Genomic DNA, 55,526 nt, shown 5'->3' on the forward strand with positions numbered 1-55,526 from the left:
ACCGCGTGCTGTTGTTTCTCGACGACACGCCGGCCTACCCCGCCGCCTTCTTCGGCGCGGTGCGCGCCGGCTTCGTGCCGCTGCTGATCAACACGTTGACGCCGCCGGACCTCCTGCAATTCTATCTCGCCGATTCCGTCGCGACTGTCGCGGTGGCGGATGCCGAGTTCGCGGCGCGCTTCGATGCGGAGGCTTGCAAGGAGACGAAGCTGCACACGCTGATCGTCGCCAATGGCGCGGCCGGCGAGCACGCGGCGCCGCGGGCGCTCGCGGCGGCGAGCTGGCTCGCGCAATTCCCTGCTGAGCTGGCGGAAGCGGCAACGCAGCGCGACGAAATGGCGTTCTGGATGTACTCCTCCGGCTCGACCGGACGGCCCAAGGGCATCGTGCACCTGCAGCACGACATGGCCTACAGCGAAGCCTCCTTTGCGCGGAACGTGCTGAAGCTGACGCCTGATGACATCTGCTTCTCGGTGCCGAAGATCTTCTTCGCCTACGGCTTCGGCAATTCCGTCACCTTCCCGTTCTCTGCCGGCGCCGCAACGCTGCTGCTGCCGGGGCAGCCGAAGCCGGCGTCGATCTTCGCGGCGATCGAGCAATACAAGCCGACGGTCTTCTTCGGCCTGCCGACGCTGTACACTGCGCTGACCAAGGCCGAAGGGGCGGACAAGACGGATTTCTCGTCGCTTCGCATGGCGCTCTCTGCCGCCGAGGTGCTCTCGGCCGAGGTCTTCAACGGCTGGAAGACGCTTACGGGGCTCGAAATCGTCGAAGGCCTCGGCTCGACCGAGGTGCTGCACATCTATCTCTCCAACCGGCCCGAGCAGAAGAAGCTCGGCGCCGCGGGCCAGCGCGTGCCCGGCTACGAGGTCGCGCTGCGCGACAAGGACGGCCGCGACGTCGGCGACAACGAGGAAGGGATTCTCTGGGTCCGCGGCGATTCCAACACGCCGCTGTACTGGAACCGGCCTGACAAGTCCGCGGAGACCATCCGCGAGGGCGGCTGGATCTACACCGGCGACCGCTTCGTGCGGGATGCCGACGGCTTCCACTTCTTCCGCGGCCGCGCCGACGATCTCATCAAGATCTCCGGCCAGTGGGTCTATCCGCTCGAGGTCGAGCTGTGCCTCGCCGATCACCCCGACATCCGCGAATGCGCGGTGTTCGCCGCCGAGCTGCCGGATCGTCGCATGACGCTGAAGGCGGTGGTGGTGATGAACAACCGCGCGGTGGACCAGAGTGATGCGACGCGCAGGCTGCAGGACTATGTGAAGGGCAAGCTGCTGCCCTACAAATATCCGCGCGAGGTGATCTTCATCGACGAGCTGCCGAAGACGGGTACGGGGAAGATCGATCGGCAGGCGTTGCTGCGGATGTGAGGCGAGGACGGAGTTCCGCACACCGCAATCGTAGGGTGGGCAAAGCGGAGCGTGCCCACCATTGCAAAATAGGAGAGAAATCGTGGGCACGGCGCAAGCGCGCCTTTGCCCACCCTACGAGATCGCGCGCTGGGCTGGGCCGGGGCGCCCCCTCACCCCGCCTTGCCAAGATGCTCCAGCGCGTCCTCCGCGCGCAGCGGCACGCGTGATGCCTCGTTGTTGAGATCGACCAGCTGCGCCAGCAGGCCCATCAAGGCCTTGCGGTCGGCGGGCTTGAGCGGCTCCAGCATCCGCTCCTGCGCACGCTCCACGGCGGGAATGATCTCGCGCAGGATCGCAGCGCCCGACTTAGTCAGGTAGAGCAGCTTGATCCGCTTGTCCTCGGGTGCCGGCCTGCGCTCGATATAGGCCTTGGCCTGGAGACGTTCGATCACGCTGCCGAGCGTCGAGCGGTCGAAGGCGATCACCGCCGACAGCCGCGTCGCATCGATGCCGGGATGGGTGTGGATTGCGACCAGCGCCGCATATTGCACCGGAGTGAGGTCGAACGCCTTGCACTCCTCCATGAAGATCGAGACCGCGATCTGCTGCATGCGCCGGAACAGATAGCCCGGCGCGGCATAGACCGCGTCGATCGTGATCGGAGGGGGCGGCTTACTCGGCATCGGGCTGCTTCTCCGGTGCGGCATCGACAAACGCCGGCAGCGCCTTGGCGGCGGCCTCGGCCTGGAGCAGGCGCGGATAGGCGGAGACGTCGACGCCGAAGCGGCGCGCATTGCCGAGCTGCGGCACGAGGCAGAGATCGGCGAGCGTCGGCGCATCGCCGAAGCAGAACGGACCCGGCTCGGCCTTGATCAGCGTCTCGCAGGCCGACAGGCCCTCGCGATTGACCCAGGCGGCCCAGTCCTGGACCTTCTCCTCGGGCAGGCCGAGCTCGCGCAGCCGCGCCAGCACTTTCAGGTTCTGCACCGGATGGGTGTCGCAGGCGATCGCCAGCGCGAAGGCGCGCACCTTGGCGCGGCGCAGCGGATCCTTCGGCAGCAGCGGCGGATTGGGATGGGTCTCGTCGAGCCATTCGATGATGGCCACCGATTGCGTCAGCACTCCACCCACATCGTCCTCCAGCGCCGGCACCAGACCCTGCGGATTGATGGCGAGATAGCTGGGGGCGCATTGCTCGCCCTTGCGCAAATGATGCGGCAGATGCTCGGCGCCGAGCCCCTTGAGGTTCAGCGCGATCCGCACGCGGTAAGCAGCGCTGGAGCGGAAATAGCCGTGCAGCTTCATGGAGAGCCTCCCTGCTTTTGTCATTCCGGGGCGACGCGCCAACGTCGGGCCCGGAATCCATAACCACGATCGGGAGTATGGATTCCGGGCTCGCGCCTTGCGGCGCGCCCCGGAATGACACGATCTTGTGTGTCGTTCGTCAAGTTGACGCTACATAGATTGTAAGTATACTGTCAATCAACAAAACGATCGGGAGCCGCAACCATGGAAGCCGTGACCAAGACGCCGGAACGCGAGGCGTTCTACAGGAAGATCGACGGCGAAAACCTCACCGCGCTGTGGACGGTGATGAGTGACCTGATCACGCCGGAGCCGAAGAGCGCCTGCCGGCCGCACCTCTGGAAGTTCGACGTCATCCGCGACTACATGCTTGAAGCCGGCAAGCTCATCACCGCCAAAGAGGCCGAGCGGCGCGTGCTGGTGCTGGAGAACCCGGGACTGCGCGGGCAATCCAAGATCACGACCTCGCTCTATGCCGGCGTGCAGATGGTGGTGCCCGGCGACGTCGCGCCCGCGCACCGCCACAGCCAGTCGGCGCTGCGCTTCGTGCTCGAAGGCAAGGGCGCCCACACCGCGGTCGACGGTGAGCGCACCGCGATGGAGGCGGGCGACTTCATCATCACGCCGTCGATGACCTGGCACGATCATTCCAACGAGACCGATCAGCCGATGTTCTGGCTCGACGGCCTCGACATTCCGCTGGTGCAGTTCTTCGACTGCTCCTTTGCCGAAGGCTCGAAGGAAGATCAGCAGAAGATCACGAAGCCCGCGGGCGACAGCTTTGCCCGCTATGGCCACAACCTCTTGCCCGTCGATGTGAAGCGGAGCTCGAAGACCTCACCCATCTTCAGCTATCCCTATGCCTACACGCGCGAGGCGCTGGAGAAGGCCAGGACGAGCCAGGAATGGGATGCCTGCCACGGCCTCAAGCTGAAATTCAGCAACCCCGAGACCGGCGATTTCGCAATGCCGACCATCGGCACCTTCATCCAGCTGCTGCCGAAGGGTTTTGGCACCGCGCGCTATCGTTCGACGGACGCAACGGTGTTCTGCCCGATCGAGGGCCGCGGCCGCAGCCGCATCGGCGATACCGTGTTCGAATGGGGGCCGCGCGATCTGTTCGTGGTGCCGAGCTGGCACTGGGTCACGCACGAGGCGGATGAGGACGCCGTGCTGTTCAGCTTCTCGGACCGGCCGGTACAGCAGAAGCTGGATCTGTTCAGGGAAGATCGCGGGAACGCGTGAGGGTCGCACTGCCAACCACATCGCCATTGCGAGCGTAGCGAAGCAATCCAGAATCTTTCCGCGGGGACAGTCTGGATTGCTTCGTCGCAAAAGCTCCTCGCAATGACGGTTGGCTACCTCCAGTGCAACAAGTCTCGTAGGGTGGGCAAAGGCGCAACGCGCCGTGCCCACGTCTTCTAGATCGTGGGCACGCTTCGCTTTGCCCACCCTACTGCAGCGGTGAATGCCGCTACCGCCAGTGCAACAGCCGCGTCTCCAGCCAGCCGATCACCTTGCCCACTGCGAGGCCGAACACCGACAGGATCACGACGCCCGCGAGCAGCTGATCGGTCTGCATCAGGTTGCCGGCCTGCAGCACGAAGGCGCCGATGCCGTATTGGGCGCCGATCATCTCGGCGCTGACGACCAGCAGCAGCGCGACGGACGCGGTGATGCGGAAGCCGGCGAGAATCGCCGGCAGCGCGCCAGGCCATATCACCTTGCGCACGATGGTGGCGAACGGAACGTTGAAGCTCTGCGCCATGCGGATCAGGTTGCGTGGCACGGCATCGACGCCGCTATAGACCGAGATCGCGGTCGAGAAGAACACCCCGAGTGCAATCGTCGCGATCTTCGGCTCCTCGCCGATGCCGAGCCAGAGAATGAGCAGCGGCAGCAGCGCGATCTTCGGGATCGGGAACAGCGCCGAGATGAAGGTGATGCCGACGCTGCGCGCGAGGCGCGACAGGCCGATGGCGAAGCCGACGGCGACGCCGGCCGCCGTTCCCACGAGCCAGCCGACGCCGATCCGCAGCAGCGAGGCCGAAAGATGCTGCCACAGTGCACCGGAGACCGCGAGCTGATAGATCGCGCGGACAATCGCAGAGGGGGTCGGCAGAAACAGCGCATTGACGAGGCCGGCGCTGCCGGCGGCCTGCCAGATCGCGATGACGAGGCCGAGCGCGATCCAGCCGCCAAACCGGCTCGACGCAGGCACGAAGCCCGCACCACGAAAGCGGACGCGCCGCGTCGGTTCGTTCTTGGCCGCCGTGTCCGTTGCCGCGCGGTCAAGCATGCTGGACCTCGCGCTCGGCATCGATCGCCTCGTTGCGGATCAGCGACCAGATCTGATTCTGCAGCGCCAGCAGTTTTTCGCGCGCCGCCGCTTCGCCGCGCGCCGCGCGCGTCATCGGCACGGCGACGACCTCGCGGATGCGGCCGGGCCGCCGCGACAGCACCACGATGCGGTCGGCGAGCCGCGCCGCCTCTTCGAGATTGTGGGTGACGTAGACCGCGCCCATGCCGCCATCGGCAAGCAGGCGGATGAAATCCTCCATCAAGAGCTCGCGGGTCTGCGAATCCAGCGCCGACAGCGGCTCGTCCATCAAGAGGATCGCGGGCCTCACCGCAAGCGCGCGCGAAATGCCGACGCGCTGGCGCATGCCGCCGGAGAGCTGCTTTGGATAGGTCTGGCGAAAGTCGGTGAGGCCGGTGCGGCACAGCGCATCCTCGACCAGCGCGCGGCGCTGCGCGGCCGAGAGCCGGGTGTGCAGCAGCGGGAATTCGACGTTCTCCTCGACCGTCGCCCAGGGCAGCAGCGCGAAATCCTGGAACACGAAGGTCAGCGGATTGAGACTGTCCGCGGGCGGCGCACCGCGCAGTTCCGGCGCGCCGGAGGTCGGCTGCAGCAGCCCGCCGAGGATCGACAGCAGCGTGCTCTTGCCGCAGCCCGAGGGCCCGACGATCGCCACCACCTCGCCGGTACCGACGGTGAACGAGACGTCGTCGAGCACGGCGAGATCGCCGAAGCGATGGCTGATGTGGCTGGCGATCAGGTCCATAAGGTCACGTCTATCCTGTTCTCCGTCGTTCCGGGATGATCCGAAGGATCAGATCCGGAACCTCGAGATTCTCAGGTGCGCAATTGCGCACCGGAGTTCGATGCTTCGCATCGCCCCGGAATGACGAAAGGTTAGTCCGCCTTCACGAATTCCTTGGCAATGATCGCTTCCGCATCAAAGCCCTTGTCGGCGAAGCCCTGCTCCTGCAGCCATTTGATCTGGTTGTCGACGTTCTTCACGTCGAGCTTGCCGTCGGGATCGATATAGGCGCAGTTGCCGACCACCTGCTCGACCGACAGGTTGGTGTACTTTGCGATGATCTCCAGCAGCGGCCTGGTCTGTTCGTTGATCGGGGCGACACCGTCCTTCATCGCGGTGAGGATCACGTCGTGATATTCGCGGTCGGCTTTCGCGAGCACGCCGAGGAATTTCGTCACCAGCGCCTTGTTCGCCAGCGTTTTCGGCGAAGCGAATACCGCACCCAGCTGCCACGGCGTCTCGTCGCCGACCCACCCCAAAAATTTCGCGCCACCCTCGTCCATCAGCTTTCGCGCGGTCGAGATCGGGAGCAAGGCGGCATCGACGGTCTCGCCCTTGAGCGCGGCGGCGGCATTCGACAGCGATTGCAGCGGCACGATCTTCACGTCCGCCAGCTTGAAGCCGTATTTGTCGGCGAGCAGGCCGAGCGAATAGTGAAAGCTCGAGCCGACCTGCGTCATCGCCACGCGCTTGCCTGCTAGGTCCTTCGGCGTCTTCAGGCCGCTCGCATAGGCGTTGTTGCTGGCGAAATAGCCGATCAAGGGATAGCCGGGCTTCTCGCGGCTCATGCCGCCGATCACCTTCAGCACACCCTTGCCGGCGAGATTGTAGAGCCCGGCGGTGAAGGCGGTGACGCCGAAATCGACGTCGCCCGAGGTGGTGGCGACCGCAATCGGCTGCGCTGCGTCGAAGAACTTCAGCTCGACCTCCAAGCCGGCCTCACGGAAATAGCCCTTGTCCACCGCGATGAAGACCGGGGCCGACGAAGACAGGCGGAGCACGCCGATCTTGGCTTTCAGCGCATCCTCGGCCCGCGCCGTGCCCATTGCCACGATCGCCATCAGGCCCGCTACCGCGAGCCGCGCAATCCCGATCATCCCGTTTCCTCCGCTTTGTCTTGCAGTGCGTTACAGGCCTTCGGGCACCGCCTGGTCCCCTCCGATGAAGGCGCCCTGTTGTTTCAACGTTTCCTGCAACTTTTCAATGGGGATTTCGCGTGGAATCCGGTTTCCGGATAGCGCCAGCGCGGCGGCGGAACCGGCGGCCTCACCCATCGCGAAGCAGGCACCGGAGACCCGCGCCGCCGACTGGCCCTCGTGGGTCATCGAGGCACAGCGGCCCGCGACCAGGAGATTGTCGACGCCTTCAGGGACCAGCATCCGGTAAGGTAGCTCGTTGTAGCCGCGCGATTCCGGGATCGGCGGGAAGGTGAAGACGACGTCGCCGGGCACATGGGCCTCGATCGGCCAGCCGTTGACGCCGATGGAATCCGCGAACGAGGCACAGCCCAGCACGTCCTCACCGCTGAGCTGGTAGCCACCCTTGATGCGGCGGGTCTCGCGGATGCCGAGCTGTGGCGGCAGGTCGACGATGTAGGACTTCTCAAACCCCGGCACCGCGCTGCGCAGGAATTCGTACGCGGCGAGCGCCTGCTTGCGGCCCTCGATCTCGCCGCGGGTGAGATCGTCGGGCTCGATTCCGTTGATGGCGTGACCATCCTCGCGCGCCACCTGGGTGAAATTCACCCGCCATTCGATGCCGGATTTCTGCGGCCGCACGATCGCGCTTTTCCGCGGAAATCTGTGCGTGCCGGCGGCGATCGCCTTCTCCATCAATTGCGGAATGGTGCGCCAGGCCTCGCCGGCCTTGGCGGGATCGATGCCGTTGAGACGCAGCATCATCGAGGGATAGAGCGGATGGCCATGCTCGTCGCCGACCTCGAACGGCGCGCCGGCCCACACGGCGAGATCGCCGTCGCCGGAACAGTCGAGGAAGATCTCCGCGCGCACCGCCTGCCGGCCGGCCTTGGTCTCGACCAGCATCGCGTCGATGCGGCACTCATCAGCCATGACGACGCCGGCGCCGAGCGCGTGGAACAGGATACTCACCCTGTGGCTGGCGAGCAGCGCGTCGGCCGCGATCTTGTAGGCGGCGGTGTCATAGGCCTGGGCATAGACCTTTCCGAGGATCAGATGCGGCGCGTTGAGGCCGTTCAAACGATCGATCCGCGCCAGCAGCTCCGAGGCCAGACCCTGCACCAGCCGCCGGTGCTCGCCATGGACATTGCCGTGCAGGCCGCAGAAATTGGTGACGCCGGCCGCGGTGCCCATGCCGCCGAGAAAGCCGTAGCGTTCGATCAGCAACGTCTTCCGCCCGGCGCGCGCCGCTGCGGCCGCCGCCACGATGCCGGCCGGGCCGCCGCCGAGCACGACGACTTCATACTCGCCGTAGAGCGGCACTTTGCGCGCTGGTTCATCGATCGTCATGGCCGGCATGGCGCGTTCCTTCCCGGAATCTGGTTCGAACTGGATCACGAATTAGCCGGCGGTCCTCGTCCCCGCAAGATCGCGGTTGCTCGCCATCGGTGAACCTGAGAAAACGGCGGCCATGAATTCGATCATCGTCAGGTACTGCTTCGCCGCTCTTACTGCCCTCGCGCTCTCGGCCGCTCCCGCCGCAGCGGTGGAGCAAAACTGCCGCTTCATCCCGGCCAAGGCCGACCGCGAAGCCTGCTACAAGCGGCAAGAGGATGAGCTGGCCGCGAAGCGAAAGCCGGCCGCGCCGGCGGCTGAGAGCACGACGCTCGAAACGCTGCGCCAGCTGCGGCAGGAGGACGATGCGGTCTACCGCAGCATCAACAACATTTGCCGTGGCTGCTGACGTCTAACCTTTGCCACCACCCCACTTCGCCGCCCGCTTCTCGGCAAACGAGGCCAGCCCTTCGGCGGCCTCGGCGCTCTGGCGCTTGAGCGAGTGCAATTGCACGAGCCGCGTATACGCCGCATCGTCCACCGCCATGCCGCCGAACGAGCTCTCCAGCGCGAGCCGCTTGGTCTCGGCCATCGCCTCCGGTCCGTTGGCGAGCAGCTGCTCGACCACCTTGGCACCTGCGGCCTCGAGATCGGCGAGCGGCACCACCTCGTGGACAAGGCCGATGCGGCGGGCATCTTCGGCGCCGAAGCGTTCGCCGGTGAGCGCGTAGCGGCGGACCTGGCGGACGCCGATGGCATCGCAGAGCTGCGGGATGATGATCGCGGCGGTCAGGCCCCAGCGCACCTCGGTGATCGAGAACAGGGCGTTGTCGGCGGCAATCACGACATCGCAGGCCGCGATGACGCCGGTGCCGCCCCCGAAGCAGCCGCCCTGCACCAGCGCGATGGTGGGGATCGGCAAAGTGTTGAGCCGCTGCACGGCTTCGAACGTCGCCCGCGAGGCCGCCTCGTTCGCCTCGTTCGATTGCGGCCGCACGCTGTTGATCCATTTGAGGTCGGCGCCGGCCTGGAAGTGCTTGCCGTTGCCCCGGAGCACGACGACGCGCAGATTGGGCTTCCTGCCGAGGTCGTCCATGGCCGCGAGCACGCCTGAGATCAGCGCGCCGTCATAGGCATTGTTGACCTCCGGCCGGTTCAACGTGACGGTCGCAACCCCGCGTTCATCGAGGCTCCACAGGACGGGGCTGGCAGTCATCGGCGGTCCTCCGGTTGTTTGCCGCGCACTATGGCCGAGGGCGCGTGCCCTGATCCATATCTTTCCGGCGTAGGGCGGCCGCGTCCATCGCATGGCGGCTTGTGTCATGCTGGCCGCGGGCGACACCACGGGATGGATACGGGATATCAATATGCGCATCTGCATCTTCGGCGCAGGCGCCGTCGGCAGCCACATTGCGGTACGGCTGGCGCGCGCCGGCCATGAGGTCAGTTGCGTGATGCGGGGGGCGCATCTGGAGGCGGCCCGCGCCAATGGCCTCAAGCTGCGCGTCGGCGATTCCGAGGTCGGCGCCAAAGTGAACGCGTCAGGCGATCCGGCCCAGCTCGGCCCGCAGGACGTCGTGATCTCGACCTTGAAGGCGACCGCGCTTCAGGGGCTGGTTTCCAGCATCAAGCCGCTGCTCCAGGACGACACTGCGATCGTGTTTGCGCAGAACGGCATTCCCTGGTGGTACGGTATCGGCCTGCCGCCGCGGCACCCGGCGCCGCCGGACATTTCATTCCTCGATCCTGGGGGGCGCCTGCGCGCCTGCATCCCCAAGGAACGGATCGTCGGCGGCGTGGTCTTCTCATCCAACGAGGTGATCGCGCCCGGCGTGGTGCAGAACCTGACGCCGGACCGCAACCGTCTCCTGATCGGCGAGTGCGACGACCGCAATTGCGAGCGCATCACCAGGCTGCGCGGTGTCTTCAACGACGCGCGGCTGGAATCGCCGCCGGTCGCCGAGATCCGCGAGGCGATCTGGTCAAAGCTGCTGACCAACATGTCGCTGTCGGTGCTGTGCCTGCTCACCGGCCAGACCGCGCGCGGCGTGCGCGACGACTCCGCCTTCACGGAGGTGATTCCGCGCATGCTGAACGAGGCCAACGAGATCGCCCAATACTTCATTCCCGAGGTCAAGCGTGTCAGCCGCAGCGGCCCTGCCCCCAACCACAAGCCGTCGCTGCTGCAGGACTACGAGCTCGGCCGAGCCATGGAGATCGACGTGCTGGTGAAGGCGCCCCAGGCCTTCGCGCGCACCGCCGGCCTGTCGACGCCGACGCTCGACCTGATCGCCGCACTCGCGATCCAGAAGGCGCGCGACAAGGGGCTTTATTCCGCGTGAGCCTCAGGCGAGCGCGTCGATCCAGGCCGCGAGCGTGTCCAGCACCTCGGTGAGCGCCTCGTCATTGGTACGGCCGGATTTCTTCAGCACCGCGAACGAATGGTCGCCGCCTGCGACCTCATGCAGCGTTGCCTTCGGGCCGAGCCGCTCGATGACGGGCTGGAGATAAGCGCGATCGGCAAGCTCGTCACGTGTGCCTTGCAGGAACAGCAGGGGAATCGCGATTGCAGCGAGGTGCTCGGCACGCTCGCTCGACGGCTTCTTGGCGGCATGGAGGGGAAAGCCGAGGAAGGCGAGCCCTTTGACATCGGGCAGCGGCGACTTCGACTGCGCCTGCGAGGTCATGCGGCCGCCGAACGATTTTCCGCCAGCGACAAGCTTCAGCCCGGGACAGAGCCGCGCCGCCTCCGCGACCGCCGCGCGGACGCTTGCGTGGGCGATTGCGGGCGGGTCAGGACGTCCCTTCTTCTCCTCCATGTAGGGAAAATTGAAGCGGAACGTCGCAATGCCGCGTTCGGCAAGGCCGGCTGCAACCTTCTCCATGAAGGAATGCCGCATGTCTGCGCCGGCGCCGTGCGCCAGGACGTAGCAGGCGCGCGCCTTGCCGGGCTGCGTCAGGATCGCCGAGACCGTGCCGATGCGCTCGATGTCGAGCTTGAGCTCCTGGGTTTTGATCGCCACAATCAGACATCCCGATAGACGCTGTTACCGGCGCCTTGGTAGCGTCACCGGCGCAGCCTGAAAACACAATAATTGCCGCGGTTCGCTGGCTTACCAAGCCGGAACGCCGCATCAACCGAGGTAATCATGCCCTACCGCTCCTCCTGGATGACCGAAGAGCTCGACGTCTTCCGCGACCAGTTCCGCAAATATCTCGCCAAGGACCTGGCCCCGCATGCCGAGAAGTGGCGCGAGCAGAAAATGGTCGACCGCTTCGCCTGGCGCGGGCTCGGCGAGATGGGCGCGCTGCTCGCGAGCGTGCCGGAGGAATATGGCGGCCTCGGCGCCACCTTCGCCTATGACGCCGCCGTGCTCGACGACCTCGAGAGCACGGTGCCGGAGCTGACCACCGGCGTCTCCGTGCACAGCGCCATCGTCGCGCATTACATCCTCAATTACGGCTCGGAGGAGCAGAAGAAACGCTGGCTGCCGAAGATGGCGTCCGGCGAGATGGTCGGCGCCATCGCCATGACCGAGCCCGGCACCGGCTCGGATCTCCAAGCCGTCAAGACCACGGCCAAGAAACAGGGCAATTCCTACGTCATCAACGGGCAGAAGACCTTCATCACCAACGGCCAGGCCGCCGATCTCGTCATCGTGGTCGCGCGCACCGGCGAAGCGGGCGCCAAGGGCATTTCCCTGATCGTGGTCGAGACCGCAGGCGCGGACGGCTACAAGCGCGGGCGGAACCTCGACAAGATCGGCCTGCACGCCTCCGACACCTCGGAGCTGTTCTTCGACAACGTGCAGGTAGCCCCGGAAAACCTGCTCGGCAAGGAGGAGGGGCAGGGTTTTGTCCAGCTGATGCAGCAACTGCCGCAGGAGCGGCTTGCGCTCGCGGTCGGCGCCGTGGCCTCGATGGAGCGCGCGGTCAAGCTCACCACCGACTACACCAAGGAGCGGAAGGCGTTCGGCAAGCCGCTGATGGATTTCCAGAACACCGCCTTCACGCTGGCCGAGCGCAAGACCGAGGCGATGATCGCGCGCGTCTTCGTCGACTGGTGCATCGAGCGCCTGGTCGCAAAAGACCTCGACACCGTGACGGCCTCGATGGCGAAATATTGGTGCTCGGAGAAGCAGGTCGAGACCGCCGACGAATGCCTGCAGCTGTTCGGCGGCTACGGCTACATGCAGGAATACCCGATCTCGCGCATCTTCATCGATTCCCGCATCCAGAAAATCTATGGCGGCACCAACGAGATCATGAAGCTGCTGATCGCCAGATCCTTATAGATCAGGTCGCTGTAGATCAGCGCGCGCGCCAGTCCCGCGGCCGGCAGCCGAAGCGCTGCTTGAAGCGGCGGGTGAAGTGGGAGAGGTCCGAGAAGCCCCAGTCGAACGCGATGGCGCCGATCGCCTGGTCCGCCTTCGCAGGATCGCTGAGGTCACGTGCCGCGCCGTCCAACCTACGATCCATGACGTAGTCCGAGAATGTGGTGCCTGCGCGCTCGAACAATTTGTGCACGTAGCGCTCGCTGATGCCGATGGCACGCGCGACGTCCGCAACCGCAAGGCGCTGCTCGGAGAGCCGCTCATGCACGGCCCGGCGGAGCGCGAGCGCGGTCGCGTCGGCAAAGCTGGCGGCCTCGGCCGTCTGCGCACGCGCGCGGCGCGACAGGCTCAGCGCGACAAGATCGAGCAGCACGCCGAACAGCCTGACGGCTTCGCCTTCCGTCATCCGCAGCGCGCCGGCATTCAGCGATCGCGCGGTCTCGACGATGAGATGGCCGACGAAGGGATCGTCGGACACACGCTCCACCCTGAAGTCGAAGGATGGCGGCAGCCGATCACGCAGCTCGCGAGAAGGCACCCAGAAGGATGCAACCTGCAGCGTCGGCCCGCGATCATGCAACAAGGTCACCTCCCGGTCGCTGTCGCAGATGCCGACCTGACCGCGCGACAGGCTGACGTCGCAGCCGCCCTGGACCACGCGGCAGCGGCCGGCGAGCTTGAAGTTCAGATAGAAGCAGCTTTCGGTCGACGCAGCGATATCGGCGCGCGAGCGATGCACGGTGTGCTCGGGAAAGACCACGCGGTTGATGGCACCGCTGCCGATCTTGATCGCCTCGACCTTGGCCTGGAAGCGTGAGGTGGTTGCCGATTCCGGCGTCAGGTTCATGAATGCCTGGCAGATCGCTTCGCGATAGTAGGAGAACTGCTCCTCCGGCCGCGTCTCGCCGGTGTCCCAGACCAAACGGCGGGGCCGGCTTTCGGAATTGAGCTGCTCCATCAGTTCGCTCCAGGACCAATCCGGTTCACCGTCGGACAAGCGCGCAACGCGCCAGCGGTTCAGTATGGCGGCAACAACGTCGACCGGCGTTCAGCCGGCAAATCCAGGCAAGATCATCGCCGCACCGATCTAAGCAGTCTTCCGAGGGAGCCACAACATGTCGACCTACGTTCTCGTCCATGGCGCCTGGCATACCGGTGCCGAGCTCGAGCCGGTCGCCGCGCCGATCCGCGCAGCCGGCCATCAGGTCCATACCCCCACCGTCAAGGGCAACCGTCCGGGCGATGCCAAGACGACCGGGCTGAAGGAAGCGATCCAGTCGATCGCCGACTACCTTGCCGAGAACAATCTGAAGGACGTCATCCTGCTCGGCCATTCCTATGGCGGCATGGTCATCACGGGGGTCGCCGACCTCGCGCCGGAGCGCATCCGCCGCCTGGTCTATTGGAACGCTTTCGTGCCCAACGACGGTGAATGCCTCAACGACATGGTGCCGCCGCGCTATATTGGTCTGTTCGACGCCATTGCGGCCGAGCGCGGCGACGGCTCGGTGGTGTTGCCCTTCCCGATCTGGCGCGAGGCGTTCATCAACGATGCCGATCTGGAGACGGCGCAGCGCGCCTATGACGTGCTCAATCCGCATCCGCTCGCGACCTTCACCGACAAGATCGCGCTCAAGAGCAATCCGGCCGAGATGCCGCTGGCCAAATCCTACATCAACTGCACCGAGGATACCGCGCTGCCGCACAGCCATGGCTGGCATCCGCGCCTGTCGGAGAAGCTCGGCCTGTTCCGCCTGGTGCAGGTCGCGGGAAGCCACGAGCTGTGCTTCTCCGATCCGGCGCGGCTCGCCAAGGCAATCATCGAGGCGGGACGCGACTGACCGGCGTGTCCCGCAATGGCGCGCTCACGTCTCGTGGGCGATCGTCAATTCGGATGCCACCAGCGCCCGCCGATGACGACACCTTCGGACACGATCTTGCGATCACCGATCAGGTGCTCGCCGACGACGTCTTCGTAGTCGAACTGGCCGCGGCTGACCGAAATCAGCGTGGCGTCGCCGACGCTGCCGGGCTTGAGGCTGCCGAGCTCGGGACGTCGCAGCGCCATCGCCGCATTCACCGTCGATGCCGCGATCACATCCGGCAGCTCCATGCCCATGCACAAGAACTTCGACATGGTCGTGACCTGGTCATAGGCCGGGCCGTCGATGCAGAGCTGATGGATGTCGGAGGAGATGGTGTCGGGATAGAAACCATTGGCGAGCATGGCACGCGCGGTCTTGAACGCGAACGAGCCCTTGCCGTGGCCGATATCGAACAGCACGCCGCGCTCGCGTGCCTCGAGCACCGCCTTCTTTACCGTGCCTTGCGCCGTCGCCGGGGTGTTGGGGAAAGGGCGGAACGCATGGGTCAACACGTCGCCGGGACGCAGTCGCGCCAACACGTCCTCATAGCTCGGCGGCGGATGGTCGATATGCGCCATCAGCGGCATGCCGACCTGGTTCGCGACCTCGAGCGCGATGTCGAGCGGCACCGCGCCCGACGTACCCGAGGAATGCAAGCCCACGCGCACCTTGATGCCGACGATGAGATCGCGGTTGGCATCGGCCACCTCGGCCGCCTCGACCGGATTCATCAATCGCAGCTCCTCGCTCTCGCCGACCATGATCCGGTGCGAGAAGCCGAAGATGCCGGCATGCGAGACGTGCAGATAGGCGAGGATGCGGACCTGGCTCGGCTCGATCACATGCTTGCGGAAGCCGGCGAAATTGCCGGGTCCGGCGCTGCCGGTATCGACCGCCGTGGTGACGCCGGAGAGGCGGCAGAACTCCTCGGCATCGATGCCGAGCGAGGTGCCGCCCCAATAGACATGGGTGTGGAGATCGATCAGCCCCGGCGTCACAATGAATTGCGAGACGTCTCGCACCTCGGTGCCCGGATCCGCCTTGAGGGCGCTGCCGATCGCGGCGACCTTGCCGCCGGCAAAGGCGACATCGGTCACGGCGTCGAGCTTCTGGGACGGGTCGATCACCCGCCCCCCGCGCAGGATCAGGTCGAAAGGCATCAATGGTCTCCGGGATGTGGCTGGGTATGGCAGGATTACAGGCAGGAGACCCGGGCAGGTCCCTGCAATTGTCCCTGTTAGCAATTTTCGCGCCCGCTGAGCAAATCGGCGCGCATGCCGGTTACGCTCCCAGCGCTTGCAAGCCGCCTGCCGGCGCCTCGCACGTCAATCCTGGGTATCAGGTGTCCACGGCAGCCGGACCTTCTGCCATTCCTCGAAGTCCTCCTGGACGTCCGCGGCGGCGACTTTTGCGGCGCTGTGAAGCCAGTCGTCCTTGCGTCCATCGAGATCGTGCTCGATCTTGGATCTGGCGCCGCCCGTTCCCGCATGAATCGCGCCGAGATCGAATCCCTTTGCCCAGAGCAGATCGAGCCTCAGCCGCGGATGACTGCGATTGCTGAGCTCGAGCTTGCGCTGATCGGGAGCAATGCGGCGAATGATGTAGCCGCCTTTCAACTTGAGATGCGGATCGGGCGCGCGAAACTCTCCTCGGGCGACGTCCAGAAAGCGCGGCTTGCCGTTCATGCCGTGCGCCCAATCCCAGGCGGAGGGTACCAGCGCCTTGGCTTCCCTCACGATCTTGCCGCCATCCCAGGTGGCGATCGCAACGTAGCGCGGCCGGCCAAGGCCGCCGCCGCCTTTCCTGCGCGAAGCGAACCGCTCCAGCTCGGCATGGTCGGGCAGGTTCTTTCTGAGCGCCGAAGCAACCTGCGAAGGCGGCTCCGCATCCGGATAGTCCTCCAGCTCGTGCCAGAAGTCGCGCCGTTCCTCGTCGGAGCAGGCCACGAAGGGCCGCATCCAGCTCTCCTCCTCGTCCAGCAGCGACGGGCGCGGGTTCGCGAGTCCTTCGCGATAGCCATCGAGAATGGCCGCCGCCGCATTGCGATTAGCGGTCCGCGCCTTCGGTGCGAGCCGCGCGCTGGTCGCAAGGCGGACGAGATCGAACGGATAGGGAATGACCGCGGCTTCGTCGAAATCGTTGATGCCCCAGACCAGACGGCCTTCGGCATCGCGCCAGGTCCCGTAATTTTCGATGTGGGTGTCGCCGACCGACAGCACAGCGGGCGCATCCTTCAGCTTGGGACAGAGCTTCTCGATGCGACGCGCCCAGCGAAAGAACGTCGCGCGCAGGAACGTGAACGCATCCTTCTGCATCCGCTCGTGCTTGTGGGCGAGGTCCGCCTCAACGACGTCGCATTGCTTGCGCAGCCAGTGCTCGAAAGCCGCATTGTCGCGCTGAAAAGTCATCCGCTGCAAACCACGAATATCGGGCGGGCCGGCGCCGATCCGCGGCGCGCCATCAAATCAATCTTCGGCTGCATCGACAATAGACTGATGCTCTGACGCGAAATGCTACAATCAAATGGGCAGCGGCGCAATTGTCGGCATCTGGACTGACATCGACCGTCGCGCAGCCCTCGGCAGGGCGGCAGACGAAGCAAAGCCGGACAAGGAAATGGCGATCCCGGGAAGACTCGAACTTCCGACCTACGGTTTAGGAAACCGTCGCTCTATCCGGCTGAGCTACGGGACCGCGGAACCCGTGGCTACGGGTTCAATCCGGTCATAGCAGAGCAGGATACGGTTCGCCAGCCGCAAGACGGGCGAGATCCATCGTCAAGCTGAACACGGCGGCAGTACAATCGCGCCCGGACCCCTCTCCACGGAGCAGCCCACATGATCGAGAGCATCAGCGCCATCACGCTCGGCACGCATGACATGGGGCGCGCCGTGCACTTCTACCGTTCGTTGGGGTTCGAGCTCCTGTATGGCGGCGAAGCCGCTGCGTTCACGAGCTTTCGCGTCGGCAGCGGCTATCTCAACCTGACTGCGCAGCCGGACGACAAGCGCTGGTCCTGGTGGGGCCGCGTCATCTTCTATGTCTCCGATGTCGACGGGACCTACGAGCGCGCCCGCGCCGCCGGATGGCAGCCGTCGACCACGCCGCGCGATGCCGAATGGGGTGAGCGCTACTTCCATCTCACCGATCCCGACGGCCATGAGCTCAGTTTCGCACGGCCGTTGTCCTGACCGAATAAGTCGCATCTGCTGACGTTCCAACGCGAAACTAGCGCTGTCTCAGCCACCGTGGCAAGCTCGGCGCGGTTTCCTCAAGTTCTAACCAGGGAGGACGACCATGGTAGCTTATGTCGTGCTGGGAAACTTCACTGATCAGGGAGTCCGAAACGTCAAGGACTCGCCGAAGCGGGCCGAAGCCTTCAAGGAGATGGCCAAAACGTTCGGAGTGACCGTGAAAGAGATCGTCTGGACGCAGGGACGATATGACGTTGTGACCGTTCTCGAGGCTCCAGATGAGGCTGCCGCGATGTCACTCAGCCTTAGTCTCAGCGCACTCGGCAATGTCCGCACCGAAACGCTGCGCGCGTTTTCGGCGGCAGATATGACGAAGATCGTCGGCAAGATGCTCTGACGCGCAAGCCCGCGCGAGCGCACTGGACCCGGGATGGCAATCCCGGGCATGGGCGGATCTCACGCCTTGATATTGTTGTCCTTCACGACCTTGCCCCAATAGGCGACCTGCTTGTCGAAGAAGGTCTTGAAGGTGGCGCCGTCCTGGAGCAGCAGCGTCATGTGCTGGGTGTCCTTGAGCTGGGCGGCGGTCGCGGGCTCGCTCAGGATCTCCTTGGATGCCGTCGCCATGGCCGCGACGACGTCGGCAGGCGTCCCTGCGGGGGCAAAGATGCCCCACCATGCCAGCGTCTCGAAATCGGGGAAGCCGGCCTCGATCGCGGTGGGCGTGTCCGGCAGGGCCGGCAGCCGCTCGCGGCCGAGCTGCAGGATCGGGCGCAGCATGTTGGTGCCGAGCTGGGCGGCGACCAGCGCCGCCGATCCCGCGATGAGATCGACATGGCCGCCGAGCACGTCGTTCATGGCCGGCCCGCCGCCGCGATAGGGCACGTGCATGATCTCGACGCCGGCCTTGCTGCCGAGCACGGTCATGGCGAGATGGCCGAGCGTGCCGATGCCGACCGAGGCGTATTTCACCGCACCGGGGCTCGCCTTGCAGGCGGCGACCACGTCGGCAAAGCTCTTGTAGGGGCGTCCGGCGCCGGCCGCGATCACGTAGGGCGCGGTGCCGATCAGCAGCCCCGGCATCAGCTCGCGCTCGACATCGACCGGCGGCTTGTCGAGGATCGACGGGATCACCGCATGGGAATCGAACGTCACCAGGAAGGTCGAGCCGTCGGCCGGGCTCTTGGCGACCTGCGCCGCGCCGAGCGCACCGGCCGCGCCCGATTTGTTCTCGACCACGACGATGCGACCCAGCTTGGTCTGCAGGTTCGTCTGCAGCAGCCGCGCCATCGCGTCGGTCGATCCGCCAGGCGGGAACGGCACCACCAGCGTTATCTTGCCGGCCTGCGCTGCTGCCGGTGCCATCGCGAGGATGGCCGGTGCCGCCAAGAGCGTGCGTCGTGTGATCGTCATGGTCCCCTCCCTTGTTGTTGCGCCCGGCTTTTTGCTCTGTGGCGCTCGAGCATGATCCGGAAAAGTGTGCAGCGGTTTTCCGAAAAGATCATGCTCAAGAAAATAGGCTAAAGCGCAAGGCGCTTTAGGTCGTGCCGAAGCCTGACCCTGCCTTTCTGTATTCTGGCCGAGGCGGGCTGAAGATGTCCAGCACGCGGGCGCCGTCGGGACCGGCACGCATGGTGTGCGGCACGTTCCCTGGCGTGCGCCAGAAATCGCCCTTCTTGACCGGGATTTCCTCATCGCCCTGGACGCGGATGGCGGAGCCGTCGAGCAGCACGCCCCATTGCTCCTCGGGATGATGATGCAGCGTGCCTTGCGCATGCGGCGCCAGTGTCACCACCGACAGCATCGCCTGCTCGCCGGAGAAGATGCGCGTGGTCACGCCGGCGGCGAGCTCGCGGAAGAGGCCGTCGCTGGCGTCGTCGAGATTGTGGAATTCGTCCTTCTCGCTCACGTCATCCTCCCCTTTACACTCCGCCAGATCAGGCCTTGCCGTAAGCGCCCTGGTAACGGCCCTCGCGGATCGCCTTCAGCGTCTCCTCCTCGCGCGCGACCTGGACGCGCACTGCTTCCAGCAGCGCGGCCGCACCGGTCGCGGGAAACGACACCACGCCGTCCTCGTCGCCGACGACGATGTCGCCGGGCGCGATCACGCTGCCGCCGATCGTCACCGGCACGTTGATCTCGCCGGGACCGTTCTTGTAGGGGCCGCGATGGATCACCGCGCGGGCGTAGCAGGGAAAGTCGTCGGCCGCGAAGGCCGCGACGTCGCGGATCGCGCCGTCGATCACATAGCCTTCGGCTTTGCGCCATTGCGCGATGTTCTTCATGATCTCGCCGACCAGCGCGCGCGTCTCGTCGCCGCCGCCATCGACCACGATGACGTCGCCGGGCCCGACCAGGTCGAGCGCGCGGTGGATGGCGAGATTGTCGCCGGGCCGGGTGCGCACGGTGAAGGCCGTCCCCACCAGCTTGCCGCCGCGGTGATAGGGCCTCAGCCCGACCGCGCCGGGCAGCCGGGCAAGATTGTCCGAGATCACCGAGGTCGGCGCGTCCCTGAAACCTTCAATGATATCAGCCGGCGGCTTCGGCACGCTGCTCGCTGCGATGGTGATCGTCATGTCAGTCCTTCCGTGTTTGTCTCATTCAGCATGCGCCCGCGCCTTCGAAGGCAAGATCCGGAAGGCGCTCCACTTCGTCTTCCTGGCGTCGCCAGCAGGAGTGAGGCACTCGCAACACGAGTGTAACAGCCTGTCGGCGGGGCGCTGTGACTCCCGCGCCACGTCAAGCACAAAATGTCAGCATCCCAGCCCTGAATTTCCCGGGTTCCATGGGTGACAAGCCGGCGATAAAGAGGCAAAAATCTGGCTCGACTCAGTTCGGGTTGCGTCTTGCAAGGAATGCTCTCTTAGAATGTCGGCCGTAGTTACATCGCATCGCGCGGCGCTGCTTCTCGTTGCCGCAGCAGGATTTATTCTGCTGACGCCGGGGCATGCCGAGGCGCAATGGTGGAAACGCGCACCTGTCGATTTCGAGGAATGCGCCGACGCCGCCGAGAAAGCCGCAACCAAGGCGGAGAAGACCGCGGCCCTTGCCGATTGCAACGCCAAGTTTGCCGGCCGCCGCAAGCCGGGCGGCGGCTATTCCTATTACGATTTCCTGCAGGATCGCACCTTCGACATCGCCGGCCCCAACCCGACGGCGGAGGAGCAGAAGAAGATCGACGAAGCCTATACCGCCTATCTCGCCAAGCAGCGCCGCAGCAACGAAGCGGCCCAGGCCACCGCGCGGCAGCAGCGCGAGCAGCAAGAGCAACAGGTGCAGCAGCTCCAGCAGGTCGCACTGCGGACCGAAGTCGAGCGCGTGCCGGTGCCGGTCGAGCGGCCGAAGGTGCAGCAGGCCGCAGGCGCAAGGCCGAAGGCCGCGCCTTGCGCCAAGGGCTCGTTCTCCTGCGAATGGCCGCGTCTGTCGGAAAGCTTGAACGACCTGAAGAAGCTGTTCAACCCGACACCGAGCAAGCCCGCGAAGAAGGGCTGAAGCAGCAGCCGTCATTGCGAAATGATCGTAGGGTGGGCAAAGGCGCAAAGCGCCGTGCCCACCATTTGTTTATGATTGAGAGAGTCGGTGGGCACGCTTCCGCCGTCGCTCTTCGAGCTATGGCGGACAAGTCGCTTTGCCCACCCTACGAGAGCTGAGCTCACGACAGGCGTCATTGCGAGCGTAGCGAAGCAATCCAGAGTCTCTCCACAGAAAGATACAGGATTGCTTCGCTGCGCTCGCAATGACGCGTGGATGGAGCTCCGGCTTGCAATCCTCAGTTCGGCTGCTTCTTCTTGCCGCGCTTCGGATTGACCACCGGCGCTGCGACCGTCGGCGAAGCACCCAGCTGCGACCGGCTCTCCTGCAAACGCCTGTCATAGCCGGGGGAGTTCAAGACCGTCGGCGGCCTGGCGTAGGCGAGCGTCGACATGCCGCAGAGCGCGGCCAGCGCGAGGCCGATCATCAGACAACGCTTCATCACGCCCTCCTCGTCATCAATTCACGCCCCGGATCTGCTGCGGCGTCAGCCGCGGCGGACCGTTGCCGGCCGCCTCGGCTTCCTTGATCAGCGCAACAATGCGGCGCATCAGCGGCACGGCGACATGGTTCTGCTCGGCGAGCGCAATGACCGCGCCTTGCAGATAGTCGATCTCGGTCTTGCGGCCCTGCTTCAGATCCTGCCACATCGAAGAGCGCGCCTCGGGATCGACCTTCATGGTTCGCCCGAGGATCGCGCCGAAGATCGCATCGGGCAGCCGCAGCAAGGCCGGAGACCAGCTCATCGGGATCGGCGTGGACGATACCGGCACGATGCCGGCGGCCTTCAGTGCGGCCAGCCCTTCCGCCATCTGGTCAGCGAACAATCTTCGCCAGTCACGGTTCGCCAATTGCGCGGCGAGCGGCATGTCGGACAGCGCGCTCAGCGCATTGTTGAGGTTGATGATCAGCTTGCCCCATTGCACGCCGGTGATGTCACGGCTCGCGCGCACACTGAGGCCGGAGACCGAGAGCGCCGCGGCCGTGTTCTCCGGATCCTCTCCGACGTGAATGTCGCCGGAGGTCGAGCGGTGGAAACGACCATCGCCCATCGCGATCACGTTGAATGGCACCATGCCGGCGAGCACGGACCGGCCGCCGAGCCGCTCGCGCAACACCGCGACATTGCCGATGCCGTTCTGGAGCGAGACGATGACGGCATCCTGAGGCGCAAGCTGCGCAATCTGATCGGCGACAGCGGCGGTGTCGGCGCTCTTCACCGTGACCAGCACGATGCCGGCGCTGTGCAAGATCGAAGGGTCTTCCGACAGCGCGAGTTGGCCGGCGCCGAGCTTCGTCTCGGAGCCGTCGAAATCGGTCAACAGCAGGCCGAACCGCTCGATCTCGGTCTTCACCCGCGGCCGCACCAAGAGTGCGACGCGCCGGCCTGCGGCGGCCAGCTTGCCACCGACGAAACAGCCGATGGCGCCGGCGCCAGCCACCACGATCGATCGATCCGCAACCACTGGGCTTGCTCCCTGAATGACCGGCCTTGGATAGCAGAGGCGAGGCCGGCAACCAATCGCGGCGCATCCGACTTGTAACGGTCATGACTGCCCCATATGTTTTCGCCCCGGGGGCAGTCAGCGGCGAGCGCTCGCCGTACGAGACGCCAAAGGAGAGCACCATGGGTCTACTCGACGTCCTCAACGGCATGCAGAACGGCCCGCGCGGCCCCTCTACGCCGAGCTCAGAGAAATCCTCCGGCGGCATGTCGCCGATGACCATGGCGCTGCTCGGCCTGCTCGCCTGGAAGGCGTTCAAGCATTTCACGACCAGCCAGTCAGGCTCGGCGCCGCAACCGTCACCATCGCCAGCACCGCCGCCGGTGAACGCGGGTGCAGGCGGCGGTGGGCTAAGCGACATTCTCAAGGGCGGCCTCGGCGGCCTGCTCGCGGGCGGCGCGGCCGGCACCGTGCTCAGCGGCGGTCTCGGCGATCTCCTCAACCAGCTGCAGCAGGGCGGCCACGGCGATGCCGCGAATTCCTGGGTCGGCAAGGGCGAGAACAAGCCGATCGCGCCGGGCGATCTCGCCAGCGCACTCGGTGCCGACCAGATCGAGAGCCTGTCCGCCCAGAGCGGCCTGTCGCGCGAGGAACTGCTCAACGGCCTCAGCCAGTATCTGCCGCAAGTGGTCGACCATCTGACGCCGGATGGACGGCTACCGACCGAGAACGAACTCTCGGGCAGAATCTAGTCGGACCTCGATCGATACGCTTTCGGGAAGGGGAGCAAAGTCATGAGCATGGGCGGCCTGTTGTGGGTCATCGTCGTCGGCTTCATTGCCGGCCTCATCGCGCGCTGGCTGGCGCCGGGGCCGAACAATCCGAGCGGCTTCATCCTCACCACCATCCTCGGCATCGCCGGCGCCTTCCTGGCGACCTTCGTCGGCCAGGCCATCGGCCATTACAGCCCCGACCAGGGCGCCGGCTTCATCACGGCGACGATCGGCGCGGTGGTGGTGCTGTTCATCTGGCACCGGCTGGTGGCGAGTGGCGTGATAAAGGGGTAGCAACCTCAATCGGGAGGGGCGGCACACCGCCTCCACATCGTCATTGCGAGGAGCGCAGCGACGAAGCAATCCAGACTATTTCCGCGGAGGGACTTCTGGATTGCTTCGCTGCGCTCGCAATGACGCGTTCACGTCACCAAATGCATTCCCGCATCCATGCGCACGACTTCGCCGGTCATGTTGCTGGAGGCCGGCATCGCCAGGAAGCAGACGAGCTGGGCGATGTCCTCCGCGGATGATGCGACCTTCAGCGGCACCTTCGCCACGACGCTGTCGCGTACCTGCTTGGCCTGCGCCTCGCCGCGGCCCTTGGTGAACCAGGGCGTGTCGATATAGCCCGGACACACGGTGTTGACGCGGATCAGCGGCGCCAGGGCGCGCGACAGCGACAAGGTCATGGTGTTGAGCGCGCCCTTGCTCGCGGCGTACGCAATCGACGAGCCCACGCCGCTGATGCCGGCGACCGAGGAAATGTTCACGACCGCGGATGGCCGCCCCGATGCCTTGGCGGCGGCTTCGAGCAGGCCGCGCGCCGCGCGCACCATCTGGAACGGGCCGATCGTGTTGACGCCATAGACCCGCTGGAAGTCTTCCGCCGACAAGCCGTCGAGATCGGCATGAGCCACATGCTTGGTGGTGCCCGCATTGTTGACGAGGATATCGAGCCGGCCCCAGCCGCTCGCCGCCGCAACGATCTTGCGGCAGTCCTCATCCTTGGAGACGTCGCCCTGTGCGACCAGCACCTCAGCGGCGCCCGCCTTGCGGCAGGTCTCGGCCGTCGCCTCGGCTTCCTTCCGGCTCGACGAATAGTTGATGACGAGCCGCGCCCCGCTGCGCGCGAGAATTTCCGCAGTCGCTGCACCCAGCCCGGATGCGGACCCCGTCACGATTGCGCACAAGCCGTCTTTTGCCATCCGGATTTCCTTCCCCTGTATCTGGTGTGGCGTCCTGTTTAGCGAGTTTGCCGCGCCCTGCAAATCGAGCAAACTCCGCTAAGCGGAATTAGCATTTTTTGAAGCCTGGCCCCATGCCGGCGCCGCAGATGGACCTGCGATCAACGCTTGTCAGGGCCATGGCTTTTTCCGATCATCGGGCGCAAGAAGAGACTGCGCACTGGCCGATCAGACCGGACGCGCCAATGGCAAAATACGGGGAACGCTGTGGCGGAGAGTGACAATATCGTCGTCGAGACCGCGGAGAAAATCTTCGCCGATCTCGCCGACCCGCAAACCATCAACAACGACAAGAAGAATTCCTGGCAGGCGCCGCTGTGGCAGGCGCTGAGCAAAGCCGGCCTGCCGCTGTCCTGGGTGCCGGATGATCTCGGCGGCTCGGGCGCGAGCTTCGCCGACGGCTTTGCGCTGATGGGCGTCGCCGGCCGTTTCGCGGTCGCGGTGCCGCTGGCCGAGACCATGCTGGCGGGATGGCTGCTGGCGCAGGCGAAGATCGCTTCGCCCGAGGGCGAGATGACGGTGCTGCCGGCCGCGCCAAAGGACCGCATCAGCCTGGATGCCGACGGCGCGCTCTCCGGCCGTGCCCGCGGCGTGCCCTTTGCCAAGACGGCGAAGCATTTCGCGGTGCTGGCGCACGGCAAGGACGGCGTTTCCATTGCGCTGATCGACGCGGCCAAGGCGCGGATCGAGGCCGGACTCAATGTCGGCTACGACCACAGCGACACCGTCACCCTCGACAAGGTCCAGCCGATCACCATCAAGCCCGCGCCGAAGGGCTTTGAGCAGACTCATCTGATGCTGATGGGCGGCGTCGCGCGCAGCCTGCAAATCGCCGGCGCGCTGGAATCGATGCTCGACATTTCCGTGCGCTATTCCAACGAGCGCGTCGCCTTCGAGAAGAAGATCTCGAAATTCCAGGCGGTGCAGCACAATCTCGCCCGCCTTGCCGGCGAATCCGCCGCGGCCCTGGCGGCGGCGACGTCCGCCGCCGACGCCATCGCCAACGCAACATCGTTCAACGACGAGATCTATCTCGAAGCCGCCTCCGCAAAGATCCGCTGCGCGGAAGCTGCCGAGAAAGGCGGCGGCATCGCCCATCAGGTCCATGGCGCGATCGGCTTCACCATGGAGCACATCCTGCACCGCTATTCGCTGCGCGCACTGGCCTGGCGCGACGATTTCGGCTCGGAAAGCTACTGGGCCGTCGAGCTCGGCAAGCTCGTCGCACGCCGCGGCGCCGATGAATTGTGGCCGCTCGTGGCATCGCGCTGATCCGGGAGAGAGACACAATGACTGCTGCCCTCCGTTTCGATCCGATCCGCCTGCCTGAGAAATGCGAGCAATTGCGCAAGGAAGTCCGCGCCTTCCTCGCCGAGGAAATCGCCGCCGGCACTTTCGATCCGCACAAGCCCAATCGCGAGGACACCGACGCGCCGGAATTTTCCCGCCGGGTCGGCGCCAAGGGCTGGCTCGGCATGACCTGGCCGAAGAAATATGGCGGCCAGGAACGCTCCTTCCTCGAGCGCTACGTGGTGACCGAGGAGATGCGCGTCGCCAACGCGCCGACGCGGCGCTTCTTCGTCGCCGACCGCCAGAGCGGACCGGTGCTTTTGAAGTACGCGCCCGAGCACATCAAGATGGACATCCTGCCGCGGATCTGCCGCGGCGAGATCTGCTTTGCCATCGGCATGAGCGAGCCGAACTCGGGCTCCGACCTGTTCGCGGCGAAGACGCGCGCGACCAAGGCCGACGGCGGCTATCTCATCAACGGCACCAAGATCTGGACCTCGTCGGCGCATATCGCCGACTACATGATCGCGATCTTCCGGACCTCGCCGCCGACCAAGGAAAACCGCCGTCATGGCCTGACCCAGTTCCTGGTCAAGATGAAGCAGCCGGGCATCAAGGTGAACCCGATCGGCCAGATCACCGGCCAATACGAGTTCAACGAGGTCGTCTTCACCGATCACTTCATCCCCGACGACCACGTGCTCGGCGAGGTCGACGGCGCCTGGAAGCAGGCGACCAGCGAGCTCGCCTATGAGCGCTCGGGCCCCGAGCGCTTCCTCGAAACCTATTACGTGCTGACCGAGCTCGTGCGTGCGGTCGGCCCCAATCCGGACACGCGCAGCGCCGAGGGCATCGGCCGCCTGGTCGCGCAGCTCCACACCATGCGGCGCATGTCGGTCTCGGTGGCCGGCATGCTGGAAGCCGGCAAGGAGCCAGTGGTGGAGGCCTCCATCGTCAAGGACATCGGCACGGTCTGGGAGCAGCAGCTGCCGCATCGCGTGCGCGATCTCGCGGCCTTCGTCGAGGAGACCGCGACCAACCGCGAGACCCTGGAGCGGCAGCTCGACTTTGCCATCAAGACCGCGCCGAAGCTCACCATTCAGGGCGGCACCACCGAGGTGCTGCGCGGCATCATCGCCCGCGGATTGGGCTTGCGCTAATTCAATCGAGGACAATCATGAGCACGTATAAAGATATCGGCGTCGAGAAGGTGGGGCATGTCGGCACTATCGAGATCCGCCGTCCGCCGCTCAACTTCTTCGACATCTCGCTGATCAACCAGATCGCGGACGCGCTCGACGAGTTCGACCGCGACATCGAGATCCGTGCGTCCGTGCTCTCCGCGCAAGGCAAGGCGTTCTGCGCCGGCGCCAATTTCGGCGATCCTGCGCGGCAGGCCCAGGAGGCACGCGAAGCCGAGAAGAAGGGCGATCCCGCCGACAGTCTCGGCCCGATCAACCATCTCTACATCCAGGCCGTGCGCATCTTCCGCGCCAAGAAGCCGATCGTCGCCGCCGTGCAGGGCGCGGCCATCGGTGGCGGACTCGGCCTTGCAGTGTCGGCCGACTTCCGCGTCACCTGTCCCGAGGCGCGCTTCTCCGCCAATTTCACGAAGCTCGGCTTCCATCCCGGCTTCGGCCTGACCGTGACGCTACCGGAGCTGATCGGCAAGAACAACGCCGAGCTGATGTTCTATACCAGCCGCCGCGTCACCGGCGAGGAAGCCTACAAATGGGGCCTCGCCAACGAGCTGGTGCCGCAGGACCAAGTCAAGGCGGCGGCGATGAAGCTGGCCGGCGAGATCGCCGAATGCTCTCCGCTCGGCCTGCTCTCCACCCGCGCCACGATGCGCAATGGCCTCGCCGACCGCGTGATGGCTGCGACCAATCACGAGCTCGCCGAGCAGACAAGATTGCGCGCGACAGAGGACTTCAAGGAAGGCGTGAAGGCGACTGAAGAACGCCGCGCGGCGAATTTCAAGGGGCGGTAAGCCGGAGCAGTAGGGTGGGCAAAGGCGCAAAGCGCCGTGCCCACCATCGCTTCATTTGTGTGGTGGAATCGGTGGGCACGCTTCGCTTTGCCCACCATGCGCATGAGTCGCTCAGCTTACCCGGAACGTCACTCCGCCCAGCAGGAACTCATTGCCCGCGACCGCGAGTCCCTTCGCCTTGGCGGTATGCAGCACCTGCGCCACGTCTGTCACCCGAAACTCCAGCGCGCTCATGATCTCGCTGGCGCCCTTGACGAAGCGAAAGGTCGCGTTGGGCAGCTTCAGTTCGGTGCCTTCAGGCGCAACGCCGATGATCCTGCCCCAATGCTGGGCCAGCCCTTGCGGATCCGGGCTCTGTATCTCCACCCCCGTCAGCGCCTCGGTCACATCCTTGCGGATGAATTTCTGCCAGTCAGGTCCGGCCGGAGGATACGGCCCGAGGATATCGTCGCTGCCATCGGTGTGATTGAACTCGATGAAGGCGGCGCGGCAGTCGCGGGGGTGGAGCTGCACGCCGTGATAGGGCGCGTGGTCGATGACGTTGGCGGTGCGCACGCCGTGCGCGTTGGCGTTGCGGCCGCGCTCGTCCGGATCGTCGCAGCAGAAGATCGCCATGTAGCCGCCGCGGCCGCCGGTCTTCTCGATGAAGCGGCCGGCCGTGGTGCCGTCCTTGAACGGCGCGACCACCTCCAGCAGGATCGTGTCGACCGGGAGCAGCGCGTTCTCCAGGCCGTATTTGGCGACATTGCCGTCGCGATAGCAGACGGCGAGGCCCATGATCCGGCCGATATCCGTGATGACGGGCTCGAGCTGCGGCGCGACCAGGCAGATCTGACGCAGCCGGACATAGGGCGCCATGGTCATGCGCCCCTGAAGGTCGGCTTGCGCTTCTCGACGAAGGCCTTTGCGGCCTCCTTGTGGTCCTCGGTGTCGCCGCAGCGGGTGTGATGGATCGCCTCGCCGTCGAAGCAATCCTCCAGCGCCAGGTGCTCGGCATTGTTGATGTTGCGCTTGATGAAGCCGAGTGCGATCGACGGGCCCTGCGCCAGCGAGTGCGCGAGCTCGTGCGCGGCGGCGTCGATTTCGGCGTCGGGCACGACCTTCGTCACCATGCCGATCGCGTGCGCTTCCCTCGCCGTGAGCACCGGCGACATCAGATAGAGCTCGCGCGCCCGCGCGCTGCCGAGAAGCTGGGTGAGGAAATAGGTGCCGCCGTAGTCACCGGAGAAGCCGACCTTGGCGAAGGCGGTGGTGATCTTGCAGGATTCGGAGGCGATGCGCAGGTCACAGGACAGCGCCATCGACAGGCCGGCGCCGGCCGCCGCGCCATCGAGCTGCGCCACCACGGGCTTCGGCATCTGATGCAGGATGCGCGAGACCTCCATGCCGCGGCGCAAGTTTGCGAGCTTCTGCTCGAACGGCAGCGGCGCGCGCCCCTGCGCCATCGATTTGACGTCGCCGCCGACGCAGAACGAGCCGCCGGCGCCCTTGAACAGCACCGCCCGCACCTCGGCATCATCCGCCGCGCGCCGTGCCGCCTCGACCAGCCCGGCGACCATCTCGGGGTTGAGCGCGTTCTTCCGCTCCGGGCGGTTCATGGTGATGGTGAGCAGCCCGCCTTCGAGCTTTTGCAGGACCATGTCGTTCATGAGGACGTCTCCCTTGTTGTTTTGTCATTCCGGGGCGCGCGAAGCGCGAGCCCGGAATCCATTCCTCGACCGTCACTGCCGCCCGATGGATCCCGGGTTCGCTTCGCGCCCCGGGATGACGTCGTGACTTACGTCACGCCGTCACTTCTTCACCAGCGGGCAGCGCGACTGCTCCAGCGACTGGAATGCCTCGTTGCCGGGGACGGTCGCCAGCAGCTTGTAATCGTCCCAGCGGCCCTTGGACTCCGACGGCTTCTTCACCTCGAACAGGTACATGTCGTGGACCATGCGGCCGTCCTCGCGGATCTTGCCACCCTTGGCGAAGAAGTCGTTGACCGGCGTCTCCTTCATCACCTTGATCACCGCCGCGGCGTCGGTCGTGCCGGCCGCCTTCACGGCTTTCAGGTAGTGTGTGACGGAGGAATAGACGCCGGCCTGCGCCGAGGTCGGCACCCGCTTGGTGCGCTCCATGAAGCGCTTCGAGAATGCACGCGTGTCGTCGTTGAGATCCCAGTAGAACGCTTCCGCGAGCAGCAGCCCCTGCGCGGTCTCGAGCCCGATCGAGTCGATATCGGTGACGAAGGCGAGCAGCGGCGAGACCTTCTGGCCGCCTTTGGTGATGCCGAACTCCGCCGCCTGCTTGATGGCGTTGATGGTGTCGCCGCCGGCATTCGCGAGCCCGATCACCTTGGCCTTGGAGGCCTGGGCCTGGAGCAGGAAGGACGAGAAATCCGACGTGTTGAGCGGATGGCGGACGGCACCGAGCACCTTGCCGCCGGTCTTGGTCACGACGGCGCTGGTGTCCTTCTCCAGATCCTGGCCGAAGGCGTAGTCGGCGGTGAGAAAGAACCAGCTGTCGAGACCCGACTTCACCGCCGCAAGACCGGTCACATTGGCCTGGCCGTAGGTGTCGAACACGTAGTGGATGGTGTAGGGGCCGCAGGCCTCGTTGGTGAGACGGATCGAGCCCGGCCCATTGAACATGACGATCTTGTTGCGCGCTTTCGCGATCTCGCCGGCGGCAAGCGCGGTCGCGGAGGCCGCGACGTCGTAGATCATCTCGACGCCCTGGTTGTCGAGCATGTCGCGGGCGATGTTGGCGGAGAGATCGGCCTTGTTGAGATGATCGGCCGCCAGCACCTGGATCTTGCGTCCCAGCACCTCGCCGCCGAAATCCTCGACGGCCATCTTCGCCGCAGTCTCGCTGCCGGGGCCGGTGATGTCCGCATAAAGGCTCGACATGTCGAGAATGCCGCCGATCTTCAGCGGCGGCTTGTCCTGGGCCTGTGCGGCGCTCGCATTGAGGGCAAACGCGGCGGCAAAAATGCCGGACAAAATACTCTTCATCGAAAACGACCTCCCTTATCGCGCCGTGCTCTGATGGCGGCTTGGTTATTGGTGTTGCCGCAATCATGCCGCATGCGCAACAGCGCAGCAAGCGCGAGGTGCGAAGCGCTTCTTGTGATTGCGGCATGTTTTCCGCAAAACGGAATGGTGGGATGACGCGAGATGTTTCCGCGCTGTCATTGCGAGCGCAGCGAAGCAATCCAGAAATGCATCCGCGCAAAGATTCTGGATTGCTTCGTCGCGAAGAGCTCCTCGCAATGACGGAGTATGACGAAACCTCTTCGCGACCCACTACGCATGAGGTATGATGGCCGCGCAATGCAACCTTTCCGGGTCACGTGACGCAACGGCTTCACTTCATCGTCGCATGTCTTGTCGCGAGTGGCTCGGCATTCGCGAGCCCCTGCCAGTTCGAGTCCCAGGGCGAAGGCCGCGTCGCTGGCATCGTCGACGCGCGCAGCGTGCGTCTCGACGACGGCCGCGAGATCCGCCTCAGCGGCATCGCGCCGACCGCGACCACGAAGCAGGCGCTGACCTCGCTGCTCGCCGGCCGCGACGTGATGCTGCGGAGCGCTGACGACACGCCCGATCGCTACGGCCGCCAGAGCGCGCTGGTCTTCATCGGCGAAAGCGACACCTCGGTGCAGGCCATGCTGCTCGCCCGGGGCGAGGCCGTGGTCTCCGCCGAGATCGTAGACAGAGACTGCGCGGCCGCCCTGATGGCGTCTGAAGCCGCGGCGCGGCGTCAAAAAATGGGCAGCTGGGCTGACCCGTCGGCCATAAAAAACGCGGAAAGTCCGGACGATATTTTGGCGGAGATCGGGCGCTTTGCGGTAATCGAGGGCAAAGTCCTGTCAGTCCGGCAAGCTGGGGCAACGACCTACCTCAACTTCGGACGGAACTGGACACGCGGCTTTGCGGTGACTATTTCAAAGCGCACGCTAGCGGCGTTCGAAAACGCCGGCACGGCCCTTAAGTCCCTGGAAAATCGGCGTATTCGCGTTCGGGGCTGGGTTGAGGGGACGACGGGGCCGCGTATCGATGTGCGTCTCTTGGGACAGGTTGAATTGCTGGGCGCAAACGAGCCTACTGGGGTAAGGCCTTAACGGCCGGGCACGGGTTAATCGACGTGAATGGGGTGCTAGAACGGCACGGACTGGGTGATTGCCGCCGCCTGCGGGCTGCGCCGGCCGCGCTTTGCCTTGTGCTGGGCGGGCTTCTCGCCGGCTGCGGCGATATGGGCCGGTTCCAGACTGCGGCGACCCCGACGGCCGTCGCGATGCCGAAGCCAAAGCCCGCCGTCGCGCAAACCCCGGCTACCGAAAAGGAGCACGAGCGCATCCTGGCGAGCTATGGCGGGACCTATGACGATCCCAAGCTCGAGGCGCTCGTCAGCAAGACCGTCGACCGGCTCGTCGCGGCCTCCGACCGGCCCGACCAGGGCTACAAGGTCACCATCCTCAATTCCGGCGCGGTGAACGCCTTTGCGCTGCCGAACGGCCAGCTCTACGTCACGCGCGGCCTGCTTGCGCTCGCCAGCGACACCTCCGAATTGTCCTCCGTGCTCAGCCACGAGATGGCGCATGTGCTGTCCAAGCACGCGGCAATGCGCGAGGACCAGGCCCGCCAGGCCGCGATCGTCACGCGCGTCGTCACCGACATGAGCAACGATCCCGACCTCACCGCGCTGGCGCTGGCCAAGACCAAGCTCACCATGGCGAGCTTCTCGCGCAAGCAGGAGTTCGAGGCCGACGGCATCGGCGTCGGCATCTCCGCCAAGGCGCATTTCGACCCTTACGGCGCCGCGCGCTTCCTGTCCGCGATGGAGCGCAATGCCGAGCTGAAGGCCGGCAAGAGCTCGCTCGATCCGCGCGCGCAGGATTTCACCTCGTCGCATCCGGCAACGCCGGAACGCGTGCAGAACGCGCAGAACATTGCCCGTCAATACACGGCGCCTGAAGGCGCCGAGCGCGACCGCGAGAGCTATCTCGCCGCGATCGACAACCTCGTCTATGGCGAAGACCCCAGCGAAGGCTTTGTCCGCGGCCGGCGTTTCCTGCATCCGAAGCTCGGCTTCACCTTCCAGGCGCCGGACAATTTCACGCTCGACAACACCGCGCAGGCCGTGATCGGCGTGCGCGAGGGCGGCGCGCAGGCGATGCGCTTCGACGTCGTGCGCGTGCCCGGAGAGCAGTCGCTCGGCGACTATCTCAACTCCGGCTGGATGGAAGGCGTCGAGAAGGCCTCGACCGAGGACCTCACCATCAACGGTTTTCCGGCGGCGTCCGCCACCGCCAAGGGCGACCAGTGGCAGTTCAAGGTCTATGCGCTGCGCTTCGGCAGCGACGTCTATCGCTTCATCTTCGCGGCACGACAGAAATCGACCGAGAGCGAGCGCAACGCGCGCGAGACCGTCAACTCGTTCCGCCGCCTGACGCTGGAGGAAATCCAGGCCGCGCGCCCGCTGCGCATCAAGGTCATCACGGTGCAGCCCGGCGACACCGTGGAATCGCTCTCGCACCGCATGGCCGGCGTCGACCATCCCGCCGAGCGCTTCCGCGTGCTGAACGGCCTCGATCGCACCGCGCAGGTCAAGGTGCGCGATCGCGTGAAGGTCGTGGCGGACTAACGCCTCGCTAAGCGCGCGTCGTCCCGGAGAGACGCGGCTTCCCGCGCACCATGATCAGCGCCGCCGCCATCACCTCCAGCGCGATGCAGAGATAGAACGGCAGCGTATAGCCGCCTGAGAGATCGCGCAGGAAACCGACGACGCCGGGGCCGAACGCATAGGTCACCTGGTTGATCGCGGTATTGAGGCTGATCAGCACGCCGAAGGCAGCGGAGTCGAACTCCTGCTGCACGATGAGCGAGGGCAGCGTGATGAGGTTGCCGACCGAAAAGCCGAACACGGCGCAGGCCGCGATCAGCACATAGTCGTTGTGCAGGTTGATGACGGCGAGAAGCGCGGCGGCCTGGCTGAGGAACGACAGCGCGGATGCGAGACGCTGATTGAGGCGGTCGATCACCAGCGAGAACAGCACGCGACCGACCACCGCCATCGCGGTCAGCACCGCGACGGCCACGGCGGCGCGCTCGCGCCCGATCACGGGATCGAGGAACGAGATCAGATGCACGATGAAGCCGACCTGGGCGAACAGCACGAGGGCAAAGGCGATCGTCACCGTGAGGAAGCCGACGTCGCGCAGCGCCCAGGCGCGGATCTCCGTCGATGATTGCGGTCTTGCCGTCGCCGTCGCGTGCCAGCCGTGGCGATCGGGCGGACGGCCGACGAGCAGGAGGATGACCGGCACGAGCAGCACCAGCATGGCGCCGGCGGCGGCGTACATCGCACCGGCAAAGCCGACATGGCCGATCAAGGCCACCAGCAGCGGCACGCCGGCGATGCCGCCGAAGCTGGCGCCGTTGAGCGCGAGACTGATCGCCATGCCGCGCCTCTCGTCGAACCACAGGCTGATCGTGTTGGTGATCATGGCGAGACTGGTGCCGGCCCAGCCGAAGGCGAGCACGGCATCGGCAAGATAGAGCTGCCAGGGTTCGCGCACCGCGCCGAGCGCGACCGCGGCCGCCGCCATCGCCAGCGTTCCGGCCAGCAGGCTGAGGCGCGGACCGTATTTCCGCACGGCCTCGCCGACGAAGACGACCAGCAGCGCGCCGAACAGGTAGAAGAACGTGGTGCCGGAGGAGATCAGCGAGGCCGGCCAGCCCCGCGCCCGCTGCAGCTCGGCGACATAGACGCTCTGGCCGTAGAAGCCGAACCCCCAGCCGAAGGTCGCGAGCAGGAAGCAGACTGCGACGATGCGCCAGCCTTCGTAACGGAGCGAGGATTCGTCGATTGGCGGAATGTGGCGGGGATTGTCGAGCATTTCCGCTGGTCCTTCGTTCCCCCCGCGAGCGCTTAGGCTGAACGCTCGCCTGTTGATGACGAGCATCATGTAACAACCGGGCTTCCGAAAATCACTTCGATCTGCATCGAAGCATCAACGCTGCTGACAACCTCCCGCCATCCTTTCGCATGATCCTTTCGGAAAACCGCTGCGCACTTTGCGCTAACGCGGCCCTTCGGGTCCCGATCACGCGTCACACGGCGTCGGGGAACTCGCCCATGGCTGCCTCCAGCCGCGCCTGGCGGCGCCTCGCCCAGGAGACCAGCGAGAGCACGGCAAGACCCAGCAGCACCGGCGGGAACACCACGAGGTTCACCGCGGACCAGCCGAAATTGGCGAGCAGCTGGCCCGACGAGAACGAGCCGATCGCCATCATGCCGAACACCAGGAAATCGTTGAAGGCCTGCACCTTGTTGCGCTCCTGCGGGCGATGCGTCTCCAGCACCAGCGCGGAGGCGCCGATGAAGGAGAAATTCCAGCCCACGCCGAGCACGATCAGCGTCGCCCAGAAATGCATCGCGGTGAGGCCGGAGAGACCGATGGTGGCGGCGCCCGCCTCCAGCAGCAAGCCGGCGGCGACGATCTTCGGGGCGCCGAAGCGCGCGATCAGCGTGCCCGTGAAGAAGCTCGGCCCATACATCGCGACGATGTGCCATTGAATGCCGAAATTGGAATCGGAGACGCTGAGGCCGCACATCTTCATCGCGAGCGGCGCAGAGGTCATCACCAGGTTCATCATGGGATAGGCGATGACGCCGCACAGCGCTGCCGCGATGAAGCGCGGCTGCGACACGATCGTGAGCAGCGGCCGGCCGCCGTGCAGATCGGCCGGCGCGGGCTTTGGCATATCGACACCGGCGACGATGCCCATCGCGATCAGCGCGACGGCGGCCTGCACCAGGAAGCTGAAGGCGAACAGATAAGGCTGCCAGACATCCATGGTCCATTGCACGAGCTGCGGACCGAGCACGCCGGCGAACACACCGCCCGCCATCACCCAGGACACGGCCTTGGGCCGATAGGCCGCACTGGCGCCGTCGGCAGCCGCAAAGCGATAGGATTGCGCCACCGCGCCGTAGAGGCCGCCGAGAAAGGTCGCCAGACAAAACAGCGCGAACGAGCCGTGCAGGATCGCGAACGAGCCGAGCAGGCCGGTGAGCGCGCCGAGGCCCGTGCCGATGACGAAGGCGGCGCGGCGGCCGAAGCGGCGCGAGATCGCGCCGGTCGGCAGCGTGCCGGCAGCGAGCCCGACCACATACATCGAGATCGGCACGGTCGCGAACGACATGTCCGGCGCGAGCGTGGCGCCGACGATCGCGCCGGTGGCGAAGATCACCGCCGAGTTGGCGCCGGTCAGCGCCTGCGCGGCGGCAAGGCGCACCACGTTGGCGCGCACGCGAGCATCGTCGGCGATCTCATTGGCTGCAGTCACGTCCAGCATCGGCATTTCCGCCCAAAGGGCTCTGTTGATTCGCGGCACTATGGAGGGGTGAGAGAAGGCCGGCAACCGGCGCAAACGGGCGCGGGCCATGCCCCTGACGCAATCGCTGCGATGATAGCGATGCGCGCCCTTGACGGCTTGCGCTCGATCAAATCCTATCCGCCGCGCTTCTCCAGGAGTTACGTTATGTCCGTCGACTACAGGCCCACGCTTCAAGCTCCCGACGACGATCCCTGGCTGTGGCTGGAGGAGATCGAGGGCCGACAGGCGCTCGATTTCGTCGAACGGCAGAACAGCCTGACGCTGCAGGCCTTCGGCGGAGCGGCCTTCGAACGCGGCCGCGACATACTCGCTGGCATCTACGATCGCCCCGACAACATCCCCTATGTCAGCCGTCGCGGCTCCGATCTGCACAATCTCTGGAAGGACGCCAGCAATCCCCGCGGCCTGTGGCGGCGGACCACGTTGAAAGAGTTTCGAAAGCCGCATCCGGCATGGGAAACCATACTTGATATTGACCAGCTTGCGGCGAGCGAAGGCGAGGACTGGCTGCTGAGCCAGATCACCACGATGCCCGGCAGTTCGCGCGCGATCCTCAGCCTGTCGCGCGGCGGCAGCGACGCCGTCACTTTGCGCGAGTTCGACCTCGACACGAGAAGCTTCGTTGCCGGCGGCTTCGCACTGCCGGAAGCCAAGGGCGGCGTCGACTGGCTCGATGCCGACACGCTGCTGCTTTCGAGCGCGCATGGCGAGGGCATGGCGACGACATCGGGCTATGCGCGCACCGTGCGGCATTGGCGGCGCGGCCAAAGGGTCGAACAGGCTTCGGTGCTGTTCGAGGCCTCGGCGGACGACATGGCGGCATATTGCTACGTCGATCGCATCACGTCGAATCGAACGATATGGTTCGGCCGCATGCTGGATTTCTTCAACTTCAGCGTCTCGATCGGAGATCAGACCGGGCCGCTCGCAAGGCTGGATCTGCCGACCGACATAGAATTGCAGGCCCATGGCGACTGGCTCGCGATCAAACCGCGCTCGAACTGGTCCGTGGCCGGACGGACGTACGAGGCGGACGCGGTGCTCGGCATCTCGCTCTCCGCATTCCTCAAGGGCGGCCGCGAGTTCGCCATGCTGTTCGAGCCGGCGCCGCGTCGGGCGATCCAGGGCTTCTTCTGGGTGGCAGGCAGGCTGGTCCTTTCGATCCTCGACGAGCTGAGGCCGCGTTTCGAAATCTGCACGCCTTCCGCCGCGACATGGAGCCGCGAGACGCTTTCCGGCGTGCCGGGAATCGGCGTCGTCGACGTCTGGGCGCTCGATCGCCATCCCTCCGAGAGCAATGGCGCCCTGCTCGCCAATGTGCAGGATCCGCTGACGTCGCCCTCGTTGCTGCTGATCGAACGCGGCGTCGCAAGCCCGATCGTGCTGAAGCAGGCGCCGAAGACGTTCACCGCCGACGGGCTCGTGGTGACTCAGCACGAGGCGATCTCCGTTGACGGCGAGCGGATCCCCTATGTGCAGACCGGCCCCGCCGGAGAGACCGGCGATGCGCCGGTCTATATGAGCGCCTATGGCGGCTTCGCGGTTTCGGTGAAGCCGTATTACAACGCGTCGCTCGGCAAGCTGTGGCTGGAGCGCGGCGGCACCACGGTGCAGGCGAATTTGCGCGGCGGCGGCGAGTTCGGCACGCGCTGGCACGATGCCGGACGCCTTGCCGGCAAGAAGCTCTCTCACGACGATTTCGCCGCAGTGGCCGCCGATCTCGTCCGCCGCGGTGTGACGAGCGCAAAGCGTATCGCCGCGCAGGGCGGCTCGAACGGCGGCATCCTCATCACCAACATGCTGGTGCGCTACCCCGAGCGTTTCGGCGCGCTGTTCTGCACCATCCCGCTGATCGACATGCGCCGCTACACAAAGCTGCTCGCGGGCGCGAGCTGGATCGCGGAATATGGCGATCCCGACAAGCCCGACGAATGGGAATGGCTGAAGACCTACTCGGCCTATCACAACGTGAAGGCCGGCCAGGCCTATCCGCCGATCCTGATCGCGACGACGCGGCGCGACGACCGCGTTCATCCCGGCCACGCGCGCAAGATGGCGGCCAAGCTGCAGGCCATGGGCTACGAGGCCTGGTTCTACGAGCCGGCCGCAGGCGGCCACGGCTACGGCAAGGACAACAAGGAGCGCGCGGGTTTCGAGGTGCTGGGCTATCGGTTCTTGAAGGAGAAGATCGGGTGGCGGGACGGCGAAGACTGAGACGTCTTGACAAGGTGCTGGCCACGGGCAGTTCTTGCCTCTCCCGCTTGCGCGGGAGAGGCCGACGCGCTCGAAGAGCGCGGCGGGTGAGGGTTCTCTCCTCGAGGAGAGTATCCCATTGCGGAAGCACCCTCTCCCCAACCCTCCCCCGCAGGCGGGGGAGGGAGCGCACCACCGTTGCGGCTCAGCGCGCAAACACCAACGTCAGATTGTTCGCGGGCATCTCGATCGTATCGACGAGACCGAGGCCTGCCGCCTTCGCCAGCTTCTCGACGTCGACGACGTCGCGCACGCCCCATTCGGGATTGCCCTCGCGCAAGGAGGTGTCGAACACAGCGTTGCTGAGCGCGGTGTGCTTGCCGTCGCGCTTGAACGGGCCATAGAGGAACAGCTTGCCGTCGCGGCGCAGATAACGGCCGGCGCCGGCGAACAGGCCTTCGGCCACGGCCCAGGGCGCGATGTGAATGACATTGGCGCAGAACACGGCCGCGAGGCTGGTCGGCCCCTGCCCGCTTTTCATTTCCGGGCACCAATCGGGATCGGTGAGGTCGATGCGCAGGGGTGGGCGGATGTTCGGCAGGCCCGCATGCATGCGCCAGGCCTCGATGCTCTTGAGGTGGCGCTGGTTGAGATCGCTCGGCCACCAGACCAGGCCCGGCGTGTGGCGGGCGAAGTGCACCACGTGCTGCCCGGTTCCACTGCCGAGTTCCACGACGTTGCCGGTCGCATCCGCGAGGTACTTTTCCAGCGCGGCCCAGATCGGTTCGTGATTGCGATGGAAGGCCGGCGCATCGAGCCGGCCATCCGGCTCGACCCGTCCGCCATCCCTGCCAAATTCGACGACATATTCAGCCAAGTGACGTCCCCAAAAATGCGTACCAAAAAAGAAGGCCAGAAGGCCAAACGTCCGAGAATAATTTGCCAGTCCGCGCCCATCCGCATGAGCAAACTATCTTGTCGGTTGCAATGCGGAGGATATTAACCCCATTTTGCCGCATGCATAGTCCTGATTGTCAGGCGATGTCCTTTGTGCTTTTGAACAATTCCGTAAATGAGATCATCGAGCTAACGCTCCGGGACGATGCCTTGACCGCCTTTCCTCGCAAGCCCGCTTTGCTTGTTGCCCTCGCCCTCCTCGCCGGCATGGCCATGGCCCCGGCGGGGGCGCAATCCGCCGTGACGGAGGGCCAGAAGCTCGCCTTCGACCGCGGCAAGGGCAATTGCCTGACTTGCCATGTCATCAAAGGCGGCGACCTGCCGGGAACGATCGGACCGGAACTGAAGGACATCAAGTCAAAATACCCTGATCGCAACGAGCTCACCGCGATCATCTTCGACGAGACCAAGCGCAATCCGCAAACCATGATGCCGCCGTTCGGCCGGAACCGGATTTTGACCGAACAGGAAATCGACGCGATCGTTGATTTCCTGCAGACACTGTAACCGCCGGCGGCCCCCGGGGAGACTTGAGATGACCACGACCCCCAAGCCTCATTGGAGGCCTCACCCGACGCGGCGCCTGATCCTTCAGGGCGCAGCCTCCGTGGCGCTGCTCGGCCTCGGCAATCTGCCGTTCGCGCCCGCGCGCGCCGCGGCGAACGACAAATATCCGGAAGAGGCCTTCAGGCAGAAGAGCGAAGCCGACGCGATCAAGGCGCTCTACGGCAAGACCGCCGAACCGTCGGACAAGGTCAAGCTGGATGCGCCGGAGATCGCCGAGAACGGCGGCGTCGTGCCGATCTCGGTGACGACGACGCTGGAGAAGGTCACCTCGATCTCGTTCTTCGTGGCGGAGAACCCGAGCGCGTTGGCGGCCAGCTACAGGATTCCCGATGGCACCATCCCTGCCGTCGCCAACCGGCTGAAGATGGCCAGGACCACCAAACTGACCGCGATCGTGGAGGCCGACGGCAAGCTCTACAGCGCGACCAAGGAGGTCAAGGTCACCGTCGGCGGTTGCGGCGGCTAAGCGAGGCAGATCGACATGGCATCCAGCATTCGCGTGCGCGCAACATCGAGCGGCGACATCACCGAGGTGCAGGCGCTGATCCAGCACCCGATGGACACCGGCCTCGTCAAGGATTCCAAGGGCGAGTTGATCCCGGCGCATTTCATCCAGCAGCTGAAGTTCGAATGTAACGGCAAGGACGTGTTCATCGCCGATTGGGGCACCGCCGTCTCCAAGGACCCCTATGTCAAGTTCAGCTTCAAGGGCGCCAAGAAGGGCGACGAACTCAATATCTCCTGGACCGACAACAAGGGCGGCTCGGACTCGACCACCGCGAAGATCGCGTGATGAACGCCCGCATCCACCTCCTGCTTGGCTCGTTCGGCGCCGCGCTCGTCGCGCTCGCCCTCGCTTCGCCCCGCGTGATCGCTGCCGACAAGGTGGATCCCGTTGCTGATGCCAAGGCGTTCCAGAACTTCTTCTTCCAGAAGTTTCCGGACGTGAAGCACGAGGATTTCGTCAACGGTCCGTATTCCATGAACGCGGACATGAAGCGGCAGTGGCAGGAGAAGGAGGAATTCCCGCCTTACGAGTTCGCGCTCGATGCCGGCAAGGAGATGTTCTCGACCCCGTTCAAGAACGGCAAGACCTATGCCGACTGCTTCCCGAACGGCGGCATCGGCATCCGCCAGAACTATCCGTACTTCGACAGCAAGGAAGGCAAGGTCATCACGCTGGAGCTCGCGCTCAACCGCTGCCGCGAGGCCAACGGCGAGGCGCCCTATTCCTACGTCAAGGACGAGATGGCCTCGCTCACCGCCTACATGGCCTACACTTCACGCGGCAAGCTGATGGACATCAAGATTCCCGATGACCCTCGCGCGCTCGCGGCGTACGAGAACGGCAAGCGCTATTTCTACACCCGGCGCGGCCAGATGAACTTCTCCTGTGCGAGCTGCCATGTGCAGAGCCCGGGCGAGCGCATCCGCGCCGAGACCCTGGCCCCGGCGCTCGGCATCGTCAACGCGATGCCGATCTACCGCTCGGAATGGAGCGGCATGGGCACGACCAGCCGCCGCTTCGTCACCTGCAATAGCCAGACCCGCGCGGTTCCGCTGGAGCCGCAGGCGGATGAATATCGCGACGTCGAATATTTCCTGTCCTACGTCGCCAACGGCCTGCCGATCTCAGGACCGGGAGCACGGCCATGAAGCGGTCACTTGCGCTCGCCATGCTGCTTGCCTTAAGCCTTGCGCCATCCGCGCGCGCGGCGAATGAGGCGGACTACAAGGCGGCCTATGCCGCCGCCGAAGCCGCCTCCAAGGAGGCGGCCGGCATGCGCAACCAGTGGACGGTGACCGTATCTGCGCTGGCGGCTGCGAAGAAGGCTGCCGACGGCGGCGATTTCGACCGTGCGGTGGCCGCGGCCAGGGAGGCCGAAGCGCTGGCGAAGGCGTCGATCTTCCAGGCTAGTTCCGAAAAAGAAGCCTGGAAGGCGATGGAAATCCGCTAGACTGCCCCGCGGTGAAACGGTCCAGCGACCACGAGAGGCGGAGAATTCGTGAATGGCGATCCGCCGCCGCGATTTCCTGAAAAGTGCAGGCCTTGCCGCTGCAACCATCGCCCTGCCGCGCCTGGCCCGCGGCGCTGATGCTGCCAGCATCTACGACCTCGAACGGTTCGGCACTGCGCGGATCCTGCACATCACCGACACGCATGCGCAGCTCAATCCGGTCTATTTCCGCGAGCCCAGTGTCAATATCGGCATCGGCGAGATGGCAGGACGGCCGCCGCATCTGGTCGGTCGCGCCTTTCTCGAACGCTTCGGCATTCGGCCCGACAGCGCCGATGCCTATGCCTTCACCTGCTTCGAGTTCGAGAAGTCCGCAGGCCGCTTCGGCAAGCTCGGGGGCTTTGCCCATCTGAAGACGCTGGTCGATCGCTTGCGCGCCGATGTCGGCGAGCGGCGTTCGCTGCTCGTCGACGGCGGCGATCTCTGGCAGGGCACGGGGCTGGCCAACCTGATGCAGGGCCGCGACATGGTCGAGATCGCCAATCTGCTCGGCATCGAGGCGATGACGGGGCATTGGGAATTCACCTATGGCGAGCAGGCGCTGCGCGACAATCTCGAGCGCTTCAAGGGCGAATTCCTGGCGCAGAACGTGTTCCTGACCGAGGAGGCCGCGTTCAACGACGCCCCCGCCTTCGACAAGGCCACGGGACGCGTGTTCAGGCCTTCTGTCATCAAGGAGCTCGGCGGGCATCGCGTCGCGATCGTCGGCCAAGCCTTCCCCTACACTCCGATCGCGCATCCCAAGAGGTTCACGCCGGACTGGAGCTTCGGCATCCGCGAGGAGGAGCTGCAGAAGCATGTCGATGCCTTGCGCGGCACCGACAAGGTCGATGCCGTCGTGCTGTTGTCGCACAACGGCATGGACGTGGACCTCAAGCTCGCAAGCCGGGTCACCGGCATCGACGTCATTCTCGGCGGCCACACCCATGATGCCGTACCGCAGCCTATGCCAGTGAAGAACGCAGGTGGCACGACGTTCGTCACCAATGCCGGATCGAACGGGAAATTCCTGGGTGTGCTCGATCTCGCGCTCGACAGCGGCAAGGTCAGCGATGTCAGGTACCATCTGCTGCCGGTCTATTCGGAGCTGCTGAAACCCGATCCGGCGATGGCCGAGCTGATCGGCCGGGTCCGTGCACCGCACGTGGCCGACTGGTCGGAGAAGATCGCGACACCCGACCGGCTGCTTTATCGCCGCGGCAATTTCTCCGGGCCCATGGACGAATTGATCTGCACCGCGCTGCGCACCGAGCTCGATGCCGAGATCGCGCTGTCGCCGGGCTTCCGCTGGGGCGTCACCGCGCTATCCGGCCAGGCTATGACCATGGAGGATCTGCTGGCGGAAACCGCGATCACCTATCCCGAAACCTATGTGCAGGAGATGACGGGGGCCCAGATCAAGGACCTGCTCGAGGACGTCTGCGACAACCTCTTCAATGCCGATCCCTACTACCAGCAAGGCGGCGACATGGTGCGCGCCGGCGGGCTCAGCTACACCTGCACGCCGGACGCTGCGATCGGCAGCCGCATCTCGGAGCTGAAGCTCGGTAGCGGCAAGGCGCTCAGCGCCAGCCACCGCTACAAGGTCGCGGGCTGGGCCTCGGTCAACGGCCAGCAGGGCGCGCCGGTATGGGACGTCGTCGGCAAATATCTGCGCTCGGGCCGGATGCTTCAGGAGCGACTGGGCTCCGGCGTGACGCTGAAAGGGGTCGAGGGCAATCCAGGCATTGCAGGATTGGGATGATGCCGTCGCCGCTCTCGCACCCGCAATAGGAATCTTCTAAATTTCGCTGCTCATGCAGTGAATTGCTTCTCTTTCTGACCCGTACCGTAGTAGAATCTTGGAAGTCAGTTCCAAGCCGGGTCCTGCCATGATCTTTCGCCAGCTCTTCGACAGCGTTTCGGGCACCTACAGCTACGTCCTCGCCAGCCGCCCCGGCGGCGAGGCGCTGATTCTCGACCCCGTGCTGGAGAAGGTCGACCGCTATTGCCAATTGCTGCGCGAGCTCGACCTCAAGCTGGTCAAGGCGGTCGACACGCATCTGCATGCCGACCACGTCACCGGCCTCGGCGAGCTGCGCGACCGCACCCATTGCATGACCGTGATGGGCGATCAGACCAAGGCCGACGTCGTCGCCATGCGGGTGGCGGACGGCGACAAGGTGACGATCGAGGGCCTGTCGCTCGACGTGATGTACACGCCGGGCCACACCGACGATTCCTATTCCTATTTGATGGGCGACCGCGTCTTCACCGGCGACACGCTGCTGATCCGCGGCACCGGCCGCACCGATTTCCAGAACGGCTCGGCGCGCGCGCAATACGATTCGATCTTCAACCGTCTCTTGAAGCTGCCGGACGAGACGATGGTGTTTCCGGCCCACGACTACAAGGGCGACACCGTCTCCACCATCGGCGAGGAAAAGCGCTACAATCCGCGGCTGCAGGTGCGCTCGGTCGACGAATATGTCGAGCTGATGGCCAATCTGAAGCTGCCCAATCCGAAGATGATGGACGTGGCGATCCCCGCCAACATGCATGTCGGCCTGCATCAGGAGGAGCTGGAGAAGGAAGGCCGCGCGCTCAGCGCGATCGAGGCGATCCGCAGCCTCGGCCGGCCCGACATCCTGCTGGTGGACTTGCGCGAGACCAATGAGCGGATGAAGCACGGCATGCTCGAAGGCGCGCTGCACACGCCCTATCCGTCGGTCGAGGAGAGCCTCAAGCCCGGCGGCATGCTGCGCGAGGTCGCGGCCGCGACGGGGCGCCGCGTCGTGTTCTTCTGCGCCTTCGGCGAACGCTCGGCGATGGCCGTTGCGGCTGCCAAGGAAGCGGGGCTTCTCAACAGCGCACATATCGCCGGCGGCATCGATGCCTGGAAGAAGGCGGGCGGGCCGGTGGTGCACTGACGGCCTCGTCGCCCCTTGAGATAAATCGGGCGGCGCACATATTTGGCGGTACATTCGGATGCAGCATCACCATCCGGGACCCGCCATGACCAAGACCGCAAAGCCGAGCGAACCACCCAAGATCGCCGAGAACAAGGCCGCGGATAAGAAGGCGAAGAAGCCCTCGTCCCGCCGTGCGAACGATGACGACGATTACGAAGACGGCGACATCGCGACGCCGAAACGCGACCGCTATGGCCCTGACGACGAGCCGTTCTGAGTGGGAACGCTGATTTTGATCGCGCGCTAGCGGGATGGAGCCCGCCCGCACTACCTGCCATGCGCCTGCGTTCATGGACAAATAACCGCCCTCCCCGATAGTTTGCCGGTCCATCGGGAGTGAAACGGAACTGCAATGGTCGACGTTCTCGCGGCACCGCAGCAAGGCAAGGCCGACAGCGCGCTGCGCACGCTCACCGGCATCTCGATCGCGCATTGGGTCAGCCATTTCCATCTGCTGGTCCTGCCGATGCTGTTTCCGTTCCTGAAGGAGAAGCTCGGCGTCGGCTATGTCGAGCTCGGCTTCTCGCTGACCACGCTCGCCGTCGTCTCCGGCCTGACCCAGGCGCCGACCGGCTATCTCGTCGACCATTTTGGCGCGCGCAAAATCCTGCTTGTAGGGCTGACGCTCGGCGGCTGCGCCCTGATCCTGCTCGGTCTGCACCTCAGCTACGCCGCGCTGATCGCCTGCGCCGTGCTGCTCGGGCTCGCCAATAGCGTCTATCATCCCGCCGATTATGCGATCCTGGCCGAGCACATGGACGAGGCGCGGATGGGCCGCGCCTTCTCGATCCACACCTTTGCCGGCTATCTCGGCGGCGCGGTGACGCCGGCGATCGTGGCGGCACTGGTCACGGTGTGGGGCGGCGTCGGCGCACTGATCGCCTCCGGCGCGATCGCCATTCTGGTGGCGGTGTTGCTGATCACCATGGGCATCCCCGAGGCCGGCGCACACAAGAAGAAGCCGGGTGGCGAGAGCGCGCCGAAGCAGGCCGTGATCACGCCGGCGCTGATCACGCTGACCGCGCTGTTCATGCTGCTCAGCCTGTCGGTCGCCGGCATCAACAATTTCGGCGTGGTCGCGCTGATGACCGGCTACGGCACGTCCTATTCGATCGCCAATATCGCGCTGACTGCGTTCCTCGCCGCCAGCGCCGCCGGCGTGCTCGCCGGCGGCTTCCTCGCCGACCGCACCGCGCGTCACGGCTATGTCGCCGCGGCCTGCTTCGCCGCGAATGCGGCCATCGTGCTGCTGATCGCGCTGGTGACGCTGCCGGGCTGGGCCCTCACGGCGACGATGGCGACCGCAGGCTTCCTCTCCGGCGTGATCGCGCCCTCGCGCGACATGCTGGTGCGCAATGCCGCGCCTGCGGGTGCCGCGGGGCGCGCCTTCGGCATCGTCTCCACCGGCTTCAATCTCGGTGGCATCGTCTCACCGCTGCTGTTCGGCTGGATCATGGACCAGAGCGCTCCGCATTGGGTGTTCGGCGCGTCCGTGATCTTCATGCTGGCGACAGTGGTGCTGTCGCCGTTCACCGAACGGCGGGCGGCGAAGGCTTGAGCTACAAACTGTCGTCCCCGCCTAGTGCGCAATTGCGCACGGCGGGCGGGGACCCATCACCACAGGGAATTGTTGGCGCGCGAGGCTGGTCACTCCGAGTCTTCGCAAAACATCTCCATGTGGTTATGGGTCCCGGATCTGCGCGCGCTTAGGCGCGCTTGTCCGGGACGACGGATAGAGAAAAGCAAAACGATAAAACGGGAAGAAACACCATGAGCAATCCTGATCTCGTGATCCGCGGCGGCAATGTCGCGGACGGAAGCGGCGGCGAGCTGTTCGAGGCCGACGTCGCCATCACCGGCGGCAGGATCAGCGAAGTCGGGAAGGTTTCCGCGAAAGGCCGCGAAGAGATCGACGCGCGCGGCAAGCTGGTGACGCCGGGCTTCGTCGACGTGCACACCCACTACGACGGGCAGGTCACCTGGAGCCAGGACATCACGCCGTCGTCGCAGAACGGCGTCACCACCGCGATCATGGGCAATTGCGGCGTCGGCTTTGCGCCGTGCAAGCCTGCCGACCGCACCCGTCTGATCCAGCTGATGGAGGGCGTCGAGGACATTCCCGAGCCGGTGCTGAGTGCCGGCATTCCCTGGGCCTGGGAGAGCTTTCCGGACTACATGAACTGGCTCGGCAAGCGCGATTTCGACATCGACGTCGGCGCGCAGCTGCCGCATGCCGCGCTGCGGGTCTATGTCATGGGCGAGCGCGGCGCACGCCGCGATCCCTCGACGCCTGAGGACAACGCGGCGATGGCGAAGCTCGCGGGCGAGGCCGTGCGCGCGGGCGCGCTCGGCTTCTCGACCTCGCGCACGCTCAACCACCGCACCTCGACCGGCGATTTCACGCCGACCCTGAAGGCCGGCGAGGACGAGCTCACCGCGATTGCCGGCGCGATGCACCGGCAGGGGCGGAGCGTGCTGCAATTCGTGCTCGACCTCTCCACCATCCACGAAGACCTGCCGATGATGCTGCGGGTGGCGGACAGCACGAAATGCCCGATCTCGTTCTCGATCACGCAGAACGACAAGGCGCCAAACCGCTGGCGCCAGACGCTGGACGAGATCAATGCAGCGGCCGGGCGCGGCCTCTCCATCACCGCGCAGATCGCGGCCCGGCCCGTCGGCCTCCTGCTCGGGCTCGAGCTTTCGCGCAATCCGTTCCAGACCCATCCGAGCTACAAGGCGATCGCGCACCTGCCGTTGAAGGAGCGGCTGATGCAGCTGCGTCAAGCCGACATGCGCAAGGCGATCCTGAGCGAGACGCCGACCGCAACCGACGATCCGCTGTTCTTCCGGCCCAACTACGACAAGATGTTTTTGCTCGGCGATCCCCCCGACTACGAGCAGCCGCCGGAGAATGCGCTGGGACCGCGGGCGCGCCAGCAGGGAAGGCAGCCGGAGGAGCTCGCGTACGAGGCCATGCTGTCGGACGACGGGCGCGGCATGCTCTACGTGCCGTTCCTGAACTATTCCGACGGCAATCTCGATGCGACGCGCGAGATGCTGCTCGATCCGCAATCGGTGCCGGGCCTCTCCGACGGCGGCGCGCATTGCGGCATCATCTGCGATGCCAGCTTCCCGACCTATCTCTTGACGCACTGGACGCGTGACCGCACGCGCGGCGAGAAGCTGTCGATCCCGTTCGTGGTCGCCGCGCAATCGCGCAAGACCGCGCTCTCGGTCGGCCTCACCGACCGCGGGCTCATTGCTCGCGGCTATAAAGCCGACGTCAACGTGGTCGACTACGACCGGCTGCATCTGCATCCGCCGAAGGTGCATTACGACCTGCCGGTCGGCGGTCGCAGGCTGTTGCAGGATGTCGACGGCTATGAGGCGACGATCGTCTCGGGCGTGGTGACGCGGCGGCACGGGGAAGCGACGGGGCAGCGGCCGGGGAAACTGATTCGTGGCGCGCAGGAGATGGTGAGCTAGCGAGGCGACCGCTTACCCTCCCCTGGAGGGGAGGGTCGGCTCACATGGAGCGCAGCGACATGTGAGACGGGGTGGGGTGACAGTCTCTCCACCGATACGGTGCCCGAGCGGAGAGATCACCCCACCCCGCTCGCGCTGCGCGCGATCGACCCCTCCAGGGGAGGGTAAGGAAGAGCGCGCCTCCCCTACGTCGGCGACACCGCGCCCTTCAGCGCCGTGCCCTGCGGCCCCGCACCACGGCTCAGCCTGGCCTTCTCCGTGTTCGGCCACAGCAGCAGCAGGCCGATGACGCCGGAGCCAATCATGACAGCCGCGTTGATGGTGAAGCCGGTCAGGTAGCCGTCAAGCATGGTGCCGGCGCGCTGGATCACGGTGCCCATCACGCTCGGCGCGATGATCCCTGAGAGCGTGTAAAGCGCGCCGTAGATCGCGATCACCGCGCCGCGCTGAGAGGCCGGGGTGAACTCGCCGAGCATCGGCGGGCAGACCACGTAGATCGCACCGCACAGGCCGGAGCCGACGACGAGCAGCGCGATCTGCAGGCCGGCGCCCTCGACATGCGCCATCGCGGTGAGGATCAGGCCGCCGATGATCAGCGGCACCGAGCCGAGCACGCCGCGCGAGATGCGCGTGGTGTAGCCGCGCGCCATCATCACTTGCGAGATCCAGCCGGTGAGGATGACGATGGTGGCGCCGAACACCCAGGGCAGGATCGAGATGAAGCCGGCCTGGCTCTGCGAGAAGCCGAGCCCCTTCACGATGAAGGGCGTGAACCAGGTGAGGCCGAGCGACAGCGCCCAATAGGCGCCGAAGGTCGCGATCACGCAGCCGAGGAAGGTGCGCGAGGTCAGCAGCTGCACGTACGGAATCTTCGGCTCGGTGGCGGCCAGGACCTCGGTATCCTCCAGCGGGCCTTCCTTGCCGAGCGCGAGCCAGGCCGCGACCCAGATCAGGCCGACGATTCCGAGCGCGCCGAAGGCGTAGTGCCAGGAATGGTTGACGATGATCCAGTTCAGCGCCGGCACCGCGAGGATGACGCCGAAGGCCGAGCCCTGCGACAGGATCGCGGTCGGCAGGGTGCGCTTCTCGTCGGGGAACCATTTGTAGATGGCGTGCGCGGCGACCGAGAAGGCCGGGCCTTCGCCGGCGCCCAGCACGATGCGGCAGATCAGGAGCGTGGTGAAGGAGACCGTGCCGACCATCGGGAACTGCGCCACCGCCCAGATCACCGCCAGCGTCAACAGCACCCAGCGCGTCGGCACCTTGTTGACGATGAAGCCAACCACGATGGCCGAGATCGAGAACAGGAAGAAGAACGAGGACCCGAGCAGGCCGAACTGCTCGGCGCTGAGCTTCATGTCGGTCATGATCGGCACGCCGGCGAGACCGACGACGATCTTGTCCGCGAAGTTCACCACCATGAAGAGAAAGAGGAGAAATGTAACGGTCCAAGCGCCCTGTGGCGTCTTGGTCGTTCTAGCCGCCAGATTCGGCGTTCCCTGAGCGCTCATCATTCTCCCCGCATGTCTTTTTCGGCACTTTTTTGATTTGGCCGTCTTGGAAGCTAACAGCGGCTTCAGGGCCAACGCAACCCCGGCATTTCCGTATCAGGTGTGCTACGCAGCATTCTTACCTCTCCCCGTTGGGGAGAGGTCGATTTGCGTAGCAAATCGGGTGAGGGGCCTCGGGCTCTCAAGAGACCGTAACCCCTCACCCGCGCCTACGGCGCGACCTCTCCCTATGGGAGAGGTGGAAGAGAAGTGGCAGGCCCGTGCTGAGCATCCGAAACCTCTCAAAGACCTTCTCCTCGGCGGGCGAGCCCGTCCACGTTCTGCGCGGCGTCGACCTTGACCTCGGGGGTGGCGAGCGCGTCGCACTGACCGGTGAGTCCGGCAGCGGCAAGAGCACGCTGCTGCACCTGATCGCCGGCCTCGACGCCGCCGATGGCGGCTCGATCCGGCTGGGCGACATCGAGGTCACCAAGCTCCCGGACGCGGGACGGGCAGGCTTACGGCGCGATCGCATTGGCCTGGTTTTTCAGCAATTCAACCTGATCCCGAGCCTCTCCGTCGCGGACAATCTCGCCTTCCAGGCTCGGATCGCCGGCCGGCATGATGCGGCCTGGACCAAGGAGCTTGTCGAGCGGCTCGGACTCGGCAGCCTGCTCAAGCGTTATCCAGAGCAAATATCCGGCGGCCAGCAGCAGCGGGTCGCGATCGGCCGGGCGCTGGCGACAAAGCCCTCGCTGCTGCTGGCGGACGAGCCGACCGGCAATCTCGACGAAGCCACCGCCGAGGAGGTGCTGGCACTGACGCGCGATCTCGTCGCGCGCACCGGCTGCGGCTTCCTGATGGTGACGCACAGCCTGCATCTCGCCGCCACGCTCGACCGTCATCTCACGTTGCATGCGGGGCGCATTTCATGAGGCGCGCGCTCTGGGTTCTCGCCGTGCTGCTCAGCCATTGGCGGCGCCACAAGATGCAATTCGCGACGCTGCTCATCGGATTGATCGCTGCAACCGCGCTGTGGAGCGGGGTGCAGGCCATCAATCAGCAGGCCCGCAATGCCTATGACCGCGCCGCGGCGACGTTCGGCGGCGTGCGCACGGCGATGCTGGTCGCTCCCAATGCGGCGACTTTCCCGCAGGAGCTGTTCGTAAAGCTCCGCCGCGCCGGCTGGCCGGTGTCGCCGTTGCTGGAGGGACGTGTCCAGATCAACGGGCGTTCGGTGCGGCTGCTCGGCATCGAGCCGGTCACGCTGCCGGTCGACGTCGGCAATGCGCCGCGCCTGGGTGCCGCGGATCTCAGCAGCTTCGTTGCTCCGCCCGGCCAGACATTGGTGGCCCGGGAGACGCTGCGGGACTTGCAGCAAGCAGAAGGCGCGGATCCGACGATCAGCAGCGGCGCAAAGCTGCCGCCGCTGCGCGTGCAGCCGCAGCTCGCACCCGGTGTGCTCGTGGTCGATATCGGCGTGGCACAACGGCTGCTGAGCAAGCCCGACCAGGTCTCGCGGCTGCTGATCGGCAAGCCGAAGGGCAAGCCCGCACCGCTCGCGAGCGTCGTCGGCGAGCAGTTGCAGTTGATAGAGCCGAATGCGGAGACGGAGCTGGAGCGTCTCACCGACAGTTTTCATCTCAACCTCACCGCCTTCGGCCTGCTGTCGTTCTTCGTCGGCCTGTTCATCGTCAATTCTGCCGTGGGCCTTGCCTTCGAGCAGCGGCTGCCGATGCTGCGCACCTTGCGCGCCTGTGGCGCCTCGGCGCGACTGGTCAATACGGTGCTGGTGATCGAGCTGGTTGCACTGGCGCTGGCCGCAGGGCTGATCGGGCTCGCTTGCGGCTATTTCATCGCAGCCGCCCTGCTGCCCGATGTCGCGGCCTCGCTGCGCGGGCTCTATGGCGCGCAGATCCCGGGGCAGCTCAGCCTGCGAGGCGAATGGTGGCTCGCCGGCATCGGCATCAGCGTTGCGGGCGCGCTCGTGGCGGCGGCGACGAGCCTGATCAAGGCGATCAGGATGCCGGTGCTGGCGACGGCGCAGCCGGGCGCCTGGCAGCAGCGGCAACGCCGCTGGCTGATCCTGCAGAGCTGTGCGGCCTGCGCCGTGTTCGCGGTCGCGCTGATGCTGCTCCACTACGGGCAATCGCTGATCGCAGGGTTCGGCGTGCTGGCCGCGCTGATGTTCGGTGCGGCACTGATCCTGCCGGCCTTCCTCGACATCATCCTGCTCGTCGGTCAGCGCCTCGCGCGCGGCCCGGTCGCGCTGTGGTTCTGGGCGGACAGCCGGCAGCAGCTCTCCGGCCTGTCGCTGGCGCTGATGGCGCTGCTGCTCGCGCTTGCCGTCAATGTCGGGGTCTCCACCATGGTCGAGACCTTCAGCCGCACCTTCATCGGCTGGCTCAACGGGCGGCTCGCGGCCGACGTCTACGTCAGCGCGTCCGACAATGCGCAGGGCGTCGCGATCCGCAACTGGCTGAAAGATCGCAGCGATGTTCAGGCGATCCTCTCGGGCGGACGCGCCGAAGCGCAGGTTCAGGGCCAGCCGGTGGAGCTGCTCGGCCTGCCCGATCACGCGCTCTATCGCGAGCGCTGGCCGCTGCTCGAGACCGCACCGCGCGCCTGGACCCGGCTGGTGCCGGGCAATGCCGCCTTCATCAGCGAGCAATTGAGCCGCCGGCTGAACGTGCAGATCGGCGACGTCGTCGAGGTGCCGGCGCCGGGCGGGAGCTGGGAGCTCGACATCGTCGGCATCTATGCCGATTACGGCAACCCCAAGGGGCAGCTCACGGTGAACGTCGCCGCACTGCTCCGGCAGTTTCCGCAGACGCCGCAGACCCGGATCGGCCTGATCGTCGCGAGAGAGAATATCCCCGGCCTGATCGCGGCCTTGCAGAAGCAGTTCGGGCTCGACGACCGCAGCGTCGCCGACCAGGCGACGGTGAAGGCGGAATCGATCCGCATCTTCAACCGCACCTTTGCGGTGACGTCGGCGCTGAACGCCTTCACGCTCGGCGTCGCCGGCATCGCCTTGCTCACGAGCCTGCTGACGCTGGCGAACTCCCGACTGCCGCAGCTTGCGCCGCTGTGGGCGATCGGCCTGACGCGGCCGCGCCTTGCCGCGATCGAGCTGACCAAGACGCTCTCGGTGGCGCTGTTGACCGCACTGCTGGCCGTGCCGCTCGGCCTTCTGGTCGCATGGTGCCTCATCGCCATCGTCAATGTGAAAGCCTTCGGCTGGCGGCTGCCGTTCCACGTGTTTCCGTTGCAATTGGTGGAGCTGGTCGCGGTGGCGCTGTTCGCCTCGCTGCTTGCGGCGCTGCTCCCGATGATGCGGCTGGCGCGGATGCAGCCGGCGAACCTCATCAAGGTGTTCGCCAATGAGCGCTGAAGCAATCACGCGGCGCGCCTTCGCCGGCGGCATTGCCGCCCTCGCCCTCGCACGCCGCGCCGGCGCGCAGGGCTATGCCGGACTCGGCGAGACCGCCGATGGCTTCGCGAAGGTGACGCCCGGGAAGGCGTTCACCTTTCCCGCCGATCACGGACCGCATCCTGAGTTTCGTATCGAGTGGTGGTATCTCACGGCAAACCTCGTCGACGCGAGCGGCGCTCCTTGCGGCCTGCAATGGACGCTGTTTCGCCAGGCGGCGCAGCCAGGTCCGCAAGGCGAGGGCTGGGCCAATCAGCAGGTGTGGATGGCGCATGCGGCGGTGACGCGCGCCGACACCCACCGCTTCTCCGAAACGTTTTCACGGGGTGGCGTCGGGCAAGCCGGCGTGACGGCGAAGCCGTTCGAGGCCTGGATCGACGATTGGGAGATGAAGGGCCTCGAGCGCCCCGACGATCGCACCTTGGCGCCGCTGAGGCTGAAGGCGTCCAGCACCGATTTCAGCTACGCACTGACGCTCGAGGCCGATCGTCCCGTCGTATTGCAGGGTGATGGCGGCTACAGCCGCAAGTCGGAGCGCGGGCAGGCTTCGTACTACTACAGCCAGCCGTTCTACCGTGCCCGCGGCACGCTCAGCATCGACGACAAGCCGGTCGATGTCTCGGGCCAGGCCTGGATGGACCGGGAATGGAGCAGCCAGCCGCTCGACGCCGACCAGACCGGCTGGGACTGGTTGTCACTGCATCTGTCATCCGGCGACAAGCTGATGCTGTACCGGCTGCGGCAGAAGGACGGCAAGGATTATCCGTTCGGCAATTGGATCAGCGCCAGCGGCGAGACCCAGATGATTGCAGGGAACGACATCCAGATGATGCCGAAGGCGACGGCTGAGGTTGCGGGACGCAAGCTGCCGGTGCAATGGGAGATCGCGATTCCCTCGCGATCGTTCACGATCCTGTGCAAGCCGCTCAATCCCAGAGCCTGGATGGGGACCGGCTTCTCGTACTGGGAAGGGCCAATCAGCTTTGCCGGCACGCATGACGGCGTTGGCTATCTCGAGCTGACCGGCTATTGAAGCGCGTCTGCTCTTCAAGGGGTTTCGCGATGTATCATCTCACCGCGCTCGTCACGCTGCTGGCGATCGCATTTTATTTCTTCACCGCCATCAACGTCTCGCGCTCGCGCACCAAGACCGGCGTCAAAGTGCCTGCGATGGCGGGCCATCCGGATTTCGAGCGGGCCTTCCGCATCCAGATGAACACGCTGGAATGGATGCCGATTGTCCTGCCCGCGCTCTGGCTGTTCGCGATCTATGTCAGCGACGCCATCGCGGCGGGGATCGGCGCGATCTGGATCATCGGCCGTATCGTCTATTTCGTCGGCTATTCACAAGCAGCGGCCAAGCGCGGCACGGGCTTCGCGATCCAGGCGCTCGCCGCCATGGCGCTGTGGGTCGGAGCGCTGGGAGCGGTGGTGTTGCGGTTGGTGAAGTGAAGCACGGCAGTAACGCGAGCGTCGTGTCCCGGGCGCAGTGCAGCGTGCAACGCTGCGCCGCTGAACCGGGACCCAGTCACGCCTGCACGCCCGAAGAGGCGTGGGTCCCGGCTCTGCGCAGCAGCGTTTCACGCTGCAGCGCGTCCGGGACACGAGAGCGTCACTTGGTCAGCGGGCAGCCGCTCTCCTTGGCGGTGAAGAAAGCCTTGTCGCCGGGGACGGTGGCGAGCAGCTTGTAATAGTCCCAGGGCTTCTTCGACTCCGAGGGCTTCTTGACCTCGAACAGATACATGTCGTGGACCATGCGGCCGTTCTCGAGCACCTTGCCGCCCTGCGCGAAGTCGTCGTCGACCGGCAGCTCCTTCAACTTCTTGGCGACGGCATCCGGATCCTTGGTGCCAGCGGCCTTGACCGCCTTCAGGTAGCTCAGCGTCGCCGAATAGGTGCCGGCGTGGATCATGCTCGGCATCCGGCCGGTGCGCTTGAGGAAGCGCTCGCCGAGATGGCGCGTCTTGTCGTTGAGATCCCAGTAATAGCCCTCGGTCAGCACCAGACCTTGCGCGGCCTGCAGGCCGAGGCCGTTGACTTCGGCGAGCGTCATCAGGAGGCCGGCGAGCTTCTGGCCACTGGCGACGATGCCGAATTCGGACGCCTGCTTGATCGAGTTGGTGGTGTCGAGGCC

Annotated in this window: 56 protein-coding genes and 1 tRNA gene (2 of these 57 running past the window's edge); 31 read left to right on the plus strand and 26 right to left on the minus strand. The window is 65.6% G+C overall.

The window, feature by feature from the left end:
- On the plus strand, positions 1–1,379 hold the 3' portion of the coding sequence (locus XI05_RS22660) for a benzoate-CoA ligase family protein (RefSeq protein ID WP_271505758.1). It extends 235 nt beyond the left edge of the window; only the last 1,379 of its 1,614 coding nucleotides appear in the window; its start codon lies off the left edge, out of view; the stop codon is at positions 1,377–1,379.
- A 152-nt stretch (positions 1,380–1,531) separates the two neighbouring features.
- Here the strand turns inward: XI05_RS22660 and XI05_RS22665 are convergent, their stop codons facing one another.
- Positions 1,532–2,044, minus strand: a complete 513-nt coding sequence (locus tag XI05_RS22665) for a MarR family winged helix-turn-helix transcriptional regulator (RefSeq protein WP_271505761.1) — start codon at positions 2,042–2,044, stop codon at positions 1,532–1,534.
- Entirely contained in the window at positions 2,034–2,666 is a 633-nt protein-coding gene (gene maiA / locus XI05_RS22670; protein WP_271505764.1) for a maleylacetoacetate isomerase, read from the minus strand. Before maiA ends, XI05_RS22665 begins: the two co-directional genes overlap by 11 nt.
- A gap of 204 nt (positions 2,667–2,870) precedes the next feature.
- Here maiA and gtdA point away from each other — a divergent pair, with 204 nt between their 5' ends.
- Positions 2,871–3,911 (plus strand): gentisate 1,2-dioxygenase, encoded by a 1,041-nt coding sequence (gene gtdA, locus XI05_RS22675; RefSeq protein ID WP_271505766.1) that lies wholly within the window; start codon positions 2,871–2,873, stop codon positions 3,909–3,911.
- A gap of 229 nt (positions 3,912–4,140) precedes the next feature.
- On the opposite strand, the gene XI05_RS22680 is transcribed toward gtdA, so the two are convergent.
- From XI05_RS22680 to XI05_RS22695, 4 genes are all read right to left on the minus strand, one after another.
- The gene (locus tag XI05_RS22680) at positions 4,141–4,965 is read right to left on the minus strand and encodes an ABC transporter permease (RefSeq protein ID WP_271505767.1); all 825 of its coding nucleotides are present in this window, start codon (positions 4,963–4,965) and stop codon (positions 4,141–4,143) included.
- Positions 4,958–5,731 carry an ABC transporter ATP-binding protein gene (locus XI05_RS22685; protein WP_271505769.1) on the minus strand — a complete coding sequence of 258 codons (774 nt, stop codon included), beginning with the start codon at positions 5,729–5,731 and terminating at the stop codon, positions 4,958–4,960. The genes XI05_RS22680 and XI05_RS22685 overlap by 8 nt, the downstream gene beginning before the upstream one ends.
- Positions 5,732–5,862: 131 nt before the next feature.
- Positions 5,863–6,867: an ABC transporter substrate-binding protein gene (locus tag XI05_RS22690; RefSeq protein WP_271505771.1), complete on the minus strand. Its 1,005-nt coding sequence runs from the start codon at positions 6,865–6,867 to the stop codon at positions 5,863–5,865.
- Positions 6,868–6,897: 30 nt separating this feature from the next.
- Entirely contained in the window at positions 6,898–8,265 is a 1,368-nt protein-coding gene (locus XI05_RS22695; RefSeq protein ID WP_271505773.1) for an FAD-dependent oxidoreductase, read from the minus strand.
- 76 nt (positions 8,266–8,341) lie between these two features.
- Here XI05_RS22695 and XI05_RS22700 point away from each other — a divergent pair, with 76 nt between their 5' ends.
- Positions 8,342–8,650, plus strand: coding sequence for a hypothetical protein (locus XI05_RS22700; protein WP_271505776.1), 309 nt, complete (start codon positions 8,342–8,344; stop codon positions 8,648–8,650).
- Between the two features lie 3 nt (positions 8,651–8,653).
- On the opposite strand, the gene XI05_RS22705 is transcribed toward XI05_RS22700, so the two are convergent.
- The gene (locus XI05_RS22705) at positions 8,654–9,457 is read right to left on the minus strand and encodes an enoyl-CoA hydratase-related protein (protein ID WP_271505778.1); all 804 of its coding nucleotides are present in this window, start codon (positions 9,455–9,457) and stop codon (positions 8,654–8,656) included.
- A gap of 151 nt (positions 9,458–9,608) precedes the next feature.
- On the opposite strand from XI05_RS22705, the gene XI05_RS22710 reads away from it, so the two are divergent.
- Positions 9,609–10,583 carry a ketopantoate reductase family protein gene (locus tag XI05_RS22710; RefSeq protein ID WP_271505780.1) on the plus strand — a complete coding sequence of 325 codons (975 nt, stop codon included), beginning with the start codon at positions 9,609–9,611 and terminating at the stop codon, positions 10,581–10,583.
- A gap of 3 nt (positions 10,584–10,586) precedes the next feature.
- Here the strand turns inward: XI05_RS22710 and XI05_RS22715 are convergent, their stop codons facing one another.
- Complete coding sequence (locus XI05_RS22715) at positions 10,587–11,264, minus strand: alpha/beta hydrolase family protein (protein ID WP_271505782.1); 678 nt, start codon at positions 11,262–11,264, stop codon at positions 10,587–10,589.
- A gap of 126 nt (positions 11,265–11,390) precedes the next feature.
- On the opposite strand from XI05_RS22715, the gene XI05_RS22720 reads away from it, so the two are divergent.
- Entirely contained in the window at positions 11,391–12,536 is a 1,146-nt protein-coding gene (locus tag XI05_RS22720) for an acyl-CoA dehydrogenase family protein (protein WP_271505784.1), read from the plus strand.
- Positions 12,537–12,552: 16 nt separating this feature from the next.
- Here XI05_RS22720 and XI05_RS22725 read toward each other — a convergent pair whose 3' ends face one another.
- On the minus strand, positions 12,553–13,533 hold the full coding sequence (locus XI05_RS22725; RefSeq protein WP_271505786.1) for a helix-turn-helix domain-containing protein: 981 nt from the start codon (positions 13,531–13,533) through the stop codon (positions 12,553–12,555).
- 157 nt (positions 13,534–13,690) lie between these two features.
- On the opposite strand from XI05_RS22725, the gene XI05_RS22730 reads away from it, so the two are divergent.
- On the plus strand, positions 13,691–14,416 hold the full coding sequence (locus XI05_RS22730) for an alpha/beta fold hydrolase (protein ID WP_271505787.1): 726 nt from the start codon (positions 13,691–13,693) through the stop codon (positions 14,414–14,416).
- A 44-nt stretch (positions 14,417–14,460) separates the two neighbouring features.
- On the opposite strand, the gene XI05_RS22735 is transcribed toward XI05_RS22730, so the two are convergent.
- From XI05_RS22735 to XI05_RS22745, 3 genes are all read right to left on the minus strand, one after another.
- Entirely contained in the window at positions 14,461–15,600 is a 1,140-nt protein-coding gene (locus tag XI05_RS22735; protein ID WP_271505788.1) for an amidohydrolase/deacetylase family metallohydrolase, read from the minus strand.
- A 165-nt stretch (positions 15,601–15,765) separates the two neighbouring features.
- Entirely contained in the window at positions 15,766–16,848 is a 1,083-nt protein-coding gene (locus XI05_RS22740) for a DUF2252 family protein (RefSeq protein WP_271505789.1), read from the minus strand.
- A gap of 209 nt (positions 16,849–17,057) precedes the next feature.
- Positions 17,058–17,134 (minus strand) — tRNA-Arg (locus tag XI05_RS22745).
- Between the two features lie 143 nt (positions 17,135–17,277).
- On the opposite strand from XI05_RS22745, the gene XI05_RS22750 reads away from it, so the two are divergent.
- Together XI05_RS22750 and XI05_RS22755 are read left to right on the plus strand one after the other, a co-directional pair.
- The gene (locus tag XI05_RS22750; protein ID WP_271505791.1) at positions 17,278–17,631 is read left to right on the plus strand and encodes a VOC family protein; all 354 of its coding nucleotides are present in this window, start codon (positions 17,278–17,280) and stop codon (positions 17,629–17,631) included.
- A gap of 106 nt (positions 17,632–17,737) precedes the next feature.
- Positions 17,738–18,031: a GYD domain-containing protein gene (locus tag XI05_RS22755; protein ID WP_172786591.1), complete on the plus strand. Its 294-nt coding sequence runs from the start codon at positions 17,738–17,740 to the stop codon at positions 18,029–18,031.
- A gap of 59 nt (positions 18,032–18,090) precedes the next feature.
- Here XI05_RS22755 and XI05_RS22760 read toward each other — a convergent pair whose 3' ends face one another.
- From XI05_RS22760 to XI05_RS22770, 3 genes are all read right to left on the minus strand, one after another.
- A complete protein-coding gene (locus XI05_RS22760; RefSeq protein WP_271505793.1) occupies positions 18,091–19,047 on the minus strand; it encodes a tripartite tricarboxylate transporter substrate-binding protein in 957 nt (318 codons plus the stop codon).
- Between the two features lie 124 nt (positions 19,048–19,171).
- Entirely contained in the window at positions 19,172–19,543 is a 372-nt protein-coding gene (locus tag XI05_RS22765; RefSeq protein WP_271505795.1) for a cupin domain-containing protein, read from the minus strand.
- A 28-nt stretch (positions 19,544–19,571) separates the two neighbouring features.
- On the minus strand, positions 19,572–20,210 hold the full coding sequence (locus XI05_RS22770) for an RraA family protein (RefSeq protein ID WP_271505797.1): 639 nt from the start codon (positions 20,208–20,210) through the stop codon (positions 19,572–19,574).
- Between the two features lie 292 nt (positions 20,211–20,502).
- Here XI05_RS22770 and XI05_RS22775 point away from each other — a divergent pair, with 292 nt between their 5' ends.
- Complete coding sequence (locus XI05_RS22775; RefSeq protein WP_271505799.1) at positions 20,503–21,126, plus strand: hypothetical protein; 624 nt, start codon at positions 20,503–20,505, stop codon at positions 21,124–21,126.
- Between the two features lie 277 nt (positions 21,127–21,403).
- Here XI05_RS22775 and XI05_RS22780 read toward each other — a convergent pair whose 3' ends face one another.
- Positions 21,404–21,607: a hypothetical protein gene (locus XI05_RS22780; protein ID WP_271505801.1), complete on the minus strand. Its 204-nt coding sequence runs from the start codon at positions 21,605–21,607 to the stop codon at positions 21,404–21,406.
- Between the two features lie 16 nt (positions 21,608–21,623).
- A complete protein-coding gene (locus XI05_RS22785) occupies positions 21,624–22,631 on the minus strand; it encodes a 2-dehydropantoate 2-reductase (protein WP_271505803.1) in 1,008 nt (335 codons plus the stop codon).
- Between the two features lie 161 nt (positions 22,632–22,792).
- Here XI05_RS22785 and XI05_RS22790 point away from each other — a divergent pair, with 161 nt between their 5' ends.
- Together XI05_RS22790 and XI05_RS22795 are read left to right on the plus strand one after the other, a co-directional pair.
- Positions 22,793–23,362 carry a YidB family protein gene (locus tag XI05_RS22790; protein ID WP_172786584.1) on the plus strand — a complete coding sequence of 190 codons (570 nt, stop codon included), beginning with the start codon at positions 22,793–22,795 and terminating at the stop codon, positions 23,360–23,362.
- Between the two features lie 42 nt (positions 23,363–23,404).
- Complete coding sequence (locus XI05_RS22795; RefSeq protein ID WP_271505805.1) at positions 23,405–23,677, plus strand: GlsB/YeaQ/YmgE family stress response membrane protein; 273 nt, start codon at positions 23,405–23,407, stop codon at positions 23,675–23,677.
- Between the two features lie 128 nt (positions 23,678–23,805).
- On the opposite strand, the gene XI05_RS22800 is transcribed toward XI05_RS22795, so the two are convergent.
- Positions 23,806–24,591 (minus strand): SDR family NAD(P)-dependent oxidoreductase, encoded by a 786-nt coding sequence (locus XI05_RS22800; RefSeq protein WP_271505808.1) that lies wholly within the window; start codon positions 24,589–24,591, stop codon positions 23,806–23,808.
- Positions 24,592–24,837: 246 nt separating this feature from the next.
- On the opposite strand from XI05_RS22800, the gene XI05_RS22805 reads away from it, so the two are divergent.
- Genes XI05_RS22805 through XI05_RS22815 form a run of 3 tightly spaced genes read left to right on the plus strand, consistent with a single transcriptional unit; the run spans position 24,838 to position 27,910 of the window.
- Entirely contained in the window at positions 24,838–25,902 is a 1,065-nt protein-coding gene (locus XI05_RS22805; protein WP_271505811.1) for an acyl-CoA dehydrogenase family protein, read from the plus strand.
- A gap of 17 nt (positions 25,903–25,919) precedes the next feature.
- Positions 25,920–27,080 carry an acyl-CoA dehydrogenase family protein gene (locus XI05_RS22810; RefSeq protein ID WP_271505814.1) on the plus strand — a complete coding sequence of 387 codons (1,161 nt, stop codon included), beginning with the start codon at positions 25,920–25,922 and terminating at the stop codon, positions 27,078–27,080.
- 17 nt (positions 27,081–27,097) lie between these two features.
- A complete protein-coding gene (locus XI05_RS22815) occupies positions 27,098–27,910 on the plus strand; it encodes an enoyl-CoA hydratase/isomerase family protein (protein WP_271505817.1) in 813 nt (270 codons plus the stop codon).
- A 111-nt stretch (positions 27,911–28,021) separates the two neighbouring features.
- Here the strand turns inward: XI05_RS22815 and XI05_RS22820 are convergent, their stop codons facing one another.
- From XI05_RS22820 to XI05_RS22830, 3 genes are all read right to left on the minus strand, one after another.
- Complete coding sequence (locus XI05_RS22820) at positions 28,022–28,768, minus strand: hypothetical protein (RefSeq protein WP_271505820.1); 747 nt, start codon at positions 28,766–28,768, stop codon at positions 28,022–28,024.
- Between the two features lie 2 nt (positions 28,769–28,770).
- Complete coding sequence (locus XI05_RS22825; protein ID WP_271505822.1) at positions 28,771–29,559, minus strand: enoyl-CoA hydratase; 789 nt, start codon at positions 29,557–29,559, stop codon at positions 28,771–28,773.
- A 141-nt stretch (positions 29,560–29,700) separates the two neighbouring features.
- Complete coding sequence (locus tag XI05_RS22830) at positions 29,701–30,906, minus strand: ABC transporter substrate-binding protein (RefSeq protein ID WP_271505824.1); 1,206 nt, start codon at positions 30,904–30,906, stop codon at positions 29,701–29,703.
- 338 nt (positions 30,907–31,244) lie between these two features.
- Between XI05_RS22830 and XI05_RS22835 the strand changes: the two genes are divergently transcribed.
- Entirely contained in the window at positions 31,245–32,012 is a 768-nt protein-coding gene (locus XI05_RS22835) for a thermonuclease family protein (RefSeq protein ID WP_271505827.1), read from the plus strand.
- Positions 32,013–32,143: 131 nt separating this feature from the next.
- On the plus strand, positions 32,144–33,535 hold the full coding sequence (locus tag XI05_RS22840) for a M48 family metalloprotease (RefSeq protein WP_271505922.1): 1,392 nt from the start codon (positions 32,144–32,146) through the stop codon (positions 33,533–33,535).
- A 7-nt stretch (positions 33,536–33,542) separates the two neighbouring features.
- On the opposite strand, the gene XI05_RS22845 is transcribed toward XI05_RS22840, so the two are convergent.
- Both XI05_RS22845 and XI05_RS22850 read right to left on the minus strand, forming a co-directional pair.
- Positions 33,543–34,790 carry an MFS transporter gene (locus XI05_RS22845; protein WP_271505830.1) on the minus strand — a complete coding sequence of 416 codons (1,248 nt, stop codon included), beginning with the start codon at positions 34,788–34,790 and terminating at the stop codon, positions 33,543–33,545.
- A gap of 214 nt (positions 34,791–35,004) precedes the next feature.
- On the minus strand, positions 35,005–36,252 hold the full coding sequence (locus XI05_RS22850) for an MFS transporter (protein WP_271505833.1): 1,248 nt from the start codon (positions 36,250–36,252) through the stop codon (positions 35,005–35,007).
- A gap of 186 nt (positions 36,253–36,438) precedes the next feature.
- Between XI05_RS22850 and XI05_RS22855 the strand changes: the two genes are divergently transcribed.
- Entirely contained in the window at positions 36,439–38,508 is a 2,070-nt protein-coding gene (locus XI05_RS22855; protein WP_271505836.1) for a prolyl oligopeptidase family serine peptidase, read from the plus strand.
- Positions 38,509–38,692: 184 nt separating this feature from the next.
- Here the strand turns inward: XI05_RS22855 and XI05_RS22860 are convergent, their stop codons facing one another.
- Positions 38,693–39,364, minus strand: coding sequence for a DUF938 domain-containing protein (locus tag XI05_RS22860; RefSeq protein WP_271505839.1), 672 nt, complete (start codon positions 39,362–39,364; stop codon positions 38,693–38,695).
- A 230-nt stretch (positions 39,365–39,594) separates the two neighbouring features.
- Between XI05_RS22860 and soxX the strand changes: the two genes are divergently transcribed.
- From soxX to XI05_RS22910, 10 genes are all read left to right on the plus strand, one after another.
- A complete protein-coding gene (gene soxX / locus XI05_RS22865) occupies positions 39,595–39,951 on the plus strand; it encodes a sulfur oxidation c-type cytochrome SoxX (protein ID WP_442869310.1) in 357 nt (118 codons plus the stop codon).
- 28 nt (positions 39,952–39,979) lie between these two features.
- Positions 39,980–40,477 (plus strand): thiosulfate oxidation carrier protein SoxY, encoded by a 498-nt coding sequence (soxY, locus tag XI05_RS22870; protein ID WP_271505841.1) that lies wholly within the window; start codon positions 39,980–39,982, stop codon positions 40,475–40,477.
- A 15-nt stretch (positions 40,478–40,492) separates the two neighbouring features.
- Positions 40,493–40,804 carry a thiosulfate oxidation carrier complex protein SoxZ gene (gene soxZ, locus XI05_RS22875; RefSeq protein WP_271505844.1) on the plus strand — a complete coding sequence of 104 codons (312 nt, stop codon included), beginning with the start codon at positions 40,493–40,495 and terminating at the stop codon, positions 40,802–40,804.
- Positions 40,804–41,667 (plus strand): sulfur oxidation c-type cytochrome SoxA, encoded by an 864-nt coding sequence (gene soxA, locus XI05_RS22880; protein WP_271505847.1) that lies wholly within the window; start codon positions 40,804–40,806, stop codon positions 41,665–41,667. The genes soxZ and soxA overlap by 1 nt, the downstream gene beginning before the upstream one ends.
- Complete coding sequence (locus XI05_RS22885) at positions 41,664–41,969, plus strand: hypothetical protein (protein WP_212258888.1); 306 nt, start codon at positions 41,664–41,666, stop codon at positions 41,967–41,969. Before soxA ends, XI05_RS22885 begins: the two co-directional genes overlap by 4 nt.
- Positions 41,970–42,021: 52 nt before the next feature.
- On the plus strand, positions 42,022–43,773 hold the full coding sequence (gene soxB, locus XI05_RS22890) for a thiosulfohydrolase SoxB (RefSeq protein ID WP_271505852.1): 1,752 nt from the start codon (positions 42,022–42,024) through the stop codon (positions 43,771–43,773).
- A gap of 127 nt (positions 43,774–43,900) precedes the next feature.
- Positions 43,901–44,938 carry an MBL fold metallo-hydrolase gene (locus tag XI05_RS22895; RefSeq protein ID WP_271505855.1) on the plus strand — a complete coding sequence of 346 codons (1,038 nt, stop codon included), beginning with the start codon at positions 43,901–43,903 and terminating at the stop codon, positions 44,936–44,938.
- Positions 44,939–45,023: 85 nt separating this feature from the next.
- Entirely contained in the window at positions 45,024–45,197 is a 174-nt protein-coding gene (locus XI05_RS22900; RefSeq protein WP_260381743.1) for a hypothetical protein, read from the plus strand.
- 135 nt (positions 45,198–45,332) lie between these two features.
- Positions 45,333–46,538: an MFS transporter gene (locus tag XI05_RS22905; protein ID WP_271505858.1), complete on the plus strand. Its 1,206-nt coding sequence runs from the start codon at positions 45,333–45,335 to the stop codon at positions 46,536–46,538.
- A 212-nt stretch (positions 46,539–46,750) separates the two neighbouring features.
- On the plus strand, positions 46,751–48,469 hold the full coding sequence (locus XI05_RS22910) for an N-acyl-D-amino-acid deacylase family protein (protein ID WP_271505861.1): 1,719 nt from the start codon (positions 46,751–46,753) through the stop codon (positions 48,467–48,469).
- A 185-nt stretch (positions 48,470–48,654) separates the two neighbouring features.
- On the opposite strand, the gene XI05_RS22915 is transcribed toward XI05_RS22910, so the two are convergent.
- On the minus strand, positions 48,655–49,980 hold the full coding sequence (locus tag XI05_RS22915) for an MFS transporter (protein ID WP_271505863.1): 1,326 nt from the start codon (positions 49,978–49,980) through the stop codon (positions 48,655–48,657).
- Positions 49,981–50,240: 260 nt separating this feature from the next.
- On the opposite strand from XI05_RS22915, the gene XI05_RS22920 reads away from it, so the two are divergent.
- From XI05_RS22920 to XI05_RS22935, 4 genes are read left to right on the plus strand one after another with little or no spacing between them, the layout of a single operon-like run.
- On the plus strand, positions 50,241–50,894 hold the full coding sequence (locus XI05_RS22920) for an ABC transporter ATP-binding protein (RefSeq protein WP_271505866.1): 654 nt from the start codon (positions 50,241–50,243) through the stop codon (positions 50,892–50,894).
- Entirely contained in the window at positions 50,891–53,353 is a 2,463-nt protein-coding gene (locus XI05_RS22925) for an ABC transporter permease (protein ID WP_271505869.1), read from the plus strand. The genes XI05_RS22920 and XI05_RS22925 overlap by 4 nt, the downstream gene beginning before the upstream one ends.
- Positions 53,343–54,425, plus strand: a complete 1,083-nt coding sequence (locus XI05_RS22930; protein WP_271505872.1) for a lipocalin-like domain-containing protein — start codon at positions 53,343–53,345, stop codon at positions 54,423–54,425. Before XI05_RS22925 ends, XI05_RS22930 begins: the two co-directional genes overlap by 11 nt.
- Positions 54,426–54,454: 29 nt before the next feature.
- Positions 54,455–54,844 (plus strand): MAPEG family protein, encoded by a 390-nt coding sequence (locus XI05_RS22935; RefSeq protein ID WP_271505875.1) that lies wholly within the window; start codon positions 54,455–54,457, stop codon positions 54,842–54,844.
- Positions 54,845–55,004: 160 nt separating this feature from the next.
- Here the strand turns inward: XI05_RS22935 and XI05_RS22940 are convergent, their stop codons facing one another.
- Positions 55,005–55,526, minus strand: the 3' portion of a protein-coding gene (locus tag XI05_RS22940) for an ABC transporter substrate-binding protein (RefSeq protein ID WP_271505878.1). The gene runs 669 nt beyond the window's last position; only the last 522 of its 1,191 coding nucleotides appear in the window; the start codon falls outside the window, past its right edge; it ends in the stop codon at positions 55,005–55,007.

This window comes from Bradyrhizobium sp. CCBAU 11357 (genome assembly GCF_028128865.1).
Classification (GTDB): Bacteria; Pseudomonadota; Alphaproteobacteria; order Rhizobiales; family Xanthobacteraceae; genus Bradyrhizobium.

Excerpts from the sequence above, each read along its gene's own strand:
- XI05_RS22725 (WP_271505786.1), bottom strand. The coding sequence starts at position 13,533 with ATGGAGCAGCTCAATTCCGAAAGCCGGCCCCGCCGTTTGGTCTGGGAC.
- XI05_RS22905 (WP_271505858.1), top strand. The coding sequence starts at position 45,333 with ATGGTCGACGTTCTCGCGGCACCGCAGCAAGGCAAGGCCGACAGCGCG.
- XI05_RS22830 (WP_271505824.1), bottom strand. The coding sequence starts at position 30,906 with ATGAAGAGTATTTTGTCCGGCATTTTTGCCGCCGCGTTTGCCCTCAAT.
- XI05_RS22740 (WP_271505789.1), bottom strand. The coding sequence starts at position 16,848 with ATGACTTTTCAGCGCGACAATGCGGCTTTCGAGCACTGGCTGCGCAAG.
- XI05_RS22755 (WP_172786591.1), top strand. The coding sequence starts at position 17,738 with ATGGTAGCTTATGTCGTGCTGGGAAACTTCACTGATCAGGGAGTCCGA.
- XI05_RS22720 (WP_271505784.1), top strand. The coding sequence starts at position 11,391 with ATGCCCTACCGCTCCTCCTGGATGACCGAAGAGCTCGACGTCTTCCGC.
- XI05_RS22690 (WP_271505771.1), bottom strand. The coding sequence starts at position 6,867 with ATGATCGGGATTGCGCGGCTCGCGGTAGCGGGCCTGATGGCGATCGTG.
- XI05_RS22795 (WP_271505805.1), top strand. The coding sequence starts at position 23,405 with ATGAGCATGGGCGGCCTGTTGTGGGTCATCGTCGTCGGCTTCATTGCC.
- XI05_RS22695 (WP_271505773.1), bottom strand. The coding sequence starts at position 8,265 with ATGCCGGCCATGACGATCGATGAACCAGCGCGCAAAGTGCCGCTCTAC.
- XI05_RS22840 (WP_271505922.1), top strand. The coding sequence starts at position 32,144 with ATGGGCCGGTTCCAGACTGCGGCGACCCCGACGGCCGTCGCGATGCCG.
- XI05_RS22900 (WP_260381743.1), top strand. The coding sequence starts at position 45,024 with ATGACCAAGACCGCAAAGCCGAGCGAACCACCCAAGATCGCCGAGAAC.
- XI05_RS22820 (WP_271505820.1), bottom strand. The coding sequence starts at position 28,768 with ATGGCGCCCTATGTCCGGCTGCGTCAGATCTGCCTGGTCGCGCCGCAG.
- XI05_RS22775 (WP_271505799.1), top strand. The coding sequence starts at position 20,503 with ATGTCGGCCGTAGTTACATCGCATCGCGCGGCGCTGCTTCTCGTTGCC.
- XI05_RS22810 (WP_271505814.1), top strand. The coding sequence starts at position 25,920 with ATGACTGCTGCCCTCCGTTTCGATCCGATCCGCCTGCCTGAGAAATGC.
- maiA (WP_271505764.1), bottom strand. The coding sequence starts at position 2,666 with ATGAAGCTGCACGGCTATTTCCGCTCCAGCGCTGCTTACCGCGTGCGG.
- XI05_RS22780 (WP_271505801.1), bottom strand. The coding sequence starts at position 21,607 with ATGAAGCGTTGTCTGATGATCGGCCTCGCGCTGGCCGCGCTCTGCGGC.
- XI05_RS22735 (WP_271505788.1), bottom strand. The coding sequence starts at position 15,600 with ATGCCTTTCGACCTGATCCTGCGCGGGGGGCGGGTGATCGACCCGTCC.
- XI05_RS22710 (WP_271505780.1), top strand. The coding sequence starts at position 9,609 with ATGCGCATCTGCATCTTCGGCGCAGGCGCCGTCGGCAGCCACATTGCG.
- XI05_RS22750 (WP_271505791.1), top strand. The coding sequence starts at position 17,278 with ATGATCGAGAGCATCAGCGCCATCACGCTCGGCACGCATGACATGGGG.
- XI05_RS22705 (WP_271505778.1), bottom strand. The coding sequence starts at position 9,457 with ATGACTGCCAGCCCCGTCCTGTGGAGCCTCGATGAACGCGGGGTTGCG.
- XI05_RS22855 (WP_271505836.1), top strand. The coding sequence starts at position 36,439 with ATGTCCGTCGACTACAGGCCCACGCTTCAAGCTCCCGACGACGATCCC.
- XI05_RS22760 (WP_271505793.1), bottom strand. The coding sequence starts at position 19,047 with ATGACGATCACACGACGCACGCTCTTGGCGGCACCGGCCATCCTCGCG.
- XI05_RS22825 (WP_271505822.1), bottom strand. The coding sequence starts at position 29,559 with ATGAACGACATGGTCCTGCAAAAGCTCGAAGGCGGGCTGCTCACCATC.
- soxA (WP_271505847.1), top strand. The coding sequence starts at position 40,804 with ATGAACGCCCGCATCCACCTCCTGCTTGGCTCGTTCGGCGCCGCGCTC.
- XI05_RS22910 (WP_271505861.1), top strand. The coding sequence starts at position 46,751 with ATGAGCAATCCTGATCTCGTGATCCGCGGCGGCAATGTCGCGGACGGA.
- XI05_RS22850 (WP_271505833.1), bottom strand. The coding sequence starts at position 36,252 with ATGCTGGACGTGACTGCAGCCAATGAGATCGCCGACGATGCTCGCGTG.
- XI05_RS22925 (WP_271505869.1), top strand. The coding sequence starts at position 50,891 with ATGAGGCGCGCGCTCTGGGTTCTCGCCGTGCTGCTCAGCCATTGGCGG.
- XI05_RS22845 (WP_271505830.1), bottom strand. The coding sequence starts at position 34,790 with ATGCTCGACAATCCCCGCCACATTCCGCCAATCGACGAATCCTCGCTC.
- soxZ (WP_271505844.1), top strand. The coding sequence starts at position 40,493 with ATGGCATCCAGCATTCGCGTGCGCGCAACATCGAGCGGCGACATCACC.
- XI05_RS22730 (WP_271505787.1), top strand. The coding sequence starts at position 13,691 with ATGTCGACCTACGTTCTCGTCCATGGCGCCTGGCATACCGGTGCCGAG.
- soxY (WP_271505841.1), top strand. The coding sequence starts at position 39,980 with ATGACCACGACCCCCAAGCCTCATTGGAGGCCTCACCCGACGCGGCGC.
- XI05_RS22680 (WP_271505767.1), bottom strand. The coding sequence starts at position 4,965 with ATGCTTGACCGCGCGGCAACGGACACGGCGGCCAAGAACGAACCGACG.
- XI05_RS22685 (WP_271505769.1), bottom strand. The coding sequence starts at position 5,731 with ATGGACCTGATCGCCAGCCACATCAGCCATCGCTTCGGCGATCTCGCC.
- XI05_RS22935 (WP_271505875.1), top strand. The coding sequence starts at position 54,455 with ATGTATCATCTCACCGCGCTCGTCACGCTGCTGGCGATCGCATTTTAT.
- XI05_RS22930 (WP_271505872.1), top strand. The coding sequence starts at position 53,343 with ATGAGCGCTGAAGCAATCACGCGGCGCGCCTTCGCCGGCGGCATTGCC.
- XI05_RS22915 (WP_271505863.1), bottom strand. The coding sequence starts at position 49,980 with ATGAGCGCTCAGGGAACGCCGAATCTGGCGGCTAGAACGACCAAGACG.
- XI05_RS22770 (WP_271505797.1), bottom strand. The coding sequence starts at position 20,210 with ATGACGATCACCATCGCAGCGAGCAGCGTGCCGAAGCCGCCGGCTGAT.
- XI05_RS22790 (WP_172786584.1), top strand. The coding sequence starts at position 22,793 with ATGGGTCTACTCGACGTCCTCAACGGCATGCAGAACGGCCCGCGCGGC.
- XI05_RS22895 (WP_271505855.1), top strand. The coding sequence starts at position 43,901 with ATGATCTTTCGCCAGCTCTTCGACAGCGTTTCGGGCACCTACAGCTAC.
- gtdA (WP_271505766.1), top strand. The coding sequence starts at position 2,871 with ATGGAAGCCGTGACCAAGACGCCGGAACGCGAGGCGTTCTACAGGAAG.
- XI05_RS22885 (WP_212258888.1), top strand. The coding sequence starts at position 41,664 with ATGAAGCGGTCACTTGCGCTCGCCATGCTGCTTGCCTTAAGCCTTGCG.
- soxB (WP_271505852.1), top strand. The coding sequence starts at position 42,022 with ATGGCGATCCGCCGCCGCGATTTCCTGAAAAGTGCAGGCCTTGCCGCT.
- XI05_RS22815 (WP_271505817.1), top strand. The coding sequence starts at position 27,098 with ATGAGCACGTATAAAGATATCGGCGTCGAGAAGGTGGGGCATGTCGGC.
- XI05_RS22800 (WP_271505808.1), bottom strand. The coding sequence starts at position 24,591 with ATGGCAAAAGACGGCTTGTGCGCAATCGTGACGGGGTCCGCATCCGGG.
- XI05_RS22665 (WP_271505761.1), bottom strand. The coding sequence starts at position 2,044 with ATGCCGAGTAAGCCGCCCCCTCCGATCACGATCGACGCGGTCTATGCC.